This is a genomic window from Ancylobacter sp. VNQ12 (assembly GCF_049445835.1).
Lineage (GTDB): Bacteria > Pseudomonadota > Alphaproteobacteria > Rhizobiales > Xanthobacteraceae > Ancylobacter.
Map to the genome: position 1 here is coordinate 56,772 of NZ_JBMSDU010000009.1, position 54,077 is coordinate 110,848.

General features: G+C 67.9%; 57 protein-coding genes and 3 riboswitches (1 of these 60 only partly in view). Of the genes, 28 read left to right on the top strand and 29 right to left on the bottom strand.

Translation table 11 applies throughout. The features are described 5' to 3' along the window. The 4 genes from ppk2 to ACO2RV_RS13795 all read left to right on the top strand — a co-directional run. Positions 1–360, top strand: the 3' end of a protein-coding gene (gene ppk2, locus ACO2RV_RS13780) for a polyphosphate kinase 2 (protein ID WP_423293873.1). Its footprint begins 459 nt before the window's first position; only the last 360 of its 819 coding nucleotides appear in the window; its start codon lies beyond the left edge, outside the window; the stop codon is at positions 358–360. A 68-nt stretch (positions 361–428) separates the two neighbouring features. After that, positions 429–929, top strand: coding sequence for a hypothetical protein (locus ACO2RV_RS13785; protein WP_423293874.1), 501 nt, complete (start codon positions 429–431; stop codon positions 927–929). Positions 930–1,028: 99 nt separating this feature from the next. After that, positions 1,029–1,439 carry a hypothetical protein gene (locus ACO2RV_RS13790; RefSeq protein WP_423293875.1) on the top strand — a complete coding sequence of 137 codons (411 nt, stop codon included), beginning with the start codon at positions 1,029–1,031 and terminating at the stop codon, positions 1,437–1,439. Next, on the top strand, positions 1,432–2,664 hold the full coding sequence (locus ACO2RV_RS13795; RefSeq protein WP_423293876.1) for an HlyD family secretion protein: 1,233 nt from the start codon (positions 1,432–1,434) through the stop codon (positions 2,662–2,664). The genes ACO2RV_RS13790 and ACO2RV_RS13795 overlap by 8 nt, the downstream gene beginning before the upstream one ends. 30 nt (positions 2,665–2,694) lie before the next feature. Here ACO2RV_RS13795 and ACO2RV_RS13800 read toward each other — a convergent pair whose 3' ends face one another. From ACO2RV_RS13800 to ACO2RV_RS13835, 8 genes are all read right to left on the bottom strand, one after another. Continuing rightward, entirely contained in the window at positions 2,695–3,099 is a 405-nt protein-coding gene (locus ACO2RV_RS13800; RefSeq protein WP_423293878.1) for a (R)-mandelonitrile lyase, read from the bottom strand. A gap of 111 nt (positions 3,100–3,210) precedes the next feature. Beyond that, positions 3,211–3,729, bottom strand: coding sequence for a Dps family protein (locus ACO2RV_RS13805; RefSeq protein ID WP_423293880.1), 519 nt, complete (start codon positions 3,727–3,729; stop codon positions 3,211–3,213). A 130-nt stretch (positions 3,730–3,859) separates the two neighbouring features. Then, a complete protein-coding gene (locus ACO2RV_RS13810) occupies positions 3,860–4,429 on the bottom strand; it encodes a hypothetical protein (RefSeq protein WP_423293881.1) in 570 nt (189 codons plus the stop codon). Between the two features lie 23 nt (positions 4,430–4,452). Next, positions 4,453–4,845: a response regulator transcription factor gene (locus tag ACO2RV_RS13815; protein ID WP_423293883.1), complete on the bottom strand. Its 393-nt coding sequence runs from the start codon at positions 4,843–4,845 to the stop codon at positions 4,453–4,455. 107 nt (positions 4,846–4,952) lie between these two features. Then, on the bottom strand, positions 4,953–5,600 hold the full coding sequence (locus ACO2RV_RS13820; RefSeq protein WP_423293885.1) for a response regulator transcription factor: 648 nt from the start codon (positions 5,598–5,600) through the stop codon (positions 4,953–4,955). Then, a complete protein-coding gene (locus tag ACO2RV_RS13825) occupies positions 5,597–6,994 on the bottom strand; it encodes a PAS domain-containing sensor histidine kinase (protein ID WP_423293888.1) in 1,398 nt (465 codons plus the stop codon). The genes ACO2RV_RS13820 and ACO2RV_RS13825 overlap by 4 nt, the downstream gene beginning before the upstream one ends. 258 nt (positions 6,995–7,252) lie before the next feature. Next, positions 7,253–10,351: an efflux RND transporter permease subunit gene (locus ACO2RV_RS13830; RefSeq protein ID WP_423293890.1), complete on the bottom strand. Its 3,099-nt coding sequence runs from the start codon at positions 10,349–10,351 to the stop codon at positions 7,253–7,255. A 5-nt stretch (positions 10,352–10,356) separates the two neighbouring features. Next, the gene (locus tag ACO2RV_RS13835; protein ID WP_423293892.1) at positions 10,357–11,514 is read right to left on the bottom strand and encodes an efflux RND transporter periplasmic adaptor subunit; all 1,158 of its coding nucleotides are present in this window, start codon (positions 11,512–11,514) and stop codon (positions 10,357–10,359) included. A gap of 402 nt (positions 11,515–11,916) precedes the next feature. On the opposite strand from ACO2RV_RS13835, the gene ACO2RV_RS13840 reads away from it, so the two are divergent. The 8 genes from ACO2RV_RS13840 to ACO2RV_RS13875 all read left to right on the top strand — a co-directional run bounded on the left by ACO2RV_RS13840 (position 11,917) and on the right by ACO2RV_RS13875 (position 19,927). Then, positions 11,917–12,804, top strand: coding sequence for a helix-turn-helix domain-containing protein (locus ACO2RV_RS13840; protein WP_423293893.1), 888 nt, complete (start codon positions 11,917–11,919; stop codon positions 12,802–12,804). A 33-nt stretch (positions 12,805–12,837) separates the two neighbouring features. Then, entirely contained in the window at positions 12,838–13,971 is a 1,134-nt protein-coding gene (locus tag ACO2RV_RS13845) for an HlyD family secretion protein (protein ID WP_423293895.1), read from the top strand. Then, a complete protein-coding gene (locus tag ACO2RV_RS13850) occupies positions 13,937–15,565 on the top strand; it encodes an MFS transporter (protein ID WP_423293897.1) in 1,629 nt (542 codons plus the stop codon). Before ACO2RV_RS13845 ends, ACO2RV_RS13850 begins: the two co-directional genes overlap by 35 nt. A gap of 161 nt (positions 15,566–15,726) precedes the next feature. Continuing rightward, positions 15,727–15,915, top strand: a complete 189-nt coding sequence (locus ACO2RV_RS13855; protein ID WP_423293899.1) for a hypothetical protein — start codon at positions 15,727–15,729, stop codon at positions 15,913–15,915. A 103-nt stretch (positions 15,916–16,018) separates the two neighbouring features. Continuing rightward, on the top strand, positions 16,019–16,855 hold the full coding sequence (locus ACO2RV_RS13860; protein WP_423293901.1) for an alpha/beta fold hydrolase: 837 nt from the start codon (positions 16,019–16,021) through the stop codon (positions 16,853–16,855). A gap of 410 nt (positions 16,856–17,265) precedes the next feature. Further along, positions 17,266–17,628, top strand: a complete 363-nt coding sequence (locus ACO2RV_RS13865) for a hypothetical protein (protein WP_423293903.1) — start codon at positions 17,266–17,268, stop codon at positions 17,626–17,628. A 278-nt stretch (positions 17,629–17,906) separates the two neighbouring features. Further along, complete coding sequence (locus tag ACO2RV_RS13870) at positions 17,907–18,446, top strand: TRAP transporter small permease subunit (protein WP_423293905.1); 540 nt, start codon at positions 17,907–17,909, stop codon at positions 18,444–18,446. 68 nt (positions 18,447–18,514) lie between these two features. Continuing rightward, the gene (locus ACO2RV_RS13875; protein WP_423293907.1) at positions 18,515–19,927 is read left to right on the top strand and encodes a TRAP transporter large permease; all 1,413 of its coding nucleotides are present in this window, start codon (positions 18,515–18,517) and stop codon (positions 19,925–19,927) included. A gap of 65 nt (positions 19,928–19,992) precedes the next feature. On the opposite strand, the gene ACO2RV_RS13880 is transcribed toward ACO2RV_RS13875, so the two are convergent. After that, positions 19,993–20,499: a hypothetical protein gene (locus ACO2RV_RS13880; protein WP_423293909.1), complete on the bottom strand. Its 507-nt coding sequence runs from the start codon at positions 20,497–20,499 to the stop codon at positions 19,993–19,995. Positions 20,500–20,746: 247 nt separating this feature from the next. Between ACO2RV_RS13880 and ACO2RV_RS13885 the strand changes: the two genes are divergently transcribed. After that, positions 20,747–22,018 (top strand): multidrug effflux MFS transporter, encoded by a 1,272-nt coding sequence (locus ACO2RV_RS13885; RefSeq protein ID WP_423293911.1) that lies wholly within the window; start codon positions 20,747–20,749, stop codon positions 22,016–22,018. On the opposite strand, the gene ACO2RV_RS13890 is transcribed toward ACO2RV_RS13885, so the two are convergent. Beyond that, entirely contained in the window at positions 22,015–22,524 is a 510-nt protein-coding gene (locus ACO2RV_RS13890; RefSeq protein WP_423293913.1) for an NUDIX hydrolase, read from the bottom strand. The genes ACO2RV_RS13885 and ACO2RV_RS13890 overlap by 4 nt on opposite strands. Positions 22,525–22,654: 130 nt before the next feature. Here ACO2RV_RS13890 and ACO2RV_RS13895 point away from each other — a divergent pair, with 130 nt between their 5' ends. Together ACO2RV_RS13895 and ACO2RV_RS13900 are read left to right on the top strand one after the other, a co-directional pair. Continuing rightward, positions 22,655–23,062 (top strand): MAPEG family protein, encoded by a 408-nt coding sequence (locus tag ACO2RV_RS13895; protein ID WP_423293915.1) that lies wholly within the window; start codon positions 22,655–22,657, stop codon positions 23,060–23,062. A gap of 15 nt (positions 23,063–23,077) precedes the next feature. Next, positions 23,078–23,644, top strand: coding sequence for an RBBP9/YdeN family alpha/beta hydrolase (locus tag ACO2RV_RS13900; RefSeq protein WP_423293917.1), 567 nt, complete (start codon positions 23,078–23,080; stop codon positions 23,642–23,644). Positions 23,645–23,681: 37 nt separating this feature from the next. Here ACO2RV_RS13900 and ACO2RV_RS13905 read toward each other — a convergent pair whose 3' ends face one another. Together ACO2RV_RS13905 and ACO2RV_RS13910 are read right to left on the bottom strand one after the other, a co-directional pair. After that, the gene (locus ACO2RV_RS13905; protein WP_423293919.1) at positions 23,682–23,891 is read right to left on the bottom strand and encodes a hypothetical protein; all 210 of its coding nucleotides are present in this window, start codon (positions 23,889–23,891) and stop codon (positions 23,682–23,684) included. Between the two features lie 85 nt (positions 23,892–23,976). After that, positions 23,977–24,702: a phosphatase PAP2 family protein gene (locus tag ACO2RV_RS13910; RefSeq protein ID WP_423293921.1), complete on the bottom strand. Its 726-nt coding sequence runs from the start codon at positions 24,700–24,702 to the stop codon at positions 23,977–23,979. A 350-nt stretch (positions 24,703–25,052) separates the two neighbouring features. On the opposite strand from ACO2RV_RS13910, the gene ACO2RV_RS13915 reads away from it, so the two are divergent. From ACO2RV_RS13915 to ACO2RV_RS13935, 5 genes are all read left to right on the top strand, one after another. Continuing rightward, a complete protein-coding gene (locus tag ACO2RV_RS13915) occupies positions 25,053–27,368 on the top strand; it encodes an MHYT domain-containing protein (RefSeq protein WP_423294091.1) in 2,316 nt (771 codons plus the stop codon). A gap of 133 nt (positions 27,369–27,501) precedes the next feature. Next, positions 27,502–27,623, top strand: a riboswitch (TPP riboswitch). 41 nt (positions 27,624–27,664) lie between these two features. After that, positions 27,665–28,669: a glycine oxidase ThiO gene (gene thiO, locus ACO2RV_RS13920; RefSeq protein ID WP_423294093.1), complete on the top strand. Its 1,005-nt coding sequence runs from the start codon at positions 27,665–27,667 to the stop codon at positions 28,667–28,669. Beyond that, positions 28,647–28,844, top strand: coding sequence for a sulfur carrier protein ThiS (thiS, locus tag ACO2RV_RS13925; protein ID WP_423293923.1), 198 nt, complete (start codon positions 28,647–28,649; stop codon positions 28,842–28,844). Before thiO ends, thiS begins: the two co-directional genes overlap by 23 nt. Before the next feature lies 1 nt (position 28,845). After that, positions 28,846–29,661, top strand: a complete 816-nt coding sequence (locus ACO2RV_RS13930) for a thiazole synthase (RefSeq protein WP_423293925.1) — start codon at positions 28,846–28,848, stop codon at positions 29,659–29,661. Positions 29,662–29,682: 21 nt separating this feature from the next. After that, on the top strand, positions 29,683–30,288 hold the full coding sequence (locus tag ACO2RV_RS13935; RefSeq protein WP_423293927.1) for a thiamine phosphate synthase: 606 nt from the start codon (positions 29,683–29,685) through the stop codon (positions 30,286–30,288). Between the two features lie 42 nt (positions 30,289–30,330). Here the strand turns inward: ACO2RV_RS13935 and ACO2RV_RS13940 are convergent, their stop codons facing one another. From ACO2RV_RS13940 to ACO2RV_RS13960, 5 genes are all read right to left on the bottom strand, one after another. Then, on the bottom strand, positions 30,331–30,894 hold the full coding sequence (locus ACO2RV_RS13940; RefSeq protein WP_423293929.1) for a DUF2087 domain-containing protein: 564 nt from the start codon (positions 30,892–30,894) through the stop codon (positions 30,331–30,333). A gap of 398 nt (positions 30,895–31,292) precedes the next feature. Continuing rightward, positions 31,293–32,663, bottom strand: a complete 1,371-nt coding sequence (locus ACO2RV_RS13945) for an NAD(P)H-dependent oxidoreductase (RefSeq protein ID WP_423293931.1) — start codon at positions 32,661–32,663, stop codon at positions 31,293–31,295. Positions 32,664–32,800: 137 nt separating this feature from the next. Then, positions 32,801–34,102 carry a hypothetical protein gene (locus ACO2RV_RS13950; RefSeq protein WP_423293933.1) on the bottom strand — a complete coding sequence of 434 codons (1,302 nt, stop codon included), beginning with the start codon at positions 34,100–34,102 and terminating at the stop codon, positions 32,801–32,803. A 191-nt stretch (positions 34,103–34,293) separates the two neighbouring features. Then, positions 34,294–34,887 (bottom strand): DUF1134 domain-containing protein, encoded by a 594-nt coding sequence (locus tag ACO2RV_RS13955; protein WP_423293935.1) that lies wholly within the window; start codon positions 34,885–34,887, stop codon positions 34,294–34,296. A gap of 145 nt (positions 34,888–35,032) precedes the next feature. Then, positions 35,033–35,860: a 3'(2'),5'-bisphosphate nucleotidase CysQ family protein gene (locus ACO2RV_RS13960; protein ID WP_423293937.1), complete on the bottom strand. Its 828-nt coding sequence runs from the start codon at positions 35,858–35,860 to the stop codon at positions 35,033–35,035. Positions 35,861–36,018: 158 nt separating this feature from the next. Here ACO2RV_RS13960 and chpT point away from each other — a divergent pair, with 158 nt between their 5' ends. From chpT to copM, 4 genes are all read left to right on the top strand, one after another. Next, the gene (chpT, locus tag ACO2RV_RS13965) at positions 36,019–36,666 is read left to right on the top strand and encodes a histidine phosphotransferase ChpT (protein WP_423293939.1); all 648 of its coding nucleotides are present in this window, start codon (positions 36,019–36,021) and stop codon (positions 36,664–36,666) included. A gap of 91 nt (positions 36,667–36,757) precedes the next feature. Beyond that, the gene (locus tag ACO2RV_RS13970; RefSeq protein ID WP_423293941.1) at positions 36,758–37,909 is read left to right on the top strand and encodes a chemotaxis protein CheW; all 1,152 of its coding nucleotides are present in this window, start codon (positions 36,758–36,760) and stop codon (positions 37,907–37,909) included. A gap of 101 nt (positions 37,910–38,010) precedes the next feature. Beyond that, a complete protein-coding gene (locus tag ACO2RV_RS13975) occupies positions 38,011–38,397 on the top strand; it encodes a hypothetical protein (protein WP_423293943.1) in 387 nt (128 codons plus the stop codon). Positions 38,398–38,461: 64 nt separating this feature from the next. Continuing rightward, positions 38,462–38,869 carry a CopM family metallochaperone gene (gene copM, locus ACO2RV_RS13980; RefSeq protein WP_423293945.1) on the top strand — a complete coding sequence of 136 codons (408 nt, stop codon included), beginning with the start codon at positions 38,462–38,464 and terminating at the stop codon, positions 38,867–38,869. Between the two features lie 146 nt (positions 38,870–39,015). Here the strand turns inward: copM and ctrA are convergent, their stop codons facing one another. Beyond that, a complete protein-coding gene (gene ctrA, locus ACO2RV_RS13985; protein WP_423293947.1) occupies positions 39,016–39,717 on the bottom strand; it encodes a response regulator transcription factor CtrA in 702 nt (233 codons plus the stop codon). A gap of 534 nt (positions 39,718–40,251) precedes the next feature. Here ctrA and ACO2RV_RS13990 point away from each other — a divergent pair. Further along, positions 40,252–40,650 carry a flagellar export protein FliJ gene (locus ACO2RV_RS13990; protein ID WP_423293949.1) on the top strand — a complete coding sequence of 133 codons (399 nt, stop codon included), beginning with the start codon at positions 40,252–40,254 and terminating at the stop codon, positions 40,648–40,650. Positions 40,651–40,653: 3 nt separating this feature from the next. Here the strand turns inward: ACO2RV_RS13990 and ACO2RV_RS13995 are convergent, their stop codons facing one another. Continuing rightward, positions 40,654–41,283, bottom strand: a complete 630-nt coding sequence (locus ACO2RV_RS13995; RefSeq protein WP_423293951.1) for a GNAT family N-acetyltransferase — start codon at positions 41,281–41,283, stop codon at positions 40,654–40,656. 266 nt (positions 41,284–41,549) lie between these two features. Between ACO2RV_RS13995 and ACO2RV_RS14000 the strand changes: the two genes are divergently transcribed. Further along, complete coding sequence (locus ACO2RV_RS14000; protein ID WP_423293953.1) at positions 41,550–42,650, top strand: sulfate/molybdate ABC transporter ATP-binding protein; 1,101 nt, start codon at positions 41,550–41,552, stop codon at positions 42,648–42,650. Positions 42,651–42,674: 24 nt separating this feature from the next. On the opposite strand, the gene tmpT is transcribed toward ACO2RV_RS14000, so the two are convergent. The 4 genes from tmpT to recQ all read right to left on the bottom strand — a co-directional run bounded on the left by tmpT (position 42,675) and on the right by recQ (position 46,995). Continuing rightward, on the bottom strand, positions 42,675–43,313 hold the full coding sequence (tmpT, locus tag ACO2RV_RS14005; protein ID WP_423293955.1) for a thiopurine S-methyltransferase: 639 nt from the start codon (positions 43,311–43,313) through the stop codon (positions 42,675–42,677). A gap of 86 nt (positions 43,314–43,399) precedes the next feature. Further along, the gene (locus tag ACO2RV_RS14010) at positions 43,400–44,473 is read right to left on the bottom strand and encodes a YncE family protein (RefSeq protein ID WP_423293957.1); all 1,074 of its coding nucleotides are present in this window, start codon (positions 44,471–44,473) and stop codon (positions 43,400–43,402) included. An 8-nt stretch (positions 44,474–44,481) separates the two neighbouring features. Beyond that, on the bottom strand, positions 44,482–45,027 hold the full coding sequence (locus ACO2RV_RS14015; protein WP_423293959.1) for an SRPBCC family protein: 546 nt from the start codon (positions 45,025–45,027) through the stop codon (positions 44,482–44,484). 129 nt (positions 45,028–45,156) lie between these two features. Next, entirely contained in the window at positions 45,157–46,995 is a 1,839-nt protein-coding gene (gene recQ, locus ACO2RV_RS14020; RefSeq protein ID WP_423293961.1) for a DNA helicase RecQ, read from the bottom strand. 112 nt (positions 46,996–47,107) lie between these two features. On the opposite strand from recQ, the gene cbiB reads away from it, so the two are divergent. After that, positions 47,108–48,082 (top strand): adenosylcobinamide-phosphate synthase CbiB, encoded by a 975-nt coding sequence (cbiB, locus tag ACO2RV_RS14025; RefSeq protein WP_423293963.1) that lies wholly within the window; start codon positions 47,108–47,110, stop codon positions 48,080–48,082. A gap of 149 nt (positions 48,083–48,231) precedes the next feature. Here the strand turns inward: cbiB and ACO2RV_RS14030 are convergent, their stop codons facing one another. The 6 genes from ACO2RV_RS14030 to ACO2RV_RS14055 form a co-directional block, all read right to left on the bottom strand. Continuing rightward, a complete protein-coding gene (locus ACO2RV_RS14030) occupies positions 48,232–49,692 on the bottom strand; it encodes a cobyric acid synthase (protein WP_423293965.1) in 1,461 nt (486 codons plus the stop codon). A 25-nt stretch (positions 49,693–49,717) separates the two neighbouring features. Beyond that, positions 49,718–49,972, bottom strand: coding sequence for an NINE protein (locus ACO2RV_RS14035; protein WP_423293967.1), 255 nt, complete (start codon positions 49,970–49,972; stop codon positions 49,718–49,720). 252 nt (positions 49,973–50,224) lie between these two features. Beyond that, positions 50,225–50,839, bottom strand: a complete 615-nt coding sequence (cobO, locus tag ACO2RV_RS14040) for a cob(I)yrinic acid a,c-diamide adenosyltransferase (protein WP_423293969.1) — start codon at positions 50,837–50,839, stop codon at positions 50,225–50,227. Next, positions 50,836–51,342, bottom strand: a complete 507-nt coding sequence (gene cobU, locus ACO2RV_RS14045; RefSeq protein ID WP_423293971.1) for a bifunctional adenosylcobinamide kinase/adenosylcobinamide-phosphate guanylyltransferase — start codon at positions 51,340–51,342, stop codon at positions 50,836–50,838. Before cobU ends, cobO begins: the two co-directional genes overlap by 4 nt. Positions 51,343–51,350: 8 nt before the next feature. Continuing rightward, positions 51,351–52,076 carry a CbtA family protein gene (locus ACO2RV_RS14050; protein WP_423293973.1) on the bottom strand — a complete coding sequence of 242 codons (726 nt, stop codon included), beginning with the start codon at positions 52,074–52,076 and terminating at the stop codon, positions 51,351–51,353. Positions 52,077–52,095: 19 nt separating this feature from the next. After that, positions 52,096–52,281: a CbtB domain-containing protein gene (locus tag ACO2RV_RS14055; protein ID WP_423293975.1), complete on the bottom strand. Its 186-nt coding sequence runs from the start codon at positions 52,279–52,281 to the stop codon at positions 52,096–52,098. Between the two features lie 31 nt (positions 52,282–52,312). After that, a riboswitch (cobalamin riboswitch) is annotated at positions 52,313–52,529 on the bottom strand. A 69-nt stretch (positions 52,530–52,598) separates the two neighbouring features. After that, a riboswitch (cobalamin riboswitch) is annotated at positions 52,599–52,806 on the top strand. A gap of 120 nt (positions 52,807–52,926) precedes the next feature. Between ACO2RV_RS14055 and cobW the strand changes: the two genes are divergently transcribed. Next, the gene (cobW, locus tag ACO2RV_RS14060) at positions 52,927–54,000 is read left to right on the top strand and encodes a cobalamin biosynthesis protein CobW (protein WP_423293977.1); all 1,074 of its coding nucleotides are present in this window, start codon (positions 52,927–52,929) and stop codon (positions 53,998–54,000) included. Positions 54,001–54,077 lie beyond the last annotated feature (77 nt).

Genomic DNA, 54,077 nt, shown 5'->3' on the forward strand with positions numbered 1-54,077 from the left:
CTGAAATACTGGCTGGAGGTCAGTCAGGAGGAGCAGACCAAGCGCATCGAGTCCCGCATCAACGACCCGCGCAAGGTCTGGAAGCTGTCGCCGATGGACCTGAAGTCCTACAGCCGCTGGTATGACTATTCGCGCGCCCGCGACGACATCTTCGCCGCGTCGGACACGCCCTGGGCGCCCTGGTATGTCGTCGACTCCAACGACAAAAGGCGCGCCCGGCTCAACATCATCACGCATATCCTGTCGAAGGTGCCCTACGAGGCGCCCAAGCGCGAAAAGATAAAGTTGCCCAAGCGCCAGAAGGCTGGCGGCTATGTGGAGCCGGAGGATATCCGGCACCATGTCCCCGCTGTGTTCTGAGCGGAGCGGCCTCTGCCCTCCCGCGCCTTTGTTCGAGAAACTCTGCCCAGTCGGCATGGAGCAAGACGATGAGCGAGACTGAGAAGATCCAGGGCGCCGACAAGCGCCTGCTAGGCGACGAGAGCTTCATGTCAGCGGCGGATCTGCGCGGTTACATGGACAAGGTCGCCACGGCCCACGCCAACGAGATGGCCGAGGCGGTCGACCGCGCGGAGCGGGCGAAGGAGGAACTGGCCAAGACCCTTGCCAAGCCGATCGAGCTGACGCCGCAGAAGCTCGAGGAGATCGCCCAGAGCCTTCTCGTCAAGCTGCGGGCCGCCGCCGAGCGCGGCGACACCGAGCTGATGGTGATGCGTTTCCCCAACACGCTGTGCACCGATCACGGCCGCGCCATCAACAACACGCTGGAAGGCTGGCCCGACACGCTCACCGGCCGTCCGCGCCAAGCTTACGAGCTGTGGCGCGACCGGCTCAAGCCGTCCGGCTTCGGGCTGGCGGCGATGATCGTTGACTGGCCGAAGGGCATGCCGGGCGATGTCGGCCTGTTCCTCACTTGGGGAGGCCGGTAGCAGCCGGCCTATCCGGGCGTTGCGCCGAGGCGGCGCACGAGGAATAACAGCACGATCCGGCCACGCTCGCGCGTGGCCTTCTGACGCGAGAGCACGACCATGTCGCCGGCCATGCATCCCCTGGCTACGGAACATCTGCCTTTCTTCATCACCGCGCCCGGCGACACCGACGTGCTGATGGTCGTCGGGGTGGTGACGCTGGTCGGCTCGGTGCTGCTGGCGGGTGTGCTGTTCCTGACGATCCACTCACTGCCCGAGCGCATGGCGCATGAGGGCCAGAAGCTCCAGTTCGAGATCGTCGCGGTGCTGTGCCTGCTGGCGCTGTTCACCCATATCCAGCTGTTCTGGGTGGTGGCGCTGCTGCTCGCCTTCATCGACCTGCCAGACTTCATGACGCCGCTGAACCGGATCGCGCGCTCGTCCGAGAAGCTGGCGGGCTTGCCGTCGCCAGCAGAGCCTGACCCCTCGACCGATGCGCCGGCCGGCAAGACGGAGCACGGACATGCTTGAGCTCATGCTGTGCTCGATGCTGACGGTGCTGCCGGACTATCTCTACCGGCGCTACGGCCAGGGAAAGCGCTTCGGCCACGAGATCACGCTCTATTCGGTATGGTACGAGCTGCGATGGGGCATCACCACCTGCCTAATGCTGACCGTCTCGCTGATCACCATCATCTTCTACAACCACCCCGCGACGACCAACGTCACCGCCTATTTCCGCACCGTCTCGATCCTGCCGGAGACGATCGGCCGGGTGGCGGAGATACATGTCGGGGTGAGCGACCACGTCGCCAAGGGCCAGCCGATCCTGCGGCTCGACGATTCGAGCCAGCGGGCGGCGGTCGAGACGGCGCGGCGGCGCATCGTCGAGACCGACGCGGCGATGCTGGTCGCGCGCACCGATCTCGCGGTGGCGGAGGGCCAGATCGTGCAGGCGGCGGAATCGCTGCAGCAGGCGCGCGACGAACTCGCCACCAAGCAGGAACTGCTGGCCCGCAACGCCGATGTGGTGACGCGGCGCGAGATCGAGCGGCTGCAGAACGTCGTCGACGGGCGCGAGGGCGCGCTGGTGGCGGCGAATGCCGCCAGGGACGGTGCCGTGGCCCGGCTGGAGCAATTGCTGCCCGCACAGAAGGCGAGCGCCGAGGCCGCCCTTGCCGAGGCCGAGACCGCGCTGTCGAAAACCGTGATCCGTGCCGGGGTCGATGGGCGCGTGGAGCAGTTTGCCGTGCGCGTGGGCGACCTCGTCAATCCGATGATCCGCTCGGCCGGCCTGCTCATTCCCGACGGTGCCGGCCGAGAGCGGCTGGTCGCGGGGTTCGGGCAGATAGAGGCGCAGGTGATGAAGGTGGGCATGGTGGCGGAGGCGACCTGCATCTCGAAGCCCTTCGCCATCATCCCGATGGTGGTGACGGAGGTGCAGCAGTTCATCGCTGCCGGGCAGGTCCGCGCCACCGAACAGCTGCTCGACGCCCAGCAGGTGCAGCAGCCGGGCACACTGACGGTGACGCTGGAGCCGCTCTACGAGGGCGGGCTGGACGGCGTGCCGCCCGGCTCCAGCTGCATCGCCAACGCCTATTCCTCTAACCATGACCGGCTGGCGGCGGGAGGGCTTGGCATCGTCACCGCGTTCTACCTGCACATGGTCGACACCGTGGCGCTGGTCCATGCGCTGCTGCTGCGCCTGCAGGCGCTGATCCTGCCGATCCAGACCCTGGTGTTCGGCGGGCATTGAGCCTGCGAGGAAAGGCTGGTGGCGCGCCGGTCAGCGCGCGGCGGCCTTGTAGTCCGCGTCCGAGACGGGCTCCAGCCAGTCGACGCTGCGCCCGTCATGCGCCTCGGCGATGGCGATGTGGGTCATGGGCGCGCTGGCGGTGGCGCCGTGCCAGTGCTTCTCGCCCGGCGGAAACCAGACGATGTCGCCGACGCCGACATCCTCCACTGGCCCGCCTTCGCGCTGCACCCAGCCCTCGCCGGCGACGATGACCAGGGTCTGCCCAAGCGGATGCGTGTGCCAGGCGGTGCGGGCTCCCGGCTCGAAGGAAACGATCGCTCCCCCGACTCGGGCCGGCTCGCCATGCTGGAAGCGCGATTCGATCTGGACCGAGCCGGTGAAATACTCCGCCGGCCCTTGCGTCGGCGGCTGCACGCCAAACCGAATGATGTCCATCGTCTCTCTCCTGCCGGTGGAAGCGCGTCGGCGTTCCCGGGCTGGAGACAAGACGCCACGGAGCCGCCCGGCGTCAATCCGCCGGGACGGCCCTGCGCGCAATGCGGCCGGTCAGTTGGCGCCGCGCGTCGCTTCCCACAGGAACCAGGTACGGCGTTCGGTCTCGTCGATCCAGACTTCCAGTACGCTTGTGGTGGCGACGTCGTTATATTCCTCGGCAACGGCGTGGACCTGACGCATCAGCGCGGTCAGCTGCTTGTTGTCCTCGGCGAGCTCGGCGAGCATGTCCTCGGGTGTCACGAAGTCGGCATCATTGTCCGGGATGCGCTGGGTGCGGTGAACCTGGCCGATGGAACGCAGCGTCTGGCCGCCGATCTTGCGGGCGCGCTCGGCGATCGGGTCGGTCATGGCGAAGATCTGGTCGCCCTGGTCGTCCAGCAGCAGATGATAGTCGCGGAAATGCGGGCCGGACATGTGCCAGTGGAAATTCTTGGTCTTGAGATAGAGGGCGAAGACGTCGGCGAGCAGGCCGGTGAGGGCGGCGGAAATGTCGCGCGTGGCGTCCGAGCCGAGATCGGTCGGCGTCTGCAGGGGAGCGGCCCGGCGGGCCTTGGCTGCGGTGGTGTCCATTGTCGCGCTCCTTGGTTTGATCGATGACGGAAGGCCGTGCGAGCCCGTCCGGTTCCGCGCCCCAGCGGCAGAACGCTACCGTTTTAGGCCGGTCCCGTGACCATACGAATTGTGCGCTCGTGTAGCGGCCTCATACCTGAGTTTGATCGGAGTTCCGCGTAGGTCGCATGCGGCGCAACCTGAAGCGGAGATGGCGAAGGAGGGCGAGCAGGCGGCGCTTGAAGATGTGCAGCCGTAGCCGAGCGACCACGGCATCGCGCACCGCGCTCGCCGTCTCGATGACCCAGCGCATCCAGCCGATGGTCATCAGCTGCGGCTTCCCGGCGGTGAAGATGCGCTCAATCAGAATGAAGCTGACGAGATGGGCGAGCACGAAGACCGTGCCGCCGGTGCGCACATGACCGTCGGCGATCCACAGCAACCCGACGAATTTCAGCGGTTCGACAATGGCATAGGGGATGATGAGCAGCGTCAGCACCACGAGCGGCGTGCGGGCTCCGATCCAGCGCTCCAGCGCGCGCATGGGCGCCAGCGCGGCAAGCCGGTCGATGAGCGGGCGATAGAGCGGCCGCACCAGCTCGTCGAGGATGATGACGAGCGCGCAGGCGAGGCGGAAGATCAGGCCGAGGCCGGCGAGCAGCACCTTGGCCGGGCCGCGGCCCGGTTTGGCATGGGCATCGATGGAGGCATGCGGGGACATTGCCCCTCCCGTCCGGTCGGCGCTCAGGGGCCCACCGGAGCGGCGCCCGCAGCGCCGAGCGCGCGGTCGATGCAGGCGATCATGGCCGAGCCGTCGAAGGGCTTGGCAAGGAAGCCGATGGCGCCGGCGGCGTCCACCTGACGACGGATGCGCTCTTCCGGGAAGGCGGTGATAAAGATGAGCGGCGTGGTGTCCCCCTTGGAACGCAGCACGCTCTGCAGCTCGACCCCGCTCATGCCGGGCATCTGCACGTCAGTAATCACGCAGGCCGTGTTGCCCACCAGCGCCGAGTCCAGAAAGGCTTCGGCCGACGCGAAGGTGCGTGCGGTAAGGCCAAGCGACCGAACCAGACTTTCGGTGGCGACGCGTACGGACTCGTCGTCATCGATGATTGAAATCATCGGAGGAGAAGACACGTCGAAATTCCTCGAAACTGAGTTTCCTGTAGGGCGCTGAGCCGCCGTGTTGGGTTCAATATACCCTCGCTCAATTCCGGATTCGAATTATACGCAGGTTTGGTGCGCTATCTCTTAGCATTGTGCAGGCCCAGCGTTTCGGCCATGCGCACGAGGTCGGCGAGCGTGCGCACGCCCATTTTCCGCATCACGTGGCCGCGGTGGATCTTCACCGTGATCTCGCTGAGGCCGACCTCGGCGGCGACCTGCTTGTTCATCAGTCCGGAGGTAACGAGGGTCATCACCTGCTTCTCACGAGCGGTCAGGGTCTCGTAGAGGCCTTGCACGTCTGAGACGGCCTTCAGCGAGTTCCGCCGCTCGCGGTCGATCTGGATGGCGGTTGCCACGGCGTCGAGCATGTCCTGATCGCGGAACGGCTTGGTGAGGAAGTCGACGGCGCCGGCCTTCATCGCCCGCACGGTCATGGGTATGTCGCCATGGCCGGTCATGAAGATGATGGGCATGTCGATATCGGAACGCGCAAGTTGGCCTTGGAAGTCGAGGCCGCTGACGCCCGGCAGCCGGATGTCGAGCACGAGGCAGCGCGGGGCTTCGGGCAGCCTGGCCGCCAGCAACTCGGCGGCCGAGGCAAACAGCTGTACCTGGAGCCCGACCGAGCGGAACAGGCTGGAGAGCGCATCGCGCAGCGAGGCGTCGTCGTCGACCACGATGACGAGAGGCTCGGCGGCGGCGTTGGTCTGCGGAGGGTTGGTCACGACTGGGCTTCCTTCGGGACGGGGAGCTTCACGCTGAACAGCATGCCGCCGCCTTCACTGAGTGTCGGCACGATGCGACCGCCATGTGCTTCGATGATCGAGCGGGAAATGGAAAGACCCATGCCCATGCCATCCTTCTTGGTGCTGTAGAAGGCATTGAAAAGCAAAGGCAGGTTGGCCGGGTCGATGCCCGGTCCGCGGTCGCGGATCTCGAGCAGCACTGCGGCGTCATCGTCCGCGTCGCGGCGGGTCGAGAAGGACAGGCGCCGGCGCGCCGGCGGCACGCCTTCCATGGCCTGTATGGCGTTGAGGGCGAGGTTGAGCGCCACCTGCTGGAGCTGGACGCGGTCGCCCGAGATGGCGGGCATGCTGCGGTCGAGCGCGAGCTCCAGCCCCACGCGATGGCTCGCGAGTTCGCGCTCAAGCAGCAGCAGCACGTCGTCGACCACCTCGTTGAGGTCGACCGGCAGGTGCTGGGGATCGCTGCGGCGCGCGAGCGAGCGCAGCCGCGCGACGACTTCGCTGGCACGGCGCCCGTTGGCGATCATACGTTCGACGCTGGCCCTGGCCTCGTCGATGTCGGGGACAGCACGCCCCATCCAGCGCAGGCAGGCTTCGCCATTGGTCACCACGGCGGCCAGAGGCTGGTTGATCTCGTGGGCGATGGAGGCGGTCAGTTCGCCCATGGTGGTGACGCGCGTCACATGGGCAAGCTCGGACTGCGCCTTGTGCAGCGCGTCCTCGGCCCGCCGGCGCTCGGTGATGTCGCTGTTGGTCTCCATCGTCGCCGAGGGGCGGCCACGCTCGTCGCGCTGCAGCGACCAGCGGCTCATCACCGCGACCTCATCGCCGCATTTGCGCCGGTGGACCAGTTCGCCCTCCCAGCGCCCGGTGTTGAACAGTTCGGCGCGTATATCGGCGACCGGCGCCGGGAACACCGTGCGAAGCAGGGCGGCGGTCTTCTGGCCGGTCGCCTCGGCGCGGGTCCAGCCGTAAAGTTCCTCGGCGCCCTTGCTCCAGTAGCGGATGGTGTCGGTGTCGTCGCGCACGAAGATCGCGTCATGCGTCAGGTCCAGCAGATCGGCCTGGTCCTTGAGCGAGAGAGTCGCCTCGCGGTTCTTGAGCGAGAGCAGGGTGGTGACGACGATAGCGGCGAGGCTGACCAGGCAACGCATCACCGCGCTGAGGTCGAAATCGTCGCTGTGCATGATGAAGAAGCTGAACAGCGCCAGCACGATGCACAGGCCGGCAATGGCCAGCAGCCCGGTGCGGCCGAAATAGTTCGCCGAGAGCAGCACCACGACGACGTAGAGCACGGCGATCGCCATATCGAGCGGCGAGAAGGTGTCCACGGCGAAGATCGCTGCCGCCAGCACCGTGGCGATGAGAGCCATCTGCCAGCTCTTTCGCGACGCATTCCCGGCATTGTTCAGGGTCGCGGCCCGTAACCTGTCCATGTGGTCTTGTCGTGCCCCTGTCTGCCGTTGGCCGGTCTTTCGCCGGGCCTATGCTTTTGTCGCGTGCCCCGGAAGCTGGCCACGCAGCCCCATGCCGTCTTTCATCCGCGCACCACTCTATCCGAATCGCATGCCGGCCACCGCCATAAGTCGAAGCGGGAGGGCGTCCGAGCGGGCGGCGCGGCCCGGCGGCGTTCAGCTCGCACGGACGGCCCTCGCGGTCTCCTTGCGCCGACCCGCCAGCCTGTCGAGATAGAGATAGATGACCGGCGTCGTGTAGAGCGTGAGCAACTGGCTGACGATCAAGCCGCCGACGATGGAGTAGCCGAGCGGCTGGCGCAATTCCGAGCCGGTGCCGTGGCCGAGCATCAGCGGCACCCCCGCGAGCAGGGCGGCGAAGGTCGTCATCAGGATCGGGCGGAAGCGCAACAGGCACGCCTCGCGGATGGCATCGTGCGGCGACATACCCTCGAGGCGCTCGCGCTCGATGGCGAAGTCGACGATCATGATGCCGTTCTTCTTCACGATGCCGATCAGCAGGATCACACCCACCAGGGCGATGATCGAGAAATCGAAGCCGAACATCCACAGCATGATCAGCGCGCCGAGCCCCGCCGACGGCAGCGTCGACAGGATCGTGATCGGATGGACATAGCTCTCATAGAGCACGCCGAGGATCACGTAGATCACCAGCAGCGCTGCGGCCACGAGATAGGGCTCGCTCGCCAGCGACTGCTGGAAGGCCTGCGCATTGCCCTGGAAATTGCCGACCAGGGTGGCCGGCTTGCCAATCTCGGCTTCCGCGCGATGGATTGCCGCGACCGCGTCGCCGAGCGCGACGTTGGGGGCGAGGTTGAAGGACAGCGTCACCGAGGGAAATTGCGACTGGTGATTGATGGAGAGGAAGCTGGTGGGCAGCGTCGTCCACTTGGCGAGCACGCTGAGCGGCACCTGTTCGCCGGTAGTCGGCGACTTCAGGTAGATTTCGTCGAGCGCATGCGGCGAGTTCTGCAATTGCGGCAGCAGCTCCAGAATGACGTGGTAGCTGTTGAGCTGGGTGAAATACTGCGTCACCTGCCGCTGGCCGAAGGCGTCGTAGAGCGTGTTGTCGATATCGGTGGGGCTGATACCGAGGCGCTCGGCCTGGTCGCGGTCGATGGTCAGGGTGAGGGTGGCGCCCCCGTTCTGCTGGTCGGAGGCGAGGCCGGTGAGCTCGGGCAGCGTCTTCAGCTTTTCCAGCAGCTTCGGCGCCCACTGGTTCAGCTCGTCGATATTGCCGTCCTGCAGCGTGTATTGGAACTGGGTGCGCGCGATGCGGCCGCCGACATTGAGGTCCTGCGCCGCCTGAAGAAACAGCGCGGCGCCCTCGACCTTGGCGAGCCGCTTCTCCAGCCGGTCGATGATCTGGAAGGCCGAGGCCTCGCGCTCGTCGCGCGGCTTCAGCGTGATGAACATCTTGCCATTGCTCACCGTCTGTCCGGCACCGGCGCCGACACCCATGCCGACGGTGAGCACGTCCGGATCGGCAGCGACGATCTCGGCGAGGGCAAGCTGGCGCTTCACCATGCTGGCGAAGGAGACATCCTGCGCCGCTTCGGAAATGCCGATGATGAGGCCGGTATCCTGCTGCGGGAAGAAGCCCTTCGGGATCTCGTAGAACAGCACGCCGGTCGCGGCCACCGCCGCGACGAAGACGGCGAGCGTCAGCCGCGAATGATCGAGCGCGAGGTCGAGCGTGCGGCGGTAGCCGGCGAGCATGGCATCGAAGGCCTGCTCGGACAGGCGGTAGAGCCGGCCATGCCGGGTGTCCTCGCGCTTCGGCTTGAGGAACAGCGCGCACATGGTCGGGGTCAGCGTCAGCGAGACGAAGGCCGAGACGGCGATGGTGATCGTCACCGTGACGGCGAATTCGCGGAATAGCCGCCCGACCAGACCGCCCATCAGCAGGAGCGGGATGAACACCGCCACCAGCGAGAGGCTGATCGACAGGATGGTGAAGCCGATCTCCGCCGAGCCGTCGAGTGCGGCCTGCAGCGGGGTCTTGCCCATCTCCAGATGCCGCTCGATGTTTTCCAGCATGACGATGGCGTCGTCGACGACGAAGCCGACGGCGATGGACAATCCCATGAGCGAGAGATTGTCCAGGCTGTAGCCCAGCGCATACATCGCGGCAAAGGTCCCGACGATGGCCAGCGGCACGGCGATGGCTGGGATGACCGTCGCCCACAGGTTGCGCAGGAAGACGAAGATCACCGCTACCACCAGCACGATGGTGATGATGAGCGTCTTCTCCACATCGTCCACCGAGGCGCGGATGGTGCCGGTGCGGTCGCTGACGATCTCGAGATGGAGGCCGGCCGGCGCGGCGGCGAGCAGCACCGGCAGTTGCGTCTTGATCTGGCTCACCGTCTCGATGACGTTGGCGCCCGGCAGCTTGAACACCGGCATCAGGATCGCTGGCTTGCCGTTGGCCCAGGCGGCGAGCTGGTCGTTCTCGGCGGCGTCGATCGCGGTGCCGATGTCGCGCACCCGCACCGGCGCGCCGTTGCGAAAGGCGAGGATGGCGTCGCGCCACGGAGCGGCGGAGGTCAGCTGGTCGTTGTCATACAGGGTGAAGGTGCGGCTCTTGCCCTGCACCGTGCCCTTGGGGTCGTTCACCGTGGTGGTGACGATGGCCTGGCGGATGTCCTCCAGCGACAGGCCGAGATTGGCGACCTTGGCGGGGTCGACCTGGATGCGCACCGAGGGCTTCTGCTGGCCGAACACGCTGACCTGGCCGACGCCGTCGATCTGGCTGACATGCTGTTCGAGTATGTTCTCGGCGTAATCGTCGACCTCAGTGATCGGCAGCGTCTCCGAGGTCAGGGCGAGCACCAGGATCGGCGGATCCGCCGGGTTCACCTTGCGATAGGTCGGCGGCGCCGGCAGGTTCGTCGGCAACTGGCCGCCGGCGGCGTTGATCGCGGTCTGCACGTCCTGCGCGGCACCGTTGATGTCGACGTCGAGGTTGAATTGCAGGGTGATCGCGGAATTGCCGAGGGTGGAGACGGACGTCATCTGCGCCAACCCCGGAATCTCGCCGAACTGGCGCTCCAGCGGCTGCGTGACCGAGGAGGCGATGATCTCCGGGCTGGCGCCGGGCAACTGGGTGGTGACCTGCAGCGTCGGGAAGTCGACATCCGGCAGCGGCGCGACGGGGAGCCGGGGGAAGCACGCCGCGCCGAGCACCAAAAGGCCCGCCATCAGCAACGAGGTGCCGATGGGGTGGCGGATGAACCATGAGGAGAGAGACATGGCGTTCAGCCTCCGGCCGACGCGCTGTCCGGCGTCACCCGCGTGCCGGGCGCGAGGCGATACTGGCCGCGCGTGACCACCGTCTGTCCCTCAGTGAGGCCGCTCTGGATCACGGCGATGCCCTCGGCGATCTGGCCGATCTCCACCGGGGTCGCCGCGACCGTGTCATGGCCATTGACGGTGTAGACGAACGGACCGTTCGGGCCGCGCTGCACGGCGTCGGACGGGACGGTCACGACATGGGGCAGGGTGGCGACGCGCAGCCTGAGATCGACGAACTGGCCGGGCCAGAGCTTGTCGCCCTTGTTCGGGAACACCGACTTCACCCGCAGCGTGCCGCTTTGCGGGTCGATCTGGTTGTCGATCAGCTCGACTGTGCCGATGTCGAGCACCGTGGTGTCGTCGCGCGAGACCGCCTGTGCCTCCACTGGGCCGGCGGCGAGTGCGTCGCGCACCGCGGCGACCTCGCGCTGTGGCAGGGTAGAGATCACCGTTATCGGGTGGATCTGGTTCAGCACCACGAGGCCGTTGGTGTCGGTGGCGTGGACGATGTTGCCCTGGTCGACGAGGCGCAAGCCCGCCCTCCCGTCGATGGGCGCCGTGATCTGCGTGTAGGAAAGCTGGGTCTGGGCGGTGTCGATCATCGCCTTGTCCTGCGCGATCTGCGCCTGCAACTGCACGACAGCGCTCTGCTCGTTGTCGATCGTCTGCTGGCTGGCGAAGGCGTCCTTGCCGAGCTTGGCGTCGCGCTGATAGTTCAGCTGGGCGTTGGCCAGCGCCGCCTCGTCCTGTTGCAGCTTGGCCTTGGCCTGCTCGAGCGCCGCCTGGAAGGTGCGCGGGTCGATGACCGCGATCAGCTGGCCCTGCCGGATGTCCTGCCCTTCCCTGAACAGCACCTGCTGCAACTCGCCATCCACGCGCGAGCGCACCGTGACGGTGTTGAAGGGCTCCACCGTGCCGATATCGATGAGGTAGATCGGCACGTCCTTCCGGCGTGCCTGCGCCAGATCGACCGGCACCGCGGCTTTGAGCGCCGGCGTGACGGGCTCGGCATCGGCTGCGCGCCAGATGCCATAGCCGGCGCCGCCGAGACCGGCGAGAATCAGGATGAGGACGCCGAGGTGTCGCGTCTTCGGATGTTGCTGTGTCTTGGGATGCTGCATGGTGGCATGCCCCTGCTCGGGCGCCTGTTTTCGTGGCGCAAGGCCACCGAAACTCATCGTGGGCGTCAATCGTGGCGACTTATGAACCGGGGATATTTCGGGATCGCCGCTGCCTTGCGGATATGCCGTCTGCGCTCGCTCCCGTCGGCCTTCGGCCCGTCGCCTATACGAAGGTATGGGCTCTGCAAACTCATCATATAGCCGCCGAAACCCTCGTAGAATGGAGCGAATGACAGGGGTCGCTAATCTTCGGACATCGCCAGCAACACTGGAGACGCCGGTCGGAGGAAATGTCGCGACTACTTCTGGAGATGTGGGTGAGACCCGTCCCTCGAAGCCTTCGCGATCCCGATGCGGCAGCGTCCAGCGGTCAACGCAACTTCGAGGATAAGGGTTCAGACCATGTCGCTTCATGTCTCGCCGCCGATCGAAGCCATCGCCGTCAATCACCGCGCCGGTGAGATGCTCTCCGCCCGCGCCAACGCCGCCCGCTCCTTCGGTGCCCTCCCTGCCCTGACGCTGCCGGCCGACCAGCTGTCGGTCCGCCTCGGCCATATGGGCGTGGTGATCGCCGTCTCCGCACCCGGCCAGGCGCTGCCGGCGGGGGTCGAATTCGAGGCGGGCGAGGCGGTGACCGAGGCAGCCGACACCATTCAGCTGCAGGTCGATCCCTCCGACTTCAGCCGCCTCGCCGGCGTGCTGGTCGAGAACGGCGCCGATGAGGCTGGGCTCTCCCGCTCCAGCGATCCGGTGATCCGCCGGCTGAGCCGCGCGCTCAACGCGGCCGAGCGCAGCAATAAGGAGTTCGGGGGCCTCTATGCCGATGCGCTCCGGCTCGCCATCGTCACCCGCCTGCTTGGCACCAGCGCCTCCGGCGACTGCATGGAAGAGGTGGATTTCACCTCGGTCGACGATGCGGTCGAGACTGCCCGCCAGCCGCGCCGCCCGAAGTCGGGTCTGCCCAAGTGGCGCTTCAAGCGGGTCGCCGCCTATGTCGAGGAAAATCTCGCCGAACCGATCACGCTGGCCGACATGGCATCGGCGGCGGGGCTGAGCCGCATGCACTTCGCAGCGCAGTTCCGCGTCGCCACCGGCATGCGCCCGCACGAATATCTGCTGCGCCAGCGTATCGAGCGCGCGCAGAAGATGCTGGTGGAGAGCCGCGACTCGCTGGTCGAGATCGCGCTCGGCGTCGGCTTTCAGACCCAGGCGCACTTCACCACCGTGTTCCGCCGTTTCGTCGGCGACACGCCCTACCAGTGGCGCTGCGCCAACCGCGCGCGGAACTGATCCCGACTTGTCGGGACCGGGGGAGGGGGAGAGATGTCATCCGTGGATGCGGGCCACATCGCCTTCGTCGGGGCGAACCCCGGCGAGCCGTCGTCCAGTTGGGTCGCGAGCCTGCGCCGGCTGGTCATTCCGGCGGCCGCGATCGCCGCCGTCATCGGCCTCATCGTCGTATTCAACGACCGCTGGGGTTCGTGGGTGAGCGAAGCGGCGGTCCAGTCGACCGACGACGCCTATGTGGAAGCCAATGTGTCGACGCTCAGTGCCCGCGTCAGCGGCAATGTGCTGAATGTCCTCGTGCATGACTTCCAGCCGGTGAAGGCCGGCGACGTGCTGGTGGAGATCGACCCGTCGGACTATCAGGCCGCGGTGGACGGCGCGCAGGCTGCCGTCGCCGGCGCCAAGGCGGCGCTCGACAACCTCGCCAATCAGGAAGCGTTGCAACGCGCGCTGCTCCAACAGGCCAGGGCGCAGCGGGACTCCGCCGTCGCCGCGCAGACCTGGGCACTGGAGGAGCGCAACCGCCAGCAGACTCTGGTTCAGGGCGGCATCGCCGGCACCGAGCAGAAATTGCAGCAGGCCATTGCCAGCTATACCGAAGCGGTGGCGAACGTCGCCGCCAGCGAGTCGGCGATCCAGGCGCAGCAGGCCCAGCTCGACGTGCTGATCGGCCAGGAGGGAACGCTGCGCGCCAATCTCGATGCGGCGCGGGCGAACCTGAAGACGGCGGAGCTGAAGCTCGGCTACACGAGGGTCGTCGCGCCGTTCGACGGCGTCGCCAGCACGCGCAAGGTGCAGCCGGCCGACTATGTGAATGTCGGCACCAGCCTGATCGCCGTGGTGCCGGTTCCCAACGTCTATGTCATTGCCAATTTCAAGGAAACGCAGCTCACCCGCGTGGAACCCGGCCAGCCGGTCGAATTGACCGTCGACACCTTCCCCGGCCAGACCCTGCGTGGTCATGTCGGCCGGCTCTCGCCCGCCAGCGGCGCGGTGTTCGCCCTGCTGCCGCCGGACAACGCCACCGGCAATTTCACCAAGGTCGTCCAGCGCATTCCCGTCCGCATCGAGATCGACCCCGGTCAACCGCTCACGGACAGGCTGCGCGCGGGCATGTCGGTCGAGGCTCACATCCATGTCGACACCGTCCCCGCCCGCCCAGCCCTTTGAGGGGCAGGCAACCCGGCCGGTCTTCGCCGTCGCGGCGGTGCTGCTCGGCTCCTTTCTCGTCGGGTTCGACACGCGGCTGTTCACCATTGGCCTGCCGGACCTGCGCGGCGCCTACGGGCTCTCCTTCGATCAGGGCGCCTGGCTCAACACCTTCGCCACCGCGCCGCAGATTCTGATCGCGCCAGCGGTGGCGTGGCTCGCCGCGACGTTCGGCGTGCGCCGGGTGCTCTTCTGGCCCAGCCTCGCCTATGCCGTGATTTCGTTTGCCCTGCCGCTGGTGCGCGGGTGGGAGGTACTGGTGGTGCTGCACGCGCTGCGCGGGCTGCTGCTGGGCGTCTTCATCCCCGCCACCATCATGATCGTGCTGCGCACGCTGCCGCCGCGCTGGTGGGTGCCGACACTGGCGATCTATGCCTTCCGCCTCGCCTTCTCGCTCAATACCGGACCGCTGCTGATCGGCCTGTATGACGTGCGCTTCGGTTGGGAGTGGATCTACTGGCAGGACATGATCATCGCCCCGGTCATGGGGCTGCTGGTGACGCTCGGCACGCCCAGGCAGAAGCCCGATATCGGCCTGCTCCAGCGGGCCGACTGGGGCGGCATGGCGCTGCTCGGCAGCGGCTGGGCGCTCATCTATGCCGGGCTCGACCAGGGCAACCGCCTGGACTGGTTCGAATCCGGGCTGATCACCTCGCTGCTCGGCGGCGGCGCGATCCTCATCCTGGCCTTCTTCGTCAACGAATTGTCGGTGCGTAATCCCTGGGCGAGCCATAAGGTGATCGCAACCCGCAATGTGGCGCTCGGCTGCTTGGCCGTGCTGGGCTATACCTCGACCAGCCTGTCGAATTCGCAGTTGGTGCCGGGCTTCCTCACCACGGTGACGGCGCTGCGGCCCGAGCAGATCGGCCTCACCATCTTTCTCACCACCGGCGTGCCGTTGGTGGCAACCACGATCCTCGCGGTCTGGCTGGTCCGTCATTTCGATGCGCGCATGACCATGCTGCTCGGCTTCATCGCCTTCGCCGTCGCGGGCAAGATGGGTACGCAGCTCACCGCCGAATGGGCGCCGTGGACCTTCGCGCCGATGGGGTTGGTGCAGGCGGTCGGGCAGGGCTTCACGCTGCTGGCGGTGATCATCTACATCCTCGCCAATTCCGACCCGAAGAACGCCACCGCCTCGGCCGCCTACATCCAGGTGCTACGACTCGGCGGGGCGGAGACCGCGACCTCGCTGATGGCGACCTTCCTGCGCCATCGCGAGCAGCTGCATTCCTATCTGCTGGGCCTGCATGTGCCGGCGGGCGGCGCGCGCACCGAGGAAGCGCTCGGCCTGCTGTCCGGCCTGTTCGAGAGCGATGGCGCTTCGCCGCAGGCGCTGGCGGCACGCAGCGCTCTCACCCTCAATCAGGCGGTCAGCCAGCAGGCCAGTGTGCTTGCCTATATCGACGGATTCCAGCTCACCTACTGGGCGGCGCTGGTTGCCCTCGTTCTCGTGGCGCTGATGGGCAAGGTGCCCGCCGGGCCGCTGGCGCCTGTGTCGTGGCCGACGGGCGGGGGCGGAGCGGCTGGAACGATCGCAGGTTCGTCCGCCTGATCTATACTTGAGTATGGCTGCCGCATGCGAAGGGTGAAAACCGGCAAACGCTTGTGCAGATGGAGGAAGTCCGGTGCCGGGGTAATGTCGCCCCACTCGATCGCACACGACGCACCCAACCGGGTGCACCGCCGATTACGGACCGAAGGTCGGAGCCGACGATGAACCTCACTGTCGCCCTTCTCAATCTGTTCGCCGGGCTTCTGCTGCTGGTGGTAGGCGGCGCGCTGGCGGTTCATCTGCCCCGGCCGCGCCGATGGATGGTGGCCGCCTTCGTCGCGCTCGATGCGGGTCTGTTGGCGACCAGCCTGGTCGCGCTGCCCTTCGTGCTCCATTTCGGGATCGGGTGACCGCCATCCCGCTTTCACCGGCCTGACGCAGAACTGATCCCACATGCCTGCGCGGGCCGTCGCCGCTTCATCGAACTGCCTCCCTCCAGAAAGGAACAAGACCATGGGTTACGTCACCACCAAGGACGGCGTTGAGATCTTCTACAAGGACTGGGGTCCGAAGGACGCCCAGCCGATCGTGTTCCATCACGGCTGGCCGCTGTCGTCCGACGATTGGGACACGCAGATGCTCTACTTCCTCGACAAGGGCTTCCGCGTCGTCGCCAGCGACCGCCGCGGCCATGGCCGCTCGGCGCAGGTGAGCGACGGGCATGACATGGACCACTACGCCGCCGACGTCTCTGCGGTGGTCGAGCATCTCGACCTCAAGAACTCGGTGCATATCGGCCACTCGACCGGCGGCGGCCAGGTTGCCCGCTATGTCGCCAAATACGGCCAGCCGCAGGGCCGCGTCGCCAAGGCCGTGCTGGTTGCCGCCGTGCCGCCGCTGATGCTGAAGACCGACAGCAATCCCGGCGGCCTGCCGGTGGAAGTGTTCGACGGCCTTCGCGCCGCGCTCGCCGCCAACCGCGCCCAATTCTATATCGACGTCGCCGCGGGCCCGTTCTATGGCTTCAACCGTCCCGGTGCGAAGGTCTCGCAGGGCGTGATCGACAATTGGTGGCGCCAGGGCATGATCGGCAGCGCCAAGGCGCATTATGAGGGCATCAAGGCGTTCTCGGAGACCGACCAGACCGAGGACCTGAAGGCGATCACCGTGCCGGTGCTGGTGCTGCAGGGCGACGACGACCAGATTGTACCCTACAAGAACGCTTCCGAGCTTCAGGCCAAGCTGCTGAAGAACGTCACGGCGAAGATCTATCCGGGCTTCCCGCATGGCATGCTCACGACCCATGCCGACGTGGTCAACCCGGAGATGCTCGCCTTCATCAAGGGCTGAGCCGTTCCGCAGCTCGAGACACAAGGGCCGGCCACCTCGCGCGGGGTGGCCGGCCTTTCCTTGTGTGCAGGGATTCTCCTGACAGTTGAACTGGCCAGGTGCGGGCCGTCCACGCGGCACGCGCAGGGTTTTTGTATCAAGCTACCTATGGTAAGGTACAGAGGTGTGATGAAGCGGCTGGAGTGACCTAGGTTAAGTTGTGGCCCTTGCGTCAATTTATTATTAGTAAAAATCCAGTAGATCGCAGATTTGTCGTCAACAAAGTCATTGGGAACGTAGATGCAGCGATTTCGTTCCACAATCCTACGGAAATTAACTTATTGACCGGCGGAGCGGAGCGGCGTTTTCTGAAGCCGTCCGGCGAACCGGTTTCGCCGCTCCAACACCTCAACCGATAGGGAGACGCGCCAATGACGCAGCAGGGCACCCGGCCTGCCACCCCGAGGTGGCGGGACGAACTGCACCAGATGCCGGAGCGGGCCGGCCATGGTGCCGGTGAGGGGGGCAGTTCCTATTACATTCTGTATTTCGCGGAGCCGTCCCAGACCGGCGTCATGGGAGCGATGAAGCGCGCCCGCTACGCCAGCGCGCACGAGGCCGCCGACCGCGCGCATGAGATGCGGCGCACGGGCGGACTGCGCCCTGTGGAGATCCGCGACCAGCACGACCGGCTGGTTACCTGCGAGCTGATGGGCTGGAAGCTGCCGACACTGGCGCGCCCCGCGGCCGCCACGGCGCGGCCCGCGGCCACGCAGCGGCGCCGAACCGCCTGAGCGGCGCGTTCCATCGATCTGTCGATACTCCCCGATCGCCGGCCGCTGGGTCGGCGATTTCGTTTTTGGGTCCCTTGATCCGCCGCGGCCTGCCTTTGGGACAGACGCCGGCTGGCCACACCCCTGCACGGATCGTCCGCTTGTGCGGGTTAGGTCGCCGCCATGGGTTAAATTGCCTGAGACGATGGTCTATCTTGCTGAAAATGTCTGGGACGGCGAATGCAGCCGTTCCACGCCGTTACGACAAAAGTCGGCGCCAGACCGAGGGGGAACGTTCAATGGCAGGGCTTCTGGCCTTCAGCCGCGGAATCGATTGGCTGAACGAGAGGTTCGGCCGGATCGCGGATTACTGCGTCCTGTTCGCCTGCCTCATCAGCGCCGGCAACGCGACGGTGCGCTATCTCCTGAGCTACAGCACCAACGGTCTCCTGGAGATCCAGTGGTATCTGTTCGGTGCGGTGGTGCTGCTCGGCGCCCCCTACACACTGAAGCTCAACGAGCATGTGCGCGTCGATCTGCTCTACATGTCGCTGACACCGCGCGGGCGGCTGTGGGTCGACACGCTCGGCTTCATCGTGATCCTCATCCCGGCGGGCCTGTTCCTGACCTGGCTGAGCCTTCCGTTCTTCTGGCAATCCTTCGTCTCGGACGAGATGTCCCAGAATGCCGGTGGCTTGATCCTCTGGCCGGCCAAGCTGCTGCTGCCGCTCGGCTTTGGTCTGTTGACCATTCAGGGCGTGTCGGAGCTCATCAAGCGGATTGCCGCACTCAGGGGCGCGATCGAGCTCGAGACCGAGTACGAGAAGCCGCTTCAGTGAGCCGGCGCCGTTAAGCGCGTCGCCCGGTCCGACCCCTTTCCCGATCCTGAAGAACGAGCGAGCCCAGCATGTTCTCTTATGGCGTGATGCCCCCGCTTATGTTCGGCGGAATGATCTGTTTCATGATCATCGGCTTTCCGGTCGCGTTTTCGCTGGTTGCGGTCGGCCTGTTCTTCGGCACGCTCGGCATCCTGACCGACCATTTCCATCCGAGCTTCCTGCAAGCGCTGCCGTTCCGCTTCTACGGCATCATTTCCAACGACCTCCTGCTGGCGATCCCGTTCTTCACTTTCATGGGAGCCATATTGGAGCGCTGCGGGCTCGCCGAGGACCTGCTGGAGGGTACCGGCAAGCTGTTCGGCAAGATCCCGGGAGGTCTCGCCTACGCCGTCATCGTGGTCGGTGCCATTCTCGGCGCCATCACCGGCACGGTGGCCGCCTCGGTCATCGCCATGGGCGTGATCTCGCTCCCGGTCATGATGCGCTATGGCTACGATCAAAAGCTCGCCACCGGCGTCATCGCCGCCTCGGGCACCATCACGCAGCTGATCCCGCCCTCGCTGGTGCTGATCGTGCTCGCCGAGCAGCTCGGCAAGCCGGTGGGCGACATGTATCTCGGCGCCATCGGCCCCTCGATCCTGCAGGTGCTGCTGTTCCTCGCCTATGTGTTCGTGCTCTCGCTCATCAAGCCGCACCACATGCCTCCGCTGCCTCCGGAGGCGATCGGCGAGGGCGGCTGGCCGCTGATCAAGCAGGTACTGTGGGGCATGATCCCCTCCATCGTGCTGATCGCACTGGTGCTCGGCACGCTGGCCATGGGTCTTGCGACTCCGACCGAGGCGGGGGCGATGGGGGCGGTGGGTGCCATCGTGCTGGCAGCGATGCACCGCCGGCTGACCTGGGACCTGGTGCGTCAGGCGATGGCCTCGACCATGCGGCTCACCGCCATGGTGGTGTTCATCCTCATCGGCGCCACCGTGTTCAGCCTGGTGTTCCAGGGCATGGACGGCGCGCTGTGGATCGAGCACCTGCTGGCGCAGCTGCCGGGCGGGCGCGTCGGCTTCCTGATCTTCGTCAATATCTTCGTCTTCTTCATCGCCTTCTTCCTCGACTTCTTCGAGATCGCCTTCATCATCGTGCCGCTGCTCGTGCCGGTGGCGATCAAGCTCGACATCAACCTCATCTGGTTCGGCGTGCTGCTCTGCGTGAACATGCAGACCGCCTTCATGCACCCGCCCTTCGGCTTCGCGCTGTTCTACCTGCGCGGCATCGCCCCGAAGTCGATCCGCACCTCGCAGATCTACTGGGGCGCGATTCCGTGGCTGCTGATGCAGCTCATCCTCGTGGTGGTGGTCATCCTGTGGCCGGAGGCGGTGACCTACTGGATCAGCGCCGGGTCGACCGTCGATCCCGCCACCATCCAGCTGGATATCCCGCAATTCGAGCCGCCGCCGCTCAACATGGGGCCGCCGCAGTTCTGAGGCCGGCCAGGGAACAAGGGCACCGCGGGCCGGCAGGCGTGCGGTGCCCTTGTTCTTGAGCCGGATCAGAAGGCCGGGCGCACCGCGCCGCGCGAGCCGCGCACCGCCACGAAGCCGGCGAGCAGGAACAGCGCCAGCACCACCAGCTGGGCGATGGCGAAGGGCGGCTCCGACTGCGTCGGCGCCAGCGCCTTCAGCGCGGGAACCTTGGCGAATGCCTGGGCGACGGCGACGAAGACCAGCAGCCAGAGGCTGATGACCGCGCCGACGATGTAGATCCAGTTCCAGTGTCCGGCACGGCGGAAGTGGTAGCGGGCCGGCAGGGCCAGGGCCAGCACCACCAGCGCGACGATGCCGACGATGTGCGAGGGCAGCACTCCGGTGAAGGGGAAGCCGAAGCCGGTCGCACTGGTGGCGACGGCAGTGGCAAGAAACGTCATCGTCCATGCCGGGCGCTCGCGGCCGGCGATCAGATCGATCAGCACCACGAAGCCGGTGGCGATGGCGATCAGACTTAGCCAAGTGTGGAAGCCGGTCCAGGTGGTGGGATCGAAGATGGTCGTATCGGTCATGGCAGGCGCTCCCCTGTTTGCCATGGATGCGCTTCGCCCCGCCGAAGCGCCGCCGCCACCGGAATGGACGCCGATGCGCGACATTTTCATGATAGCTGTCATTTTTGTATCGGCCAGTGCCGCGCGGGAGGAATTCGCGGAGCGATTTCACCGGCCTGTGTCTTCCGGCCTATAGGGCCGGGGGGCGTTTTGCGGCATAAGGCCAGCCTTCGCTTTCATCGCGCCGTACGAACTCATTGGACTTCGCATGACCACGTCAGTGCCCGCGCCGGACAGCCCGCATCCCGGCATGGGTTTCCGCCAGTTCGTCGCCTTCATCGCGGCGATGATGGCGACCAACGCCATCGCAATCGATTCCATGCTGCCCGCGCTGCCGGAGATCGGCCACGCGCTGCATATCGATACGGCGAACCACACGCAGATCGTCATCACCGCCTATCTGCTCGGCTTCGGGGGGGCGCAGATCTTCTACGGCACGCTGGCGGACCGCTATGGCCGCCGGCCGGTGCTGCTGGCTGGCCTCGCCATCTACACGGCGGCGTCGGTCGCGGCCTATTTCGCCGAAACGCTGGAGGTGATGATGGTGGCGCGCGCGGTGCAGGGCATAGGCTCGGCGGCGACGCGCATCCTCGCCATCACCATCGTGCGCGACTGCTATCACGGCCGGCAGATGGCGCGGGTGATGTCGCTCGCCTTCATCGTCTTCCTCGCCGTGCCGATCGCCGCGCCTTCCATCGGCCAGATCATCATGTTGGCGGCGCCGTGGCGGGCGATCTTCCTCATGCTCTGCGTGTTCGGCGTCGTGCTGTTCTTCTGGACGGCGCTGCGGCTGCCGGAGACGCTGAAGCCGGAGGACCGCACCCCGATCTCCATTCGTGGCGTCAGCCATGCCTTCGGCCTGGTGCTGCGCAGTCGCATCACCGTCGGCTACATGTTCGCGATGACGATGGTGATGGGCGGCCTGTTCGGCTTCATCAACTCGGCCCAGCAGGTCTTCGCCGACGCCTTCGAGGCGAAGGAGCTGTTCACGCTCGTCTTCGCGATCGTTGCCGCCTTCATGGCGGTGTCGTCGCTGCTCAATTCGAGGGTGGTGGAAAAGCTCGGCATGCGGCGCGTGTCACATGCGGCGCTGCTCGGCTATCTCGCCGTCACGCTGGTCCACGCCGGTGTGGTGATCTGGGGGCAGGAGAACATCTGGACCTTCTCGATCCTCCAGTCGGCCATGATGTTCTTCTTCGGCCTCATGGTGTCGAACTTCAATGCGATGGCGATGGAGCCGGTCGGGCATGTCGCCGGCACGGCATCCTCCGTGCTCGGCTTCTGCAGCACGGTCGGCGGCGCCGCCCTCGGCTTTGCGATCGGCCAGCAATTCGATGGCACGACCCTGCCGCTGACCTTCGGCTTCGCGGCGCTGGGGATCGCGGCGCTGGCCTTCGTGCTGATCGCCGAGCGCGGGCGCCTGTTCGGCACGCACGGCGGCGGCGTGCCGGCCTCAGGCCCCGCGGTCGCCGACGACTAGCCGGCGGCCGACATGGGCAGGTGGGAGAGCATGTCCTGGCGTGCCGCTGCCTTTGTGGCGGAGGACTTTGACTTCGCCTTGGAAAACTGGCTGGCGACGACCTTCTGCCAGCTGGCGGACTGCGTGAACTCGACGATCAGCGCGCCGAGCTCCGTCTCGTCGATGAGCAGGGCGGCGTCGTCGGGGGAGAGCCAGGTCTGGACCCGCTCGTGCCGCTCCGGCCAGTCGTCGAGCTGGCGCTTGGCGGCAAATGGATAGACGGACACCTTCACCAGCGAGAAGTGTGTGTCGAAGCGCTTCCAGTACAGATACTGGCCGAGCCGCTTGCGGCTGATCTCGCCGATCACGCCGGCTTCCTGCCGCGCCTCGATCTGCGCCGACTTCCAGTCCTTGCGGTTTTTCATCGGCCATCCCTTCGGGATGACCGCGCGGTGGGTCTCCCGCGAGGAAAGCACGAGGATCTCGAGACTGCCGTCGGAAGCCAGGCGATAGGGAAGGGCCGCCACCTGCTCCAGCGGTCGTCCGTCAGCCGCCTGTCGTTTCCGTTGTTTTGCCTTTCCCATGATCGCTAAATGTAGCGATCCTCCCGCCGATTGCGATGGGATTCGAACCAGTCGATCCATAAACGGTATCAAAATGACAATCGAATTGACCCTGCTCGGCTGGACACTGGTGCTGGCGTTGGTTCAGGTCCTGCTACCGGCCGTTCTGCGCAATGGCGAGACCGGCGTGGCCTACAATGCGAGCCCGCGCGACGAATCAGGCCCGCCGGTCGGGGTAGTCACCGGGCGGCTGCGGCGGGCGCAGGCCAATCTGTTCGAGACGCTGCCGATCTTCGCGGCGGCCGTCATCATCGCCCATGTGGCTGGCCGCGAGGGAGCGCTCACTTTCTGGGGTGTATGGCTCTATCTTGGCGCGCGCGTCGTCTATGTCCCGCTTTATGGCTTCGGGGTGCCCTATCTGCGCTCGCTGGTCTGGCTGGTGTCGCTCGCCGGGCTGCTTATGATCCTCGCCGCCGTGCTGGGGCCGACCGGCGGCGTGTGAAAGGGCAGGGCAGGAATGGCAGTCGATCTCGCATCCTTCGATTTTCTCGTCGTGCCGGGACGGGAGAACGCGCCGGCCGAGCACTGGCAATCCCACTGGCTTGGCGCTTTCCCCAATTCCAGCCGCGTATTGCAGGAAAATTGGAGTCGGCCGGAAGTCGGTGCCTGGACGTCGCGGCTCGACGCGGCGGTGAACGGGGCGCCGCGCCGCGTGGTGCTGATCGGCCATTCCGTGGCGGTGGCGACCATCATCCGGTGGACGGCGGCCAATCGCGAACTTGCCTCGGCAAAGGTGGCGGCGGCCTTCCTTGCCGCACCGACCAATGTCGACGATCCCGACCCGTCCTTCGACGCGGTGCGCAATTTCGGACCGATGCCGCTGGAGGGCCTGCCGTTTCCCGCCTTGGTGGCGGCGAGCCGGGACGACCCGCGCGTGACCTTTGCGCAGGCGCGCAGCTTCGCCGAGGCCTGGGGCGCGGACTTCGCCGATGTCGGCGAACTCGGCCATATCGGCAGCACGGCCCGGCTCGGCATCTGGCCGGCCGGCCTGTTGCTGCTCGGCGGGCTGCTCGCGCGCATCTAGCGCGGGCAGCGTCGGGAGTTGGACCCGGACGGGAATCTCAGTGCTGGGCCAGAATCTTGACGAGAGCCTGCGCCACCTGCTTGGTCACGCGGCGGCGGTACTTGCGGTGGACGAGCTGGCCATTGTGGTAGACGTCCTGCTCGACATAGAGGTTGTCCCCGTCCCAGTGCAGGACGTTGTCGGACTCGGTCGTCTCGATCACTCCCATCTCGGCGATGAGGTGACCTTCGGGCGCGGTGGTGGACATGCGCTTCTCCTGGGCATGGCGGAAGCTCTGGCGGCTTCCTCGAATCTGAAGATACCGCGCCGGCGCGCGAACGCCATGGGCTGAATCAAGGTCCCTGCGCGGGCGTATCCTGCGTGGTCTCGATCCGGCCGCGCCGCTGCAGCCATAGCGCGACGATCCAGCAGATCAGCGCCCAGGCGCTGCCGGCGCACCAGCCCGCCAGCACGTCGGTGGGCCAGTGGACGCCGAGGTAGATGCGGCTTAGGCCGATCAGGAGGGTGAGGCCGGTGGCGACGGCGAGCACATAGGCCTTCAGCCGGCGCCGGCTCTCCGTGCGCACGATGATGGCGCCCAGCGTGAGGTAGGTCACCGCCGCCCCCATGGCATGGCCGGAGGGGAAGCTGAGCGTGTGGACATCGACGAGGTGAGCCACCAGATCGGGGCGCGGCCGGTCGAAGCCGAGCTTGAGGAGATAGCTCAGCGCCCCGCCGCCCGCGGTGGCCGCAAGCAGGAACAGCGCGGCGGCGCGCTTGCCGTCGGTGATCAGGAAGCCGACGACGATGGCGGTGATGAGCGCGAGAACGGTGGTGCTGCCGAGCGAGGTGAGATCGCGCATGACGATCTCCAGCCAGGCCGGTCCGATCGGATCGGCGGTATCGCCGGGCGTGCGGAAGGCGAGCAGGATCGCCTCGTCGAAGCCGTGCGCATCGCCCTCCACCACTTCTTCGGCGATGAGAGCGAAGGCGAACAGGCCGGCAGCGGCGCCGGCGAGGGCACTGAGGATGCCGAACTCGGCGGCGACCCAGCTCGGCAGGAATGTGCGTGCCTTCACGTCGTCTCCCGAACCTCGTTTTCCGGCCGTGCGGCATAGCGGAGGTCGGCCGGCATATGCAATCGGGAACCGAAATGCCTGCCTCGGTGTTCCCTCTCCCGAAACGCAACGGAGACGATCATGCTGAAAGGTGGGTTCCTATGGCTGCTGGGCATTCCGCTGCCCATCATTATCGTGCTCTGGTTGCTCGGCTATCTCAATTGAATGTCATTGACCGGCAGCACAAATCCGGTTGCCGAAGGGGCAGGTGTGTGATCATCGGTTGAGATGTCTCGTCCGGGTCGGTGCCGCCGCGGCGCGTGCGCGCGGCGGGATTCGGAGGGCAGTGGGGGAAGCCTGTGCAGTTGGCTGTGGATGTCGTCGGATCCCATGACTGGGGGCTTGTCGCGCTCTCGGTGATGCTGGCGATTGCGGCCTCGTTCACGGCGCTGGATCTTGCCGGACGGGTTCCGCAATATTCGGGTCGCACGCGGGCCGGCTGGCTCGCGACGGCGGCCTTCGTGCTGGGCGGCGGCATCTGGGCGATGCATTTCGTCGCCATGCTGGCGCTGCATGTCGGCATGCCGGTCTCCTACGATCTCGGCCTCACGGTGCTTTCGCTGGTGATCGCCGTCGCGGCGACGGGTGCGGCGCTGGGCCCTGCCAGCCGACGCGGCATCACCCCCGCCGGACTCGCGGCGGCGGGCGTGTTCATGGGCCTTGCCATCGTCGGCATGCACTACACCGGCATGATGGCGATGCGGGTGCCGGGCACCATCGTCTACGACCCGCTCTATGCCGGCGCGGCAGTGGTGCTGGCGGTCGGCGCTTCCACCGTCGCGCTGTGGCTCGCCTTCCGCACCAGCAGTTTCCGGCAGCGCCTCGGCGGCGCGCTGGCGATGGGCCTCGGCATTGCCGGCATGCATTATATCGCCATGGCCGGCGTGACCTTCTCGGGGATCGACGCCGTGCCGATGGCGCATGGCGGGTCGGCAAGCGGCACGATGGACAATGTCCATCTCGTCATCGCCGTGTCGGCGGCCAGCTTCGCCATCTTCGCCGCCGCGCTGCTGGCGGCGATCTACGACCGGCGGCTCAATCTGCTCACCGACCGCGAAACGGCGATCTGGCGCGAGAGCGAGGAGCGCTTTCGCACGCTCTATCGCCGCACGCCGCTGCCGCTGCATTCGCTCGGCGCCAACGGGCGAATCGAGCAGGTGAGCGACCGCTGGCTCGATCTGCTCGGCTATTCGCGCGAGGAGGTCATCGGTCGGCTGCTCACCGATTTCATGACGCCCGAATCGGCGCGCCAACGCAATGAGGAAGACTGGCCCCGACTGATCGGGACGGGCGAACTGCGCGAGGCCGAATATCGGCTTGTCGCGAAGGATGGGCGCGTTTTCGACTGCGTGCTGTCGGCGGTGGCGGAGAAGGATGCGGAAGGCCAGCTGACCAAGACGCTGTGCGGGCTGATCGACGTCACCGCCCGCCGCCGCGCCGAGGATGCGCTGCGCCAGGCGCAGAAGCTGGAGGCGGTCGGCCAGCTCACCGGCGGCATCGCTCACGACTTCAACAATCTGCTCGCCGTGGTGATGGGCAATCTGGAGCTGGTGCGCAAGCGTGCGCCGAACGATCAGCGCCTGCTGACGCTGATCGACAACACCATGCAGGCGGCCCAGCGCGGGGCGGCGCTGACGCAGCGCATGCTGGCCTTTGCGCGTCGACAGGATCTGCGTCCCGAGCCGGTCGCGGTGCCGGACCTCGTGCTCGGCATGGCGGAACTGCTGCGCCGCTCGATCGGTCCCAGCGTGCGCATCGAGACGCGCTTCCCGCTCGGCCTGCCGCTCGCCCGCGTCGACGCCAACCAGCTGGAGCTGGCTTTGCTCAATCTCGCGGTCAATGCCCGTGACGCCATGCCGGATGGCGGGGCGATCATCATCGCTGCGCGCGAAGAGATCATCCCCGAGCGCGAGGGCGAGGGCGAACCGGGCGCGCTGAAGCCGGGTCGTTATTTCTGCCTCGCCGTCTCCGACACCGGCGCGGGGATGGACGAGGAGACGCTCGCCCATGCCGCCGAGCCGTTCTTCACCACCAAGGGGGTCGGCAAGGGCACCGGGCTCGGCCTCGCCATGGTGCATGGCCTCGCGGCGCAGTCCGGCGGCCGGCTGGTGCTGGCCAGCGAGCCCGGCAGGGGCACGACGGCCACCATCTATCTGCCGATCGTCGAGACGTCCGCCGCCGACAGGGCGAAGCGCGAAGCCGAGCTCGTCGCCGAAGAGGCGGAGCCGCCGCTGCCGGCGGGCGTGGCGAGGGTGCTCGTCGTCGACGACGATCCGCTGGTGCTGTCGGCCACGGCGGCGATGCTGGAGGATATCGGCTTCGTCGTCTCAGAGGCCGCGTCGGGCCGCGAGGCGCTCGCCATGCTGAACAACGGGCTGACGGTCGATGTTGTCCTCACTGATCAAGCCATGCCGGGGATGACAGGCGTGCAGCTGGCCGCCGCGATCGGCGAGCACTGGCCGACCCTGCCGGTCGTGCTGGGCACCGGCTATGCCGAACTGCCACCCGATGCCCGCGCCGGCATGCCCCGGCTCGGCAAACCGTTCAGCCGGGAAAGCCTGCGCCGGGCGGTCATCGACGCGACCCGCCCGGACAATGTCGTGTCGCTGTCGTCGCGCGCCCGCTAGGGCGTGTCCCCGGCTTTTGCACCCGCGCGCGTATTCCTCCCGATTCAGGTGTTCTCCCTGATCGCAAAGGGCTCGCGGGCGTGCATATTGTCGACGACGCTACCGTGACATTCCCTTTCCGAGTGATTATATCCAAACCGTCCAGGGGAGCCTCGTCAGGAGGCTGAGAGGCCATCATCGCGCTTTGGCGCGGCATGGCGACCCTTCGAACCTGATCCAGTTGAGACTGGCGGAGGGAGGAGTTGAAGATGTCCCCGCAGACCCACCTGAACGATGAAGCCCCGGTTGCCAACGCGATGCGCGTGCGCATCGTCGGCGGCGGTGTTGCCGGCCTGACCTGTGCCCACGCCTTCGCCGAGCGCGGCGCGCAGGTGACGCTCATCGAGCGCAAGACGGCCACCGGGCAAGGCTGCTCCTGGTATGCCGGCGGCATGCTGGCGCCCTGGTGCGAGCGCGAGAGCGCCGAGCCGATCATCGCCGAGCTGGGCTTCGAATCGCTGGATTATTGGCGCCGCGCGGTGCCGGATGTGCCCAATGAGGGCAGCCTCGTGCTGGCCCCGCCGCGCGACCTGCCGGACCTCAAGCGCTTCTCGCGCCGGACGCAGGGCTATGAGTGGGTCGACGGCGCCGGCATCGCCGCGCTGGAGCCGGATCTGGAAGGGCGCTTCGACCAGGGCCTGTTCTTTCCCACCGAAGCGCATCTGGAGCCGCGCAAGGCGCTCGCCGCGCTGACGCGCAAGCTGGTCGACGAGCATCAGGTGACCATCCGCTACGAGGCCGACGGCTTCGACGAAGGCGAGACGCCGGCCGATGTCGTGGTCGACTGCCGTGGCCTTGCCGCCCGCGACGTGCTGGCGGACCTGCGCGGCGTGAAGGGCGAGATGCTGGTGCTCTACTCCACGGAGATTTCGCTCAAGCGCCCGGTGCGCATGCTGCATCCGCGCATCCCGGTCTACATCGTGCCGCGCGGCGACGGGCATTTCATGATCGGCGCCACCTCGATCGAGAATGACGAGCGCGGCCGGGTGACGGGCCGCTCCATGCTGGAGCTGCTGTCGGCCACCTATGCGCTGCACCCCGCCTTCGGCGAGGCGGAGATCGTCGAGATCGGCGCCGATGTGCGCCCGGCCTATCCCGACAACATTCCGCGCCTGCGCCGGCGCGGCAACACGATCTATGTGAACGGGCTCTACCGCCACGGTTTCCTCGCCGCGCCCGCGCTGGCACGGCGTGCGGCGGCGCTCGCTTTCGACGGGACATATTTCCCGGAGGTGATGGATGAAGATCGTCGTGAATGGTGAGCCGGCCGATACGCGCTCCGGCACGCTGAAGGACCTGCTGGCCGAACTGGGCCTGGGCGACGCCACCGTCGCCACCGCGCTCAACGGCGCGATGGTCCGCGCGGCCAGGCGCGAGGCGACGCCGATCGACGAGGGCGACCGGGTGGAAATCCTCGCCCCGATGCAGGGAGGCTGAGATGGATGCGATGACCAGTGCGGCCGGCACATTCGCCGATCCGGTTGAGTTCTACGGCACAAGGGTGGCGTCGCGTCTGCTGCTCGGCACGGCGCAATATCCTTCGCCGGCGATCCTGTCGGAGGCGATCCGCGCCTCGGGGGCGGAGATCGTCACGGTCTCGCTGCGGCGCGAATCCGGTGCCGCGAAAGCGGGCCAGAGCTTCTGGCAGATCATCCGCGACCTCGGCGTGAAGGTGCTGCCCAACACCGCCGGCTGCAAGACGGTGAAGGAAGCCGTCACCACCGCCGAGATGGCGCGCGAGCTGTTCGGCACCAACTGGGTGAAGCTGGAGGTGATCGGCGAGGACGACACGCTGCAGCCGGACGTGTTCGGTCTCGTCGAGGCGGCGCGCCTCCTCGCGCGCGACGGCTTCCAGGTGTTTCCCTACACCACCGAGGACCTTGTGGTGGCCGAGAAGCTGATCTCGGCCGGCTGCGAGGTGCTGATGCCGTGGGGCGCGCCGATCGGCTCCGGGCGCGGGCTCAACAACCCCTATGGCCTGCGTTCGCTGCGGGCGCATTTCCCCGGCATCCCGCTGGTCGTCGATGCCGGCGTCGGCGTGCCCTCGCATGCGGCGGCGGCGATGGAAATGGGCTATGACGCGGTGCTGCTCAATACCGCCGTCGCCAAGGCGGGCGACCCCGTGCGCATGGCGCGTGCCTTCGCCCGTGCCATTGAGGCCGGCCGCGAGGCGCTGCTCGCCGACCCGATGGACGTGCGCGACATGGCCGCCCCCTCGACGCCGGTGATGGGGCGCGCGGTGTTGGGCGAATGACGTCTTCTTGTGAGTGACCCGATGAAGCTCGATCCGTTCTACCTCATCGTCGACCGCGCTTCCTGGCTGCCGCGCCTGCTGCCGCAGGGGGTGAAGCTGGTGCAATTGCGCGCCAAGGACATTGACGAGGCCGAGCTCCGGCGCGAGATCGCGACCGCGCGCGATGTGTGCACCCGTTATGGCGCGCAGCTCATCATCAACGACTATTGGCGCCTCGCCATCGAGCTGGGCTGCGATTTCGTGCATCTCGGCCAGGAGGACCTTGCCGATGCCGATCTCGAGGCGATCCGCCGCGCCGGCGTGAAGCTCGGAATCAGCACGCATGACGAGGCGGAGCTGGAAATCGCGCTGATGGCGCGGCCGGATTATGTGGCGCTGGGGCCGGTCTATCCCACCATCCTCAAGAAGATGCGCTGGGCGCCGCAGGGGCTGGAGCGGGTCACCCAGTGGAAGAAGCGCATCGGCGACCTGCCGCTGGTCGGCATTGGCGGCCTCACCATCGAGCGCGCGCCGGGCGTGCTGCGTGCCGGGGCGGACAGCGTGGCGGTCGTCACCGACGTGCTGCTCAACACCGATCCCGAGGCGCGCGCCCGCGAATGGGTGCTGGCGACGCGCGAGACGGTGTGATGTGCCGGCGCTGCGCGAGGCGCCGGGCCGGCACATCATCCGCTAGCTAGGTGTCGCGGTCGTCTTCGCCTTGCCTCGCAGCAGGGCGAGAAGGACGCCCAGTTCCGGCGGCGGGGCCTGCTCGACGCGGGAATATTCGCGCCCGTCCGGCGTGCGGCGGAACAGGCCGAGTTCGACCAGTTCCCGGCGCAGCAGCGCGTGGTCGCCGAAGCCGTGGTGAAGGTTCAGCAGCTCGTTCATCCGTCGCTCCGGGAAGGTCTCGGCGGCCGGCAGGCGCGACCACAGCACCCACAGGCACAGTACCTGCTGGTTGCGTTTCTTCGGCCAGCGCGTGAGGCCGCCCTCGACATCGAACAGCCGCAGCGCCTTCTCGCAGCGCGCGTGATCGGCCGGCGCGGCGGGAGGCGGCGCGGGTTCGTCAGCGCGTGAACGTGCCTGCGTTTCCGCCCGCAAATGCTGGAAGTTCCGGAAGCCGGCGGCGCGCGCCAGAATATTGAGCAGTTCGACATGGCCGGGCACCTTGTCGCGCTCGGTCAGCTGGCTGCGCAACGTGCGGGCGAGGGCGGAGATATCCGGCGCCTCGTAGGCCAGAACGGTTCTGGTCATGACTCATCCTCGTTCGTGCCGATCCATGAGGAGTGTCGGGGTTGCCGTCTTGCGACCGGGCACGGGGACAAGTGCAGGGTCTGGGTAGGAAATGCAGGTTTAGCTCCCCTTGCGGGGCGGCAACGCCTCGGTGAACTGCAGACCGTGCGGGGACAGATAAGCGAAGGGCCAGGGGAAGTCCAGTATCCGCGTGCCGCCCAATCCGGGATTGCTCCCTCTCCCCACCCGAACTCGGCAACAGCCGAGTTCGGTTCCGGCAAGGCCTAAGCCGGTAACATCCGGCTTAGGCGGAGAGAGGTGGGGTGAGGGGGCTTCGACGCTCCGCAATCATCTCGCCCCTCACCGACCCGCTTCGCGGGCCACCTCTCCCCAATGGGGAGAGGGAAAGAAAGAGGCGGCTACTCCGCCGCCTCCTTCTCCACGCCGGCGAATGTGCGTTCCATCTCGCGGCGCAGCCGCACGATCGGGCTGTCGGTGAAATCGACGTCGGCCCAGCCCACGGTTTCGCCTTCCGCGAGGTCGCGCTTCAGCGTCATGTGATGGGCGAGGCCGATGGGTAGCGCGCCGCGCGCGAGCGAACTTGCCGCCGGCAGCAGCTTGCCCCACACCGTGTAGCCGCCTTCGCCGTCCAGCACCTCGCCGGCCTTCAGCGGGCGTTTGGCGACGGCGACGACATCGGCGTTGAAATGCTCGGTCGTGCCGGTGGGCTCGCCGCGCAGCGCCGCCGAGGCGACGCTGACGCCGAGCTCCAGCCCGATGAGGTGATAGGGCCGGTAGAGCGCGGTGTAGCGGCCGGAGGAATCCGTCACCACGCCATATTCCTTGAAGCAGCGGCGGGCATAGTCGCCGCGCGGGCCGGGCTCGGCCTCGAAGGTGACGTAGACGCCCCAGCGCAGGTCGCGGAACACCGGGCGGCCGTCGCGCTCCAGGCTGGAGACGGTCTCCACCGTGCCGGAATGTTCCAGCACGCCGCCGGCCTCGCGCGGGCGCAGGATGGTGGCGAGGTCGTCGACGCCGCAGGGCGGGAACAGCAGGCCGTCCGAAGGCGCCTTGAGGTCGGCGGCATTGGCGATGGCGGCCATCTCGATGGAGGATTTGGTGCCGTCGGCGAAGGAGTTGAACATCTGAGCGTTCATGCCGCCGAGCGCCGCCTGCTCGGGGGTGAGGCCGTAAAGGCTCCAGATCGTGTCCGGCGTCGATTTGTGGAAGCTCGGCAGGTACTTCGTGCCCTTGCCGGCGCAGACGACGCGGAAGCCGCAGGTGCGCGCCCAGTCCACCATCTCGCAGACCAGGGCGGGCTGGTCGCCCGAACCCATGGAATAGACCACGCCGGCCTTGCGCGCGCGCTCGGCCAGCAGCGGGCCGACCAGCACGTCCGCCTCGACGGTGACCATGACGATATGCCGGCCCTGCTCAATGGCCTTGAGCGCATGGGCGGCACCGGCGGCCGGGCTGCCGGTGGCTTCCACCACCACGTCGAGCCCGTCGGCGCCGATCAGTTCGCCGGCATCCTCGGTCAGCATGGTGCGGCCGGTGCGCAGCGCCTCGTCGAAGCTCGTCGCCACGGCCGCATCCGCGTCCCAGCCGGTGCGCTCAAGGGCGGCGCGGGCGCGCGGCGCGGAGAGGTCGGCGATGCCGAGCAGGTGCATGCCCGGCGTGGTGCGGACCTGCGACAGGAACATGGAGCCGAACTTGCCGGCCCCAATCAGGCCGACGCGCACGGGGCGGCCGGCGTCGGCGCGCGCTTTAAGAAGGCGGGCGAGATTCATCAGGCGGTCCTCCCCGGCGAGAGCTGCCGCTGGTGGGCGCCTCGCTCATTGGTATGTGCGAACGCTATGGCTGCGTCCTGGTTCGATCATCGTCGACGGGAGCGGCGTTGGCGCGCCGCCCCGTCGGAAGGCAGGGTTCAGCCGGCCACGGCGCGATCGCTGGCGGCGCGGCTCTTGGTGCGGCGCGTGCCGGCGACGACGTCCTCCGCGAGCTTCGGCTCGGAGGGGCCGCGCATGGCCTTCTCGCGCAGCGCGCGGATGCGGTCGGCCAGCGTCGGCGGCCCGCCATTCCTGGGCGTGGCGGAAGCGGCGAGCAGCGCGTCGACGGTCGAGCCGGGCCCTTCCAGCGCGGCCGTGAGACTGGCGACCTCGGCGGCGATGTCGCTGATGCGCTCACGCAGCAGCGCGGCTTCATTGGGGTCGTCGGGTGTCGCGGCCGCCGTCGGCGTCGGCGTATCGAGCCGCGCTTGCAGCAAGGCCCGGTCGTCGCGGGCCTGGGCCAGCGCGCCCTCCAGCATCACCTTCTCGGCCTGAACCATGCGCGCGAGATCATTGGCCTGCCGGGCGTTGCTCTCGGCGGTCTCGCGCGCGGCGATGGCCTCCGTGGTGACGCGGGCGGCTTCCTGCTCGACGGCGTCGCGCCGCGCCTCGGCCTTGCGCGTGCGGTCCTCCAGCGAATCCGCCCGCAGGTGCAGGGCGGCGAGTTCGGCCCGCAGCGTCGCGGCCTCGGCGGAAACGGTGCTGAGCTCGCGCTCGGCCTCGGCGATGAGATCGCGCAGTTCGCGGTTCTTCGAGACCTCGATGGAAAGGCTCTCGGCGGTCACGCGCAGCGTCTCGCGCTCGGTGGCGAGATGGGCGTTGGTGGCGCCGAGGTGGCGGTCGAGATCGGTGATCCGGTCTTTCAGCGTGTCGCGCAGCGTGGTGAGGGCGATATGCTCGACCTTCAGCTCCTCCTCGCGGGCGCTGGTCTGCTCCAGCGTCCGGGCGGTGGCGGCAAGCTCGGCGCGGGTGGTGGCGAGCGCCGCCTGCGTCTCCGCGAGATCGCGGCTGCGGATGGCGAGATCGTCGGTCACCTCGCGGTCATGCGCGGTGAGTTCGGCATGCGCCGCTTCCAGCGCGGCGAGACGCGCGGTGGTGTCGTCGAGCTTCGCCTGGCGGGCGCGCAGCTCCTCGGCCTGGCGGGCGATCTGGCCCCACTGGTCGCTGGTGCGCTCCTGCAACTGCCGGACGTCCATTTCGAGCCGCCTTATGGCGACGGCGAATTCCGCGCGCTGCTCGTCCTTGTCGGCCTGGATCTCGGCCATGGAGACGGGCAGGGCGTTCTCGATGCGCTTGCGCGTCAGCCGCACCGCGCGGCGCCAGACGGCCGGCAGCGTGAGCAACGCCAGCAGCGTCGCCGTCAGGAAGCCGATTGCGCAGTACATGATCACGGCGATCATGCGACGATCTCACTCTCGTACGCGGTTACGCGGGGCCCGCATGGACCCGGACGGGCCACATTAGGGGCCAAGGGTTACGAACACCAAAAGGCTTACCGACACCAAATCGTTACGAACACCGGAAAGCGTCTGCTCGGAAACCAAAACGGCCGGGTCGTCCCGGCCGTCTGTCGAATTCGCCCGATCAAGCGTCAGAAGGGGTTCCAGGTCGCCTGGGGGGTGAATTTCAGATAGCCGATATTGGCGCCGAGGCGCACGCCGACGCCCGAGCGGATCGGCACCACCACGACATTGTCGGCCGCCAGCGCCGTCATGCCGAAGCCGGCGACGAAATAGGCCGAGCCGGAGATGCCGCCGAAGCGGCGGTAGATGTCGTTGATGGAATTGAGGTTGTAGACGAGGATCATGGTGCGCGCGCCGTCGCCGCCGAAGTCCCAGCCGAGCGAGGGGCCCTGCCAGTAGACCTTCACGTCGCCGGCATTGCGGGTGTACAGCGTGCCCTCGCCGTAGCGCAGGCCGCCGACGAAGGCGCCCGAACCCTCCTGGCCGAGGATGTAGCCGTTGGGCTGGCCCCACTGGGCGACGGCCTTCTCGATCGACAGGGCCAGGCCGCGCGAGACCTCGCCGAAGAATCCGTGGCCCTGCTGGACCAGTTCGTCGCTCGAATAGGTGTTGGACGGCGCCGGCTGCTGCGGCTGCCGGTACTGCGCCTGGGCGGGAGCGGCGAGGAAGGGCACGGCGGAAAGAAGGGCAAGGCAGGCAAACAGGGCGCGCAAGGTCGGCATCGTCGGTCTCGCGGTTGTGGTCGGTGACGGCGTGTGATCCGGGGCGGCCGCAGGCGGCGCGCTCCCCGCTATCAATAGCACGGAGTGTGGTCTGGGGAAGGCAGGGCGTGGCCATGCACGTCCGATTGGCGCGGGAGTGTACCCGTCATGCCTCGGCGCCATAGGCGATGAAGGCCGGCACGCGGTAATTCTCCGCCGTCCGGCCATAGGGCAGGGCGCTGCCGTCGGGACGGCGCACGCTGCCGCCGGCGGCGCGCACCAAAGCGTGCCCGGCGGCCACATCCCACTCGCAGACCGTGCCCAGGCGGGGATATATGTCGGCCCGGCCTTCCGCCACCAGGCCGAATTTCAGCGCCGAGCCGATGCTGAGGCGCTCGGCGACATCCAGCCCGTCGAGCAGCGCCGCCGTATCGGCGTCGAGATGCGAGCGGCTCGCCACCGCGACGATGCCGCGCGCGGGAATGGGGCGGCAGGCGATGGGCTCCCAGCCCGCGGCGTCCGCATCGGTGCCCGCGCGGCGGTGAGCGCGGAAGGCGCGCGCCTCGCCGGACGCGAAGGTCGCCCCGGCATAAAGCCGCTCCACCGCCGGGCCGTAGACGATGCCGAAGGTCGGCACCCCGCCCACCACCAGGCCGATATTGACGGTGAATTCGCCGCTGGCGCCGACGAATTCGCGCGTGCCGTCGAGCGGGTCGACCAGCAGGAAGGTGTCGGCCGGGCGTTCGCCGCGCCCTTCCGCGACCGCTTCCTCGGCGATGACCGGCACGCCGGGCAGGATCGCCTCCAGTTCGGCGCGCAGCAATTCCTCGGAGGCGAGATCGGCCGCCGTCACCGGGCTGTTGTCCGCCTTGAGCCGCGCGCCCATGCCTTCGTCGCGAATGCGCAGGATTACCGTGCCGGCCTTCAGCGCCGCCTGCGCGAGGGCGGCGAGCAGGCCGAGGTCGCCGGAAGAGGTGGGGGTGCCGGAGGACATGCGAGGTCCGCTTTCATCGGTTGTGGCCAAGGCTCGCGCTGTCGGTTGGCGCGGCCGGAGGCGCGGTGTATCACACCCCGCAGCCCGTCCGCACGCAGCGCGGGCGATTCGCCCACCCGATCCGCCGCCCTTCTCCCGGCTGACGCAAAGGGGAACCGATGACGACCGCCGTCGACCTCGACAAGCTCGACCTCGCCGCCTTGCTGTGCTCGCGCGTGTGCCACGATGTGATCAGCCCCGTCGGGGCGATCGTCAACGGGCTGGAAGTGCTGGAGGACGAGGACGACCCCAGCATGAAGGCGTTCGCCCTCGACCTCATCGCCAAGAGCGCACGGCAGGCCTCCGCCCGCCTGCAATTCGCCCGGCTCGCCTTCGGGGCGGCGGGTTCCGCCGGCGCGCAGATCGACACCGGCGACGCCGAGAACGTGGCGCGCGGCTTCATCCAGGACGACCGCACCAGCCTCGAATGGCAGGTGCCGCGCACGCTCTCGCCGAAGAACAAGGTGAAGCTGCTGCTCAACCTCATCATGGTCGCGTCCTCGACCATTCCGCGCGGCGGGCGTATCGCCGTGCTGGCGACCGGCGAGGGCGATGCCGGCGGCTTCCGCCTCACCACGGCGGGCAGCCATTCGCGGATCCCCGCGCATCTGATCGACCTGCTGGCCGGCCATGCGGCGGAAGGAGGCGCGCTCGATGCCCACGCCATCCAGCCGCATTATACCGGCCTTCTCGCCCGCGCCACCGGCTATGGCATCAGCATCGCGCTCGAGGGCGAGGGCGTGGTCATCGCCGCCGAGCTGGCCTGACGATTTCCTCTCGTTGCGGCACCTTCAGACGACATTAACGCGATCGGGATGACACTCGGCTCGCGCGCCACGAGAGGCGCGGGTGTCAGTCATGTATCGCCGGTTGCCGATGTTGTCGTTCGAAGTGTCATCCGCCGCCCGTCGCGGCCCCGTTCCGACCCGGCTCCACCAGGGGACCGGCGCGGCGAGCCTGAGCGATTCCGGCCGAGCGGAGGTGCTGGCGTTCTCGCTGCGCGGCATGAGCTTCGCGCTGCCGGCGAGCCATGTCGTCGACGTCATGCCGCTGGCAGGCGACCGCTGGGCCCGGCTGGCGAAAATGGCGGAGGCCGGGACGCTGGGCACGAGCGGGCTGCCGCTGATCCGCCTTGCCACCCGCCTCGGCTTCGCCCCCACGCGGCCCGAGCAGGGCGCGCTCGTTCTGTTCGGCGAAGACGGCAAGGTCCGCGCGACGCTGCTCGTCGACGACATGCCCCGCCGCGAGGCCGCCGACGTGAAGGTGATGCCCCATGTCTGGCGCGAGGAATTCCAGCCCTGCGAGGACCTGATCGGCGGCGTCGCGCGCCTCGCCGACGGAACCCAGGCGGCTCTGATCGACCTTCCCATTGGCGTCGTGGCGTCGCGGCCTCGCCTGCCCAGTGCCTGCGAACGCGACAGCGCGCATCTGCTGGTACGTGCCGGCCGTCTCGAAATGGAGGCGGTGCGCGTCGCCGCGCTGCGCGGCATGAGCGCGATCGACGGCCGGCGCATGCTGCTGATGCTCGGCGGGGAGGGCGAGGCGCTCGCGGTCGACGAAGTGGTCGGCCTTGCTCCGCAGGGCCGGGTCGAGCGGCTCGGCGGCACGCGCATGCTGGTCACCGCCTCCGGCCGCTATCGTCTACTGGAACCGGGCGAGACCATTCCTACGGCAGCGGCGGCCGCCCGTGTGCTGCTGACGGCTCCGGCGGGGGAGGGGCGCACGCGCCTGCGCGATCTCGTCCGCTCGATGGGGCACGACGTCTCGATCGCCGACGATCCCCGCGCGGCCCGGCTGGTGGGCGGACGCTTCGATATCCTGCTGTTCGACCTCGACGCCTATGGCGCGTCGCTGGCGGCCTGCGAGCAGCTTCAGGGCGGCGCCCGCCGCATCGGCTTCCGTCAGCGCGGCAGCATCGCAAACCCGGCCGGCTTCGACGCGGTGGTGCCGGCGGATGACCCGGTGGCGCTGATCGCCGCGCTGATAAGCCGGCGCCCGCAGGCCGCCTGACGGACTTCACAGGAGCGGCATAAGGGCTCGCCCCACCTCAACTTCCGGCCGGCGGCCTGCTAATGTCCACGCCGTTGGATATTCGGCGAGATTCCGGGCGGATGAAGTTGCTACGTATTGTGCGACTGTTACTGGCGCTGGCCGCGCTCGCCTTCTCGATGGCGGGACCGGCGGCCGCGGTCAGCATGGCGCCGCGCGATCTGCCGTGCCACGACGCCCGTACGGCGGAGCCCGCCGTCGGCGGGACGATGCACGCTTCCTCGGGGCCGGTCTTCACGGCTCACATGGCGGCGGCGGGCCGGACGCTGCATCCCGATCCCGCGCGCCAGCACATGTGCTGTGTCGTCAGTCAGCTTGTGGCGCCGCCGCTCGCCGTGCCGACGCTTCGCCACCCGGAGGCGCGCGGTCTGGCGCTGCCGGTCGGGCCGGGCGGTTCGATGGCCAGCCGCGAGCCCGCCATTCCAGTGCCGCCGCCGCGTCCGTCCTGATCGCTGCCCGCCAGACGCGGTCAATTCCGGCCGCGTCCGATCACGATCCGACGGAGATAACGTCATGAACAGTTTCGCAAGGACCGCCCTGCTGGCGGCATCGCTCTCGCTCGCCGGCGCCTATGCCTTCGGCCAGAACATGCCCATGCAGAAGGGCAATATGCCGATGGGCCAGATGCCGATGGACCACAGCGCGCATATGGGCGGCGGGGCGGCGAGCCCCTCGACCGAGGCGTTCGAGAAAGCCAACGCCCACATGCATGAAGGCATGGCGATCCCCTTCAGCGGCAACACCGATGTCGATTTCGCCCGTGGCATGATCCCGCATCATCAGGGCGCGATCGACATGGCCAGGATCGAGCTGCAATACGGCAAGGATCCCGAGCTGAGGAAGCTCGCGGAGGAGATCATCAAGGCGCAGGAGAGCGAGATCGCCTTCCTCAAGTCCTGGATCGCCAAGAACGCGAAGTAGCCGGGGGCGACGCGATGCCCGGCCATTGGCCGGGCATCCGCGCTTATCCGTGACCCGCACCGCGCAAACAAAAACCCCGCCTTGCGGCGGGGCTCCAGTTGGGGAGGCGCATCGAGGCGCCTCACCGCTCGGGATTGGCGTCCGGCTCAGGCCGGGATGCGCTGTTCCTGCTCGCCCATCTCGCGCAGCACATAGCCGCGGCCCCAGACGGTCTCGATGAAGTTGTGACCTTCCGAGGCGTTCGCCAGCTTCTTGCGCAGCTTGCAGATGAACACGTCGATGATCTTCAGCTCGGGTTCGTCCATGCCGCCATAGAGATGGTTGAGGAACATCTCCTTGGTGAGCGTCGTGCCCTTGCGCAGGGAGAGGAGCTCCAGCATCTGGTACTCCTTGCCCGTCAGGTGCACCCGGTTGCCGGCCACCTCGACCGTCTTGGTGTCGAGATTGACCACCAGGTCGCCGGTGGTGATGACCGACTGGGCGTGGCCCTTGGAGCGGCGCACGATGGCGTGGATGCGGGCCACCAGCTCGTCCTTGTGGAACGGCTTGGTGAGATAGTCGTCGGCGCCGAAGCCGAGGCCCTTCACCTTGTCCTCGATGCCGGCGAGGCCGGAGAGGATGAGGATGGGGGTCTTCACCTTGGCGACGCGCAGGCCCCTCAGCACATCGTAGCCCGACATGTCGGGCAGGTTCAGATCCAGCAGGATGATGTCGTAATCGTAGAGCTTGCCGAGATCGACACCCTCTTCGCCGAGATCCGTCGTGTAGACGTTGAAGCTCTCGGACTTAAGCATCAGTTCGATGCTTTGCGCGGTCGCGCGGTCGTCCTCGATGAGCAAGACGCGCATGCCAATCCCCTTCCTCGCCACGGCCCCGGGGGTTTCAGCGCCTGATCGGAAAACTCCCGGCCCGAGCGTGACCCCTCCCCGCGCCCGGCCCGGCACACCGATTCGTTACTACATGCAATAGGGTTAACAAAATCTGATTCCCGTGCACAAGCGGGGACGCGAAAAATCTTCGAGTCTTGCCGCAAGCAGCTGGTTAAGAACCAGAATTTTTCAACCCGACTGCTAGAGTCGAATCTTAAGGTATAACCGTAAGTGAGTCTGCCGACTCTGCTTTCGCATGCACCGACAATCCGCACCGGACGATGCCTCGATCATTAACGAGGCCGGTAAACAAATCGTTTCCATCCTGTTGAGGAGTCGCAGATTCCTTCCCGAAGTACCGTTCGCGGCGAAAAGGGTAAGGAAGCGGCAACATCTGTTGGCGATCATGCGGATGCCGCCGCGTAAGGGCGGCTCGAACCGGACGCGTGCGTTTCACTCCCGCGGGAGGCGAGAGGCGCCGGGCCGGCCCGACGGAGCGGAGTACAGCCGGCCATGAAGTCGCTCGACACACTCACCCGCCTCAAGCGGTTCCAGGCGGAGGAAAAGCGTCGCCACCTCATCCAGATCCAGACGATGATCGCGGACTTCGACCGCATGTCGCGCGATCTCGACCGTGAGATCGAGGCCGAGGAGCAGCGTTCCGGCATCACCGATGCCCAGCATTTCGCCTACTCGACCTATGCCCGCGCAGCGGCGACGCGGCGGGACAATCTGCGTCGCTCGGCGGATGAACTCAAAGTCCAGCTGGACGAGGCCAAGGCGCAACTCGACGCGGCGCTGGAAGACCTCAAGAAGGTCGAGGCGCTCGGCGAGCGCGAGCGCAGTGATGCCCCGGTCGAAATTCCCCCGCGCAACATTGCCGGCCGCGCGCGCGCCGTGCTCGGCGCCTGACGCCTAAAGCGTGATCAGCGGCGCGTGCGGCGCCGCGTCGCCGGCCAGCAGGCCGGCAAGGCGAGGGTCGTCCACCACTTCGACGGCGCGCGCATAGGGGCGGAAGCCCGCCTTCATGTAGAAGCGCACTGCCGCCTGATGATCGAGCGTGCAGGTGTGGACATGCACCCGCGCCGGACGACGCTCCCACGCCAGCGCCAGCGCGCGGTTCATCATGAAGCGTCCGGCCCCGCTGCCGACGAACTCCGGCACCAGACCGAAAAACGCCAGTTCCACTTCGTCCGGCACGCGGAAATCGAGCTCGACCAGGCCCACATCCTCGCCATCGCGCCGCAGCGCGTAAACCGACACGTCCGGATCGGCGAGGATCGAGGCGAGCTCCGCCTCGCTGAGCCGCAGCCGCGAGAACCACAGCCAGTTCTCGCCGATGCGGCGGAACAGCGCGCGATACCACTCCACGCCCGGCGCGGGGACGGGTTCCAGCGTCAGCCCCTGCGTGCCACGCTCCGGCAGCGGCGCGGGCGGCGCGGTCATTTCCAGCATGGTCACGATGGAGGCGATCTTGCCTGCCGGCAGGGCGGTGTAGCCGTCGAGCTTCAGCGCGAGGGGGGCGAGAGTGGCTGGTTCGTTCATGCGGCGAGGCATACAGGCTTGAGAGTCTGTCCACAATACACCGTCATCCTGAGGTGCTCGCGCAGCGAGCCTCGAAGGATGGTTGCTATAGCGCACTTGACGAGCATCCTTCGAGGCCCGGCTTTCGTCGGGCACCTCAGGATGACGGTGTTCCTGATGGAGGATGACTTCCGCAAGCCTCCGGCCACACCACAGGGGTTCACAGTCGCGAATTTTCAGATATCTTGCGGGTAATTCGATTTAATACATCTAATGAGAGTGAATTCATGACGGTCGCCGTGACGATCGACAAGGTGGGCAAGAGCTTCGGCGGCGGCGCCCTGGCGCTGTCGGACGTGTCGCTGGAGGTTCGCCCGAGCGAACTGGTGGCGCTGCTCGGCCCGTCCGGCTCCGGCAAGACGACGCTGCTGCGCATCGTCGCCGGTCTCGAGCAGCCGAGCCATGGCCGGATCCTGTTCGACGGGCAGGATGCGCTCTCCGTGCCGGTCCGTCGTCGCGGCATCGGCTTCGTGTTCCAGAACTACGCGCTGTTCCGCCACATGACGGTGGCGGAGAATGTCGCCTTCGGCCTGCATTCGCGCCCGCGTGCCGAGCGGCCTTCCGATGCGGAGATCAAGAAGCGGGTCGCCGATCTGCTGGCGCTGGTGCAGCTGGAAGCCTTTGGCGGGCGTTTCCCCGCCCAGCTTTCCGGCGGCCAGCGCCAGCGTGTCGCGCTGGCCCGCGCGCTCGCCATCGAGCCGAAGGTGCTTCTTCTCGACGAACCCTTCGGCGCGCTCGACGCGCTGGTGCGCAAGGAGCTGCGCAAATGGCTGCGCGAGCTGCATGACCGCACCGGCCACACCACGCTGTTCGTCACCCATGACCAGGAGGAGGCGCTCGAACTCGCCGACCGCGTGGTGGTGATGGGCAAGGGCCGGATCGAGCAGATCGGCACGCCGGACGATGTCTATGACCGGCCGGAAACGGCGGCGGTATTCGGCTTCATGGGCGAGTCCAGCCGCATCGAGGTCGAGGTGAAGGACGGCGTCGCCATCGCCGGCACCACCGCCATCGCCGCCGCCACCCAGCCGGTGCCGGACGGGCCGGGCCTGCTCTATGTGCGCCCGCACGACGTGTCGCTCGGCCTGCCGGGCACGCCGGGTCTCACCGGCAAGGTGCAGGGCTTCCGCCGGCATGGCGCCATACGCCGCGTCGAGATCGAGGTCGGCTCGGCCCTGTTCGAGGCGGACATCGCCCCGACCGTGCGGGTGCCGATCGGCGAGCAGGTGGCGGTGCGGCTCGACCGCGCGCGGCTGTTCGCCGGTGGCGGCGCCGGCGTCGACTGCCGCGCCCCGGCGGTGCAGCAGCCGGGCGAATACGCGATCTGAACCGGGCGACGACTGTCGGCGCCCTCAGCGGGCCTTCAGCAGCCAGACGCTCTCGCGGGCGGGGTGCACTCCCTTGAGCCCGTCCTTCAGCGCGTGGCTCTCAAGGCTGGTAACATGGAAGGCCGAGCCGTAAAGCCGGCGCACCTCGTGCTCCGGCACGGAGAAGGGCGGGCCGACGGCGTCGGTGGAATCATATTCGAGGGTGACCAGCAGTTGCGGCGCGTGGCGGGTCAGCGCGGCGAGGTGGCCGGCATAGCGCTCGCGCATCGGCGCGGGCAGGGCGATGAGCGCGGCCCGGTCATAGACACCGTCGACCGCGCCGAGCTTCTCCCGGTCGAGATCGAAGAAATCGCCGACGAAGACGGTGAGCCCGTCCGCCTCGAAGCGCTCCAGCGCGGCTTCCTCGGTAATGACCGGCGTCAGGGCGAGCTCGGCAAACAGCTGTTCCACGGCAAGCCGGCTGAGCTCGGCGCCTGTCACCTTGCATCCCTGGCCGAGCAGCCAGTGCATGTCGCGGCTCTTGCCGCACAGCGGCACGAAGACGCGCGCGCCGCGCGCAAGGCCGAGTTCGGGGAAATGACGCAGCAGCAGCGGGTTGGTGTCGGCCTCATGGAAGCCGATCTCGCCGTTCTGCCATTTGCGGTGCCAGAATTCCTGTTCCATCGTCTCGCCCTCATATCGCCGTGCCGGGCACGATAGCCCCGCTTCACGTCCGGCGCGTGCGGAAAACCACGTCAGTGTGCCTTGCGTCAGCGTGCCTTGCGGATGAACACCCCGAAGGCGCGCGGACCGTCGGCCATGGCGATGTCGTCGACCACCTTCAGCGTCGCGGCGTCGATGACGCTCAGCGTGTTCGCCTCCCAGTTCGCGACATAGACGAAGGCGCCGTCGCGGCTGGCGTCGATCCCCTCGGGATAGTCGCCGACCGGGATGGTGGCGAGCGGCGCCAGCGTGTCCGTGTCGAACACGCTCACCGTGGAATCGTACTGGTCGGTGACGAAGGCTCGCCCCTTCGCCAGCGCCACTGCATAGGGCCGCTGGCCGACCTTCACGGTGGCGACGACCTTTCGGGTCGCGAGGTCGATGATGCTCACATCATTGGAGGCGACATTGGCGGTGTAGGCGCGCTTGCCCGCGGCATCGATGGTGACGCCGAAGGGGCGGTTGCCGACCTTGATCGAGGCGAGGCGGGTGAGGCTTTTCGGGTCGATCAGGCTCACCGCGTCGGAATCCCGGTCGGCGGAGACCAGCAGCGTACCGTCCGGCGTCAGCGCGAGGCCGGAGGGGGAATTCCCCACCTTCACCTCGCCTTCGATCGCGCCGCTCGCGGCCTCCACCGCGACGATGCGGTGCTGGTACCAGTCCGCGACATAGGCCGTCCTGCCCGAGGGGTGCACGGCGACGCCCAGCGGACCGCCGCCGACATCGACGCGGTGCTCGACGGTGCGGGTGGCGGCGTCGACGATGGTCAGCGCCTTGCCGTCCGGCGAGGTGACGAAGGCCCGCTTGCCGTCCGGGGAGACGGCAATGCCCGCCGGCTTGCCGGGAATGGGCAGGGTGGCGACGACCTTGCGCGTGTCGAGGTCGACGACGGAAAGCATCTCCGCCGGCTGCGAGGTGACGAAAGCCTCGTCGGCAGTGGCGGGGAGCGGGGCAAGGAGGAGGGTGGCGGCCGTGATCAGCGCGACCCAGAGCCCTCTGCCTGAGGGAGAGGGTTGGGTGAGGGGTTCGGCGCCGTCCGAGGGTAGGCGCCCGATCGGCGGGCAACCTCCCCCCTCACCCCAACCCTCTCCCCGCCGGGGAGAGGGGGCAAGGATCGACATGACCGCCCTCAGCTGCCGCCTTCGATCTTCTTCTTCAGCCCGTCCAGCCCGGCCTTGTAGAGCCCGGTGACGGCGTTGACCGCGGCCTGGTCGTCCAGTTCCGGCGGCGGATCATTGTTGGGATAGCCGCGATAGAACGCGCCGCGCCATTCCACCTTGGACTTCGCCCCGCCATCCACCGGCGTCACGATGAGCCAGGACGAGTAGTTGGTGACCGGCAGCACCTTCACGTCGACCTGTTCGATACGGTACATGAGGGTCATCTTTTCCGGCTCGAGCTTGGCGACCTCCTCGTCGACGGTGGCGCCGTTCTTCAGCGTCAGGGTGCGCTTGGCGCCCGGCGCATTGCCGCCGGTTCCCACGGTCTTGTCGACGACCGGAATCCAGCCGCCGTCCTGGAAATTGCTGACCACGGCCCACACCTTCTCCGGCGTGGCGTTGATCTCGATGGTCTCGGAGACCTTCTGGCGGGTCGGGCCATGCGCGGAGGCGGCGCCGAGCGTGGCAAGCATCGAGGTCGCGGCGAGCGCCGCGGCGAACAGTTGGAGCTTCATCGTTTCCATCCCGGAACAGGGTTCGTGAGCGGACTTTTCTCATCCGTTGCGAAGCAGTCTAGGGACAGAATCGGGGTTCGTGAACTCTCCACCACGTGAAAAACTTCACGACGGAATTTCTTGAAGTTCCTAAGAGAATTCTTTGAGAATCTTAAGAAAGGCGGCGCCGAACGCCTCCAGCTTGGCGGCGCCCACGCCCTTGACGCCAGCGAGTTCCGAGCGCGTGCGCGGATGCTCCACCGCCATCTCCTCCAGGGTCTTGTCGGCGAACACCACATAGGCCGGCACGTTGCGCTCGGCGGCGAGCTCGCGCCGCAGCGCCTTGAGCTTGCCGAGCAAGGCGCTTTCCGCCGGGGCGAGCTCCGCCCCGCTCTGCGAGCGGGCGAAGCGGGTGCGCTCGCGCTTGGCCGGGGCGCGCAGCGTGAAGGCGCGGGTGCCGCCCAGCACGGCGGCGCCGATCTCGGTCAGGACGAGCGCGCCATAGCGCTGCGGGTCGGCATGCAGCGCGTTGGTGGCGACGAGCTGGCGCAGCAGCGCCCGCCACTCGGTCGCCGGCTTGTCGCCGCCCGTGCCGAAATCGGCCAGCCGGTCATGGCCGCGCGCCACGACCTGGTCGTTGCGCTGGCCGGTGACGATGCCAGCGACATAGGCGGCGCCGTAGCGCTCGCCGGTGGCGCGGACGATGCGCAGCACCAATTGGGCGTCGCGGCTGGCATCGACCACCTTGGGCGGGTCGCGGCACACGTCGCAGGTGCCGCAGGCCTTCGCCCGCTCGCCGAAATAGCCGAGCAGCACGGCGCGCCGGCAGGTCACCGCCTCGCAGAAGCCGACCATGGCGTCGAGCCGGCGGGCTTCCACCATCTTGCGCTCGGGCGGGGAGGGCTCCTCGTCGAGGAAGCGGCGGCGGGTGGCGATGTCGCCGGCCGAATAGAGCAGCATCGCCTCGGCGGGCTGGCCGTCGCGGCCGGCGCGGCCGATCTCCTGGTAATAGGCCTCCAGCGTGCCGGGCGAATCCGCGTGCAGCACATAGCGCACGTCGGATTTGTCGATGCCCATGCCGAAGGCGACGGTGGCGACCATGACGACGCCGTCCTCGGCGAGGAAGGTCTCCTGGTTGGCGGCGCGGGTCTCGGGCGTCAGGCCGGCATGGTAGGGCAAGGCGCGGATGCCGGCGGCGGAGAGCCGCTCGGCGGTCTCCTCCACCTTCTTGCGCGAGATGCGGTAGACGATGCCCGACAGTCCCTCGCGGGCCCGCACGAAGCTCTCGATCTGCCGCGCCGGGTCCTTCTTGTCCTCCACGCCGATGAAGATGTTCGGCCGGTCGAAGCCGGAGACGAACACACGCGCCTGCCCGCCGAACAGCCGCTCGACGATGTCGTCGCGCGTCGCCCTGTCGGCGGTGGCGGTCAGCGCCACCAGCGGCACGTCGGGGAAGATCTCGCGCAGCCGGCCGAGGCCGAGATATTCGTTGCGGAAGGAGTGGCCCCATTGCGAGATGCAATGCGCCTCGTCCACCGCGACCAGCCCGAGCTCAAGGCGGGAGAGCGCGGCGAGCATGCGCTCGGTCATCAGCCGCTCGGGCGCGAGATAGAGCAGGCTCACCTCGCCCGCCGCCACACGCCGCCAGATCGCGACATTGTCCTCGCGGGACTTGCCGGAATGGATCGCCTCGGCGGCGACGCCCTGTAGTTTCAGCGCGTTCACCTGGTCGTCCATCAGCGCGATCAGCGGCGAGATGACGATGGACAGGCCGCCGAAGACGAGGGCGGGCAGCTGGTAGCACAGCGACTTGCCCGCGCCGGTCGGCATGACGGCGAGCGTCGGCACGCCCGCGAGGACGGCGTCCACAACTTCCTGCTGGCCGGGGCGGAAGCGGTCGAAGCCGAACACTTCCGCCAGTCGGGCGCGCTTGCGCGTCTCGATATCCGGCGGCAGCACGCCGAGCGTGGGGTGGACGGAGATGTTCATCGCGTCAATGCGCGCCTCTCGATGGCTTCTGGCCCTTGCTGGGGAGCACGCAGGCGGAAATGGTACGTCCGCGCGTCCGCCGGATTCGCGGAGCTCACCGAGAATCACCCCGATGGCCCTCGAAATCACCCTTGGTTTAACCCTGGTCGCGCTGCTGTTCGAGGCCGCATTCGGCTATCCCTCGATTTTGCTGGAGCGGATCGGCCATCCCGTGATGTGGATCGGCCGCCTGATCGGCCTGCTCGACACCCATGTCAACCGCGACACCGACACGCCGCTGGAGCGCAAATGCGCCGGCGTCGCGACGCTGGCGATCATCCTGGCGGTGTCGCTGACGGCCGGAGCCGTGGCGCAGAAGCTGCTGTTCCTGTTGCCCATGGGCTTCTTCTACGCCGCCTTCGTCGGCTCCACGCTGTTCGCCCAGCGCAGCCTGCACGCGCATGTGGCGCGGGTGGCGGACGGGCTCGATGGCAGCCTTGAGGCGGGGCGCCGGGCGGTGTCGCAGATCGTCGGCCGCGATCCCGACAAGCTGGACGAAGCCGGCGTGGCGCGTGCCGCCATTGAGAGCCTTGCGGAGAATTTCTCCGACGGCATCGTCGCCCCGGCGCTGTGGATGGCGGTCGGCGGGCTGGCGGGAGGCGCGGCCTACAAGGCGGTGAACACCGCCGACAGCATGATCGGCCACAAGGACGCGCGGCACACCGATTTCGGCTGGGCTTCCGCGCGGTTCGACGATCTCGTCAACCTGCCGGCCTCGCGGCTTGCCGGCGCGCTGCTGGTGGCGGCGGCGGTGTTCGTGCCCGGTGCCTCGGCGCGCAAGGCGTGGGCGGCGATGCTGCGCGACGCGGGCAAGCACCGCTCGCCCAATGCCGGCTGGCCGGAGGCGGCGCTGGCCGGGGCGCTCGGCATCGCCATTGCCGGTCCGCGCTATTATGGCGGCAAGCTCTCCACCGACGGGGTGATGGGCGAGGGCGGCCGGCGCGACTGCACGGCGGCGGATATCCGCCGCGCCCTGCAACTCTATCGCGCGGCGGACGGGGTGATGGTCGGCGTGCTGGCGATCGCCGTGCTGGTGCTGGCGGTGTGAGAGGAACCATTGGGAGCGACCTGCACCCTCTCCCCGAGGGGGAGAGGGGTGGGGTGAGGGATCTTAGACGCTCCGCAATCGCGTCGCCCCTCACCGACCCGCTTCGCGGGCCACCTCTCCCCATGGGGAGAGGGAAAGGAGGAGGGAGTTCAGCCCGCCGCCAGCACCAGCAGCCGATCCAGATCGACATGCCGCTCCAGATGCGCGGCGAGGGCGTCGAGCGTCTCGTCCACGCCGGCCTCATAGGCGAGCGTGCTCGGCGCGGCGCCGAGGCTGGCGAGCCAATGCGCGCGCTGGCGGTCCTCAGTGAACAGGCCGTGCGCATAGGTGCCGATGACCCGCCCATCTTCGGAGACGGCGCCTTCCGGCCCTTCTGTGTCGATCAGCGCGAAGGGACGGGCGCGGCCGGGGCCTTCGGTGACGCCCATATGCATCTCGTAGCCCGAGAACGGCACGCCGGCAGCGGTGCCGGTCACCGCGACGAGGCGCTTCTCGCCGGTCAGCACGGTGTCGACATCAAGTAGCCCCAGTCCCGGCACGGTGGCGGGCGGGCCCTCGATGCCGTCCGGGTCGGCGATGGAGCGGCCGAGCATCTGATAGCCGCCGCACAGGCCCAGCACCCGCCCGCCGCGCCGGACATGGGCGGCAAGGTCGATGTCCCAGCCATGCCGGCGCAGGTCTTCCAGATCGGCAATGGTGGATTTCGAGCCGGGCAGGATGACGAGGTCGACATTGCCGGGCAGCGCCGTGCCGGGGCGCAGGCGGATCACCTCGACCGAAGGCTCGGCCTCCAGCGGGTCGAGATCGTCGAAATTGGCGATGCGCGGCAGGATCGGCACGGCGATGCGGAGCTTCGCCCCCGGCTTGGCGAGCGCGGCCGCCTCCAGCCCGAGCGCGTCCTCGGCCGGCAGGCGGCGGGCATCGGGAAAGAACGGAATGAGCCCGAGCGCGGCCCATCCGGTGCGGCGGGCGATCTCCTCCATGCCGGCGGCGAACAGCGCGGGGTCGCCGCGGAAGCGGTTGACCAGGAAGCCGCGGATCATCGCGGCGTCGTCCTCCGGCAGCACCGCGCGGGTGCCGACCAGGCTGGCGATGACGCCGCCGCGGTCAATATCGCCGATCAGGATCACAGGCACGTCGGCCGCGCGGGAAAAACCCATATTGGCGATGTCGCCGGCACGCAGGTTGATTTCGGAGGCGGAGCCGGCGCCCTCCACCAGCACGAGGTCGGCGTCAGTGCGGAGCAATTCATAGCTCTCCAGCACCGCCGCCATCAGCGCGGGCTTGAGCGTCTGATACTCGCTCGCCTTGGCGTTTCCCCGCGAGCGGCCCTGCACCACCACCTGCGCGCCGACGTCGCTCTGCGGCTTCAGCAGCACCGGGTTCATATGGACCGACGGCGCCACGCGGGCGGCGCGCGCCTGCAATGCCTGCGCACGGCCGATCTCGCCGCCGTCGGGCGTGACGGCGGCGTTGTTCGACATGTTCTGCGGCTTGAAGGGGCGGACGATGAGCCCGCGATTGCTGTAGGCGCGGGCGAGGCCGGCGACGATCAGCGACTTGCCGACATCCGAGCCGGTGCCCTGGAACATGAGGGCGCGCGCGTTCATCGCACGCCCTCGTCAGTTCGCAACGTCAGCCGTGATGATGGCCGTGGCCTTGCGAGCCGTAGCTCCGGCCCTCGAGATAGTCGACGCGGCGTTCGAGATTGGCCTCGCGCACCATGCCCGGAATCAGGAACAGGTCGACGATCTGGCCGATGCCCAACAGGCCAACGGTGAGCAGCCAGAGCGCGCCGGTCCAGTAGCGGCCGGTATAGAAGCGATGGATGCCGCAAATGCCGATCAGGCCGAAGAACCAGAACAGATAAGCGACGGGGGTGGAACGCATCGAAGCGTTTCTCCGTGAACAAGCCACGCCGCAACATCCGGCGTCCCACAAAACATAGGGATGCCCCAGCGGAATTGCGAGATCGCCCGGCGCGAATCCTTGCCGCAAGACGTCTTCCGTTTTTCTCCCTCTCCCCGTCGGGGAGAGGGTTGGGGTGAGGGGTCTTTCGCGACATCCAACGGTGTACCCCCTCACCGACCCGCTTCGCGGGCCACCTCTCCCCCACGGGGAGAGGAAAGCGGCGGCGATTGCTCAAAACTCGATGCCCTTCTGCGCCTTCACCCCGGCCTTGAAGTGGTGCTTCACCAGGCTCATCTCGGTGACGAGATCGGCCGCCTCGATCAGCGCCGGCTTGGCGTTGCGGCCGGTGATGACGACGTGGAGCCCGGCGCGGCGGGCGGCCAGCGCCGCCAGCACCTCGTCGAGCGGCAGATAGTCGTAGCGCAGCGCGATGTTGAGTTCGTCGAGGATGACGAGGCCGATGCTCTCGTCCGCCATCAGCTCGCGCGCCTTGTTCCAGGCCCGGCGGGCGCTGGCGATGTCGCGGGCGAGGTCCTGCGTCTCCCAGGTGAAGCCCTCGCCCATGGAGTGCCATGCGACGCGCGGGCCGAAGCTCTCCAGCGCGTCGCGCTCGGCCGAGTGCCAGGCGCCCTTGATGAACTGCACCACGCCGACGCGGCCTCCGTGACCGAGCGTGCGCAAGGCAAGGCCGAAGGCGGCGGTCGACTTGCCCTTGCCGGCGCCGGTGTGGACGATCAGCAGGCCCTTTTCGACCGTCTTTTCCGCGACTTCCGCGTCCTGCACCGCCTTGCGCTTTTCCATCTTGGCGCGATGGCGCGCGGCATCTTCCTCGGAGATTCCCGTCATCCCTTAACCCTCATCGGCAGGCCGGCGACCATGAAGATCACGGTGTCGGCGCGGGCGGCGACCCGCTGATTCAGCCGGCCCTGCGCGTCGCGGAAGCGGCGGGCCAGCGCATTGTCCGGCACGATGCCGAGCCCGGTCTCGTTGGAGACCACGACGACCGGCCCGTCATGGGCTTTGAGCGCCTCCACCAGCGCGGCGCTCTCGGCGGCGAGATCGGCCTCGGCGAGCAGGCGGTTGGTCAGCCAGAGGGTGAGGCAGTCGACCAGTACGGCGCGGCCGGCGGGCAGCGCGCGGAGCGCGGCGGCAAGCTCATGCGGCACGTCGAGCGTCACCCAGCCCGTGCCGCGCCGCGAGCGGTGAAGCGCGATGCGCTCCACCATCTCGTCGTCATAGGCCTCGCCCGTGGCGAGATAGGTCCAGGGCGGCGGCAGAGCTTCGACAAGCTCCTCGGCGTGCCGGCTCTTGCCGGAGCGGGCACCGCCGAGGACGAAGGTCAGGCCCATGCCGGCGCTCAGGCGGCCGTACCGGCAATGCGCGGGCGCAGCCAGCCGGCGAGACCGCCGAGCAGCGCCCAGAACACGAAGCTCGTCATCACGCTCGCCACGATGAAGCTGTGGTGCAGCGATGCCGGGATCGGGCTCTCATGGCTGTCGGGCTGCGGCGCGCCGATGACATGCGGCGCGACGATCAGCGCGACACCCAGCACGGCGAGCAGCGGCGAGCGGCCGAAGGCGATGAGCGCGAGGCCGCCGGCGGTCGCCGCCACCGTGCCGATCCACCAGAGCTGCCTGGTCGCGAGATCGGCGGCGGGCATGGCCGGCAGTTCCGGCGGCAGGCCGAGGCCGGGCGCGAGGGTGAAGGCGGCAAAGCCCGCCAGACCCCAGAGCACGCCCTGGTGCCAGTTCTTCAGCCCGCCGGCGAGTTCGCTCGCCGCCACCAGCAAGAGGCCGAAGCCGAAGCCGGTGAGCACGGTGAAGATCACGGTGAGGCCGTTGCGCTCGATCCCGTCGGAGGGGCCCCATTCGTCGCCGTCATGGGCATGCTCGTGCGCGGCGGTGCCGGGCGCATGCTCATGCGTCGCGGCTTCGGTGGGAGCCGCCTCGCCACCGGCGCTTTCGAAGGTCTCCGCCTGGAGGATCAGCGGGACGGTGGCATAGAGGTGGATGGCGGAGCCGACCACGCCGGTGCCGATGCCGGCCAGCGCGGCGACGAACAGAATCGTCCTGAAAAGCGACATGATGCGCGTTCCCTCACCGTCAGTGGCAGGGGAAGGCGTTGGCGTGCCGGACGTCGTGCGTCGCATTGTGCACGGCGCTGATGTGGGAGAAGCCCACGCCGCCGAGCACGAACACGCCGAGCAGCGCGGCGAAGGTGATCTGGACGGCGCGCGAGGCGGCGGATTCGGTCGAGGCAGCCGCGGTCCGGCCGTGAGGGATGTTCATGACAGCTCCTTTGACCCTCCACCCGAGGGTCGTTGCGGTTTTGTCGACGGCCGGTCTCCTGGCTCGCGGGTCTCGGCCCGTCTCCGCCTTCCCGGCGCGAACGCCAGTGGCTGATGGAGGAGGGCTCGCCGCTTACAGTTGCGGGGGCAGCCGCGGAATCGGCGTCCACCTTTTCAAGGTTTCCGCCCCACCGCGTTCCCGTCTTACGTCCCGTGCGCATCACGGGAACCGACGACATCGGGCGACTATAGCGGTCAAATGCCATGCCGCAATGGCGATGAGGGGTGTCCGGTTTGACATTCACACCCCGCGCTCCTTTAGTGGCCGGGATCGACGGTTTCCTCCTTCCGGGGAGGGACGAAGAGGGAATGCGGTGCCGGGTGCTTCATGCGCCCTATTCCGCGGCTGCCCCCGCAACTGTAAGCGGCGAGCCCACGCCATAAGCCACTGGAGGACACTCCGGGAAGGCGGCGACGAGGGCCAGGACCCGCGAGCCAGGAGACCTGCCGTCGATCCGGTCGCGTTTGCCGGCGGGGTGCCCGGCGAGCGGGTAGAGCCGTTGGGGTCCATCCCCCGGCTTCGCGCGGAGACCCCTCCGCGACCGGCGCATCCCGTGAACCTCTTGGGCTTTCGTGGAGACGCCGCATGACCGCCGCCGCAACCAGCGCCACTTCGAGCAACCTCTCGCGGGTGCCATGCACCATCGTCACCGGCTTCCTCGGCTCGGGCAAGACGACGCTGATCCGCCACGTGCTGGAGAATGTGACGGGCAAGCGCCTTGCCGTGATCGTCAACGAGTTCGGCGATGTCGGCATCGACGGCGAAATCCTGAAGGGGTGCGGCATCGACACCTGCCCGGAGGAGAACATCGTCGAACTGGCCAATGGCTGCATCTGCTGCACCGTCGCCGACGATTTCGTGCCCGCGCTCGACGCCATCCTCTCGCGCGTGCCGAGGGTCGACCACATCCTGATCGAGACCTCCGGCCTCGCGCTGCCCAAGCCGCTGGTGCAGGCCTTCCAATGGCCGGCGATCCGCAGCCGGGTCACGGTGGACGGGGTGGTCGCGGTGGTGGATGGCGAGGCGCTGGCTTCCGGCCGCGTGGCGCATGACCACGACGCGTTGGACGAGCAGCGCTCCGCCGACGCCTCGCTCGACCATGACGACCCGATCGAGGAAGTGTTCGACGACCAGATCGCCTGCGCCGACCTCGTCATCCTCACCAAGGGCGACCTCATCGACACGGAAGGGGCCGTGCGCGCCCGCGCCGCGCTCGATGCCGAGCTGCCGAGGGGCGTGCAGGTGGTGAGCGTCACCGGCGGGCGGATCGACCCCGCCATCCTGATGGGCCTCGGCGTCGGCACCGAGGACGACATCGAGAACCGCAAGACCCATCATGACGACGAGCTGGACCACGACCATGACGACTTCGACAGCTTCGTGGTGGACGTGCCGGAGATCGCCAATCCCGCCGTGCTGGCCGCCCGTGTCGCCCGCGCCGCCGAGGAGGCGGACGTGCTGCGGGTGAAGGGCTTCCTGTCCGTCGCGGGCAAGCCGATGCGCCTGCTGGTGCAGGCGGTCGGCCCGCGCGTCGACCATCATTATGAGCGCCCGTGGGGCGACGCGCCGCGCGCCGGCAAGCTGGTCGCCATCGGGCTCAAGGGGCTCGACCGGGCGAAGGTGGAGGCGATCCTCGCCGGCGAGGCAGTGGCGGCATGAGGGCGCCTGCCACACGACACAACGTCATCCTGAGGTGCCCGGACGTCGTCCGGGCCTCGAAGGATGGTCGTCACGGC

Bases quoted from the DNA above. Each gene is read 5' to 3' on its own strand.
- ACO2RV_RS13895 (WP_423293915.1), top strand. From the start codon at position 22,655: ATGACAATCGAATTGACCCTGCTCGGCTGGACACTGGTGCTGGCGTTG.
- chpT (WP_423293939.1), top strand. From the start codon at position 36,019: ATGACGACCGCCGTCGACCTCGACAAGCTCGACCTCGCCGCCTTGCTG.
- ACO2RV_RS13795 (WP_423293876.1), top strand. From the start codon at position 1,432: ATGCTTGAGCTCATGCTGTGCTCGATGCTGACGGTGCTGCCGGACTAT.
- recQ (WP_423293961.1), bottom strand. From the start codon at position 46,995: ATGAACATCTCCGTCCACCCCACGCTCGGCGTGCTGCCGCCGGATATC.
- ACO2RV_RS13940 (WP_423293929.1), bottom strand. From the start codon at position 30,894: ATGACCAGAACCGTTCTGGCCTACGAGGCGCCGGATATCTCCGCCCTC.
- ACO2RV_RS13960 (WP_423293937.1), bottom strand. From the start codon at position 35,860: ATGTCCTCCGGCACCCCCACCTCTTCCGGCGACCTCGGCCTGCTCGCC.
- ctrA (WP_423293947.1), bottom strand. From the start codon at position 39,717: ATGCGCGTCTTGCTCATCGAGGACGACCGCGCGACCGCGCAAAGCATC.
- ACO2RV_RS14050 (WP_423293973.1), bottom strand. From the start codon at position 52,076: ATGTCGCTTTTCAGGACGATTCTGTTCGTCGCCGCGCTGGCCGGCATC.
- ACO2RV_RS13850 (WP_423293897.1), top strand. From the start codon at position 13,937: ATGTCGACACCGTCCCCGCCCGCCCAGCCCTTTGAGGGGCAGGCAACC.
- ACO2RV_RS13805 (WP_423293880.1), bottom strand. From the start codon at position 3,729: ATGGACACCACCGCAGCCAAGGCCCGCCGGGCCGCTCCCCTGCAGACG.
- ACO2RV_RS13845 (WP_423293895.1), top strand. From the start codon at position 12,838: ATGTCATCCGTGGATGCGGGCCACATCGCCTTCGTCGGGGCGAACCCC.
- thiO (WP_423294093.1), top strand. From the start codon at position 27,665: ATGCGCGTGCGCATCGTCGGCGGCGGTGTTGCCGGCCTGACCTGTGCC.
- ACO2RV_RS13970 (WP_423293941.1), top strand. From the start codon at position 36,758: ATGTATCGCCGGTTGCCGATGTTGTCGTTCGAAGTGTCATCCGCCGCC.
- ACO2RV_RS13930 (WP_423293925.1), top strand. From the start codon at position 28,846: ATGGATGCGATGACCAGTGCGGCCGGCACATTCGCCGATCCGGTTGAG.
- ACO2RV_RS13975 (WP_423293943.1), top strand. From the start codon at position 38,011: ATGAAGTTGCTACGTATTGTGCGACTGTTACTGGCGCTGGCCGCGCTC.
- ACO2RV_RS14055 (WP_423293975.1), bottom strand. From the start codon at position 52,281: ATGAACATCCCTCACGGCCGGACCGCGGCTGCCTCGACCGAATCCGCC.
- ACO2RV_RS13810 (WP_423293881.1), bottom strand. From the start codon at position 4,429: ATGTCCCCGCATGCCTCCATCGATGCCCATGCCAAACCGGGCCGCGGC.
- ACO2RV_RS13885 (WP_423293911.1), top strand. From the start codon at position 20,747: ATGACCACGTCAGTGCCCGCGCCGGACAGCCCGCATCCCGGCATGGGT.
- ACO2RV_RS13840 (WP_423293893.1), top strand. From the start codon at position 11,917: ATGTCGCTTCATGTCTCGCCGCCGATCGAAGCCATCGCCGTCAATCAC.
- ACO2RV_RS14000 (WP_423293953.1), top strand. From the start codon at position 41,550: ATGACGGTCGCCGTGACGATCGACAAGGTGGGCAAGAGCTTCGGCGGC.
- ACO2RV_RS13870 (WP_423293905.1), top strand. From the start codon at position 17,907: ATGGCAGGGCTTCTGGCCTTCAGCCGCGGAATCGATTGGCTGAACGAG.
- ACO2RV_RS13855 (WP_423293899.1), top strand. From the start codon at position 15,727: ATGAACCTCACTGTCGCCCTTCTCAATCTGTTCGCCGGGCTTCTGCTG.
- ACO2RV_RS13800 (WP_423293878.1), bottom strand. From the start codon at position 3,099: ATGGACATCATTCGGTTTGGCGTGCAGCCGCCGACGCAAGGGCCGGCG.
- ACO2RV_RS13785 (WP_423293874.1), top strand. From the start codon at position 429: ATGAGCGAGACTGAGAAGATCCAGGGCGCCGACAAGCGCCTGCTAGGC.
- ACO2RV_RS13825 (WP_423293888.1), bottom strand. From the start codon at position 6,994: ATGGCTCTCATCGCCACGGTGCTGGCGGCAGCGATCTTCGCCGTGGAC.
- cobW (WP_423293977.1), top strand. From the start codon at position 52,927: ATGACCGCCGCCGCAACCAGCGCCACTTCGAGCAACCTCTCGCGGGTG.
- tmpT (WP_423293955.1), bottom strand. From the start codon at position 43,313: ATGGAACAGGAATTCTGGCACCGCAAATGGCAGAACGGCGAGATCGGC.
- ACO2RV_RS14030 (WP_423293965.1), bottom strand. From the start codon at position 49,692: ATGAACGCGCGCGCCCTCATGTTCCAGGGCACCGGCTCGGATGTCGGC.
- ACO2RV_RS13830 (WP_423293890.1), bottom strand. From the start codon at position 10,351: ATGTCTCTCTCCTCATGGTTCATCCGCCACCCCATCGGCACCTCGTTG.
- ACO2RV_RS13860 (WP_423293901.1), top strand. From the start codon at position 16,019: ATGGGTTACGTCACCACCAAGGACGGCGTTGAGATCTTCTACAAGGAC.
- ACO2RV_RS13875 (WP_423293907.1), top strand. From the start codon at position 18,515: ATGTTCTCTTATGGCGTGATGCCCCCGCTTATGTTCGGCGGAATGATC.
- thiS (WP_423293923.1), top strand. From the start codon at position 28,647: ATGAAGATCGTCGTGAATGGTGAGCCGGCCGATACGCGCTCCGGCACG.
- ACO2RV_RS13990 (WP_423293949.1), top strand. From the start codon at position 40,252: ATGAAGTCGCTCGACACACTCACCCGCCTCAAGCGGTTCCAGGCGGAG.
- ACO2RV_RS14010 (WP_423293957.1), bottom strand. From the start codon at position 44,473: ATGTCGATCCTTGCCCCCTCTCCCCGGCGGGGAGAGGGTTGGGGTGAG.
- ACO2RV_RS13835 (WP_423293892.1), bottom strand. From the start codon at position 11,514: ATGCAGCATCCCAAGACACAGCAACATCCGAAGACGCGACACCTCGGC.
- ACO2RV_RS13880 (WP_423293909.1), bottom strand. From the start codon at position 20,499: ATGACCGATACGACCATCTTCGATCCCACCACCTGGACCGGCTTCCAC.
- ACO2RV_RS14015 (WP_423293959.1), bottom strand. From the start codon at position 45,027: ATGAAGCTCCAACTGTTCGCCGCGGCGCTCGCCGCGACCTCGATGCTT.
- ACO2RV_RS14035 (WP_423293967.1), bottom strand. From the start codon at position 49,972: ATGCGTTCCACCCCCGTCGCTTATCTGTTCTGGTTCTTCGGCCTGATC.
- ACO2RV_RS13995 (WP_423293951.1), bottom strand. From the start codon at position 41,283: ATGAACGAACCAGCCACTCTCGCCCCCCTCGCGCTGAAGCTCGACGGC.
- ACO2RV_RS13905 (WP_423293919.1), bottom strand. From the start codon at position 23,891: ATGTCCACCACCGCGCCCGAAGGTCACCTCATCGCCGAGATGGGAGTG.
- cbiB (WP_423293963.1), top strand. From the start codon at position 47,108: ATGGCCCTCGAAATCACCCTTGGTTTAACCCTGGTCGCGCTGCTGTTC.
- ACO2RV_RS13955 (WP_423293935.1), bottom strand. From the start codon at position 34,887: ATGCCGACCTTGCGCGCCCTGTTTGCCTGCCTTGCCCTTCTTTCCGCC.
- ACO2RV_RS13900 (WP_423293917.1), top strand. From the start codon at position 23,078: ATGGCAGTCGATCTCGCATCCTTCGATTTTCTCGTCGTGCCGGGACGG.
- cobU (WP_423293971.1), bottom strand. From the start codon at position 51,342: ATGGGCCTGACCTTCGTCCTCGGCGGTGCCCGCTCCGGCAAGAGCCGG.
- ACO2RV_RS13935 (WP_423293927.1), top strand. From the start codon at position 29,683: ATGAAGCTCGATCCGTTCTACCTCATCGTCGACCGCGCTTCCTGGCTG.
- copM (WP_423293945.1), top strand. From the start codon at position 38,462: ATGAACAGTTTCGCAAGGACCGCCCTGCTGGCGGCATCGCTCTCGCTC.
- cobO (WP_423293969.1), bottom strand. From the start codon at position 50,839: ATGACGGGAATCTCCGAGGAAGATGCCGCGCGCCATCGCGCCAAGATG.
- ACO2RV_RS13950 (WP_423293933.1), bottom strand. From the start codon at position 34,102: ATGATCGCCGTGATCATGTACTGCGCAATCGGCTTCCTGACGGCGACG.
- ACO2RV_RS13865 (WP_423293903.1), top strand. From the start codon at position 17,266: ATGACGCAGCAGGGCACCCGGCCTGCCACCCCGAGGTGGCGGGACGAA.
- ACO2RV_RS13790 (WP_423293875.1), top strand. From the start codon at position 1,029: ATGTCGCCGGCCATGCATCCCCTGGCTACGGAACATCTGCCTTTCTTC.
- ACO2RV_RS13945 (WP_423293931.1), bottom strand. From the start codon at position 32,663: ATGAATCTCGCCCGCCTTCTTAAAGCGCGCGCCGACGCCGGCCGCCCC.